Here is a 57,542-nt window from a genome sequence, read left to right on the forward strand (position 1 = left end):
GAGCCCGCCCCGAAGGGCAGGCTCCCGCCGCCGGTGCCACGCGTCAGCGCGTGAGCGCCTTCTTGGCCTACTTCGTCGTGACCGTCACCGAGGCGTCAGCCGTTCCGGCGAGCACCTTGGCGTCCCCGGAGTAGTCCACGGTCACGGTGTGCGTGCCCGCGTCGCGGAACGCCGGCAGCTTGACGTTCGCCACGCCGCCGCCGCTGAGCTCGGCGCTGTAGGTCCGGCCGTCGACGGTCACCGTGACGGTGCCGGTCGGCTTGGCGCCGGCGGCCGTGACCGTCACATGCGCCATGACCTCGGTCTTGCCCGCCACGACCTTGTTCGGCGTGACCTTGAGGTCGACCTTGGAAGCGACCTTCCCGGACTCCGACCCCGTGTTGAAGCCGACGAGGACCGGGTCGTGGTCGGAGGCCGCGAACGCCTCGTCACCGTTGAAGAACGGCGTGACGTTGTAGTTGTAGCGGCTGTAGTTGAAAGCGACCGACTCCTGGGCGTTGATCTGCCAGATCGTCGCGCCCGTTACCATCGCCGTCGCGGCCGGGCTGGCGACGATGTGGTCGAGGGTGCCCTGGAGGCCGTGGAAGGAGTAGGAGAAGTGCTCCGGGTCGTACGTCGAGCCGAGGTCGTTGTAGCCCTGGCTGTACAGGTACTCCATCGGGTCCTCGTGGGTGTAGGCGTTGAAGTCGCCGACGAGGAACAGCTTGTCGGTCTTCAGCACCTGCGCCTGCTCCTGGGCGAAGGCAAGCATGTCCTGCGCCTGGTGCGTACGGCTCTCGTTGAACGCGCCCTGGTCGTAGACCGGGCGGGTGTCCTCCTTGTCACCGGGGTAGAGAGCGGTCCCGGATCCCTTGGACTTCAGGTGGTTGGCCACGACCAGGAAGGCGTCTGAGTCGGCAGAACCGGCCGCCTTGAAGCCCTGGGCCAGCGGCTCACGCGCGATGGAGAAGTTCTGACCGGGACCCGAGAGGTCCTTCAGGATGTGCGAGGCACCCACCGGAGAGACATCGGCCGGCTTGTAGACGAACGCGGTCCGGATGACGTCCTCCTGGGACACCGCCGGACGGTCCTCGGCCGCCGGGGACGGGACGAAGGCCCAGGTGCCGGCGCCCGCCTTGGCGTTCAGGGCGTCGACCAGGCCCGAGAGCGCCGTGTCGCGGTCCTCGCCGAACTTGGCCGAGTTCTCGACCTCCTCGAGGGAGACGACGTCGGCCCCGAGGCCGATGATGCCGCTGACGATCTTCTGCTGCTGGCGCTGGAGGTTGGCGTCGTCGGCGGCGCCGCGCGGGCCGCCGGCACCGCAGTCGTTGACCGCGATGTGGTTGCCCTGGCGGTCGTTGTAGAAGGAGCACTTCCCGAGGCCCTTGGCGATGTAGCGGTCGCCCGTCATCGGGAAGTAGTTCTGCACATTGAAGGTCGCCAGGTGGACCTTGCCACCGACGGCCGCCGGCTGCGCCTTCTGGGTGCGCATGTCGGAGAACGAGACGATGTCCTTGCCGGCACCGTTGACCTGGCTCGTGGGCTGGAAGTTCCACAGCGAGTTGCGGTACTCCAGGACCACGGGCTTGTGGAAGGTCGCCTTGGCGCCCACGCTCACCGGGTTGTCGGGGGTGAGCCAGGGCAGCGGGTCGTTGGCAGCGGCACCGGTGGCGGTGTAGCTGACGCTCGCACCGTCATCGAGCATGATGGCGTGGGAGGCGTTGTAGTCGGCGGCCTTCTGCGCGGCGTCGCTGCCGGCGGTGCCGGCATCCGTCGGCTGGCGCAGCGTCTGGGTGCCGGCGGCCAGGCCGACCTGGCCGTAGAAGTTGGCGTTGTAGTTGTCCGCCACCGTGAAGTCGCCCTGGGGAGCCAGCAGCTCGCCCTCGTGCGCCTCCTTCTGGGCGTCGGTCTCCAGGTCGCTCCACGCGATCTTGAGGGGGTTGACGGCCGGCAGCGGGGCGGACAGCTTGGTGACGGTCGGGAAGGTGATCTCGGTCGTGCCGGAGAACTCCTGGACCGTGCCCTGCACCTGGACGCTGTCGCCGATGCTCACGGTGCCGGCGGACTGGGAGCCGTAGACGAACACGGCGTCCGAGGCACCCGGGGTCTTGTCGTCGGCCACGGTGCCGCCGGTGCCACCGGTCTGGATGTAGAAGCCGTTGAAGCCGCCGGTCGCGTAGACCGCCGTGACGACACCCTCGGTGGTGACCGTCTTGCCCGCCAGCGGCGAGGTGTCGGTGTCGGTGCCCTGGATCTCGGCGATGGTCACCTCGCCGGCGTCACCGCCCGAGTTGCCGTCACCGGGCTCACCGTCACCGTTACCGGCACCGCCGGAGTTCTTCGGGTCGGGCGTCGCGGTGATGAAGTCGGCGCTGTTGTTGTCCGTGTCCACGCCGGGGGTCTTGCGGGTGACGGCCATGGTGTTGCTCGGCGCAGGAGCAGCCGCGCCCTCGACGATCGAGCCGGTGCCGAAGCCGACCGTGTCGATGACGGCACTGGCCGCGTCGTTCAGCGTCACCGAGCCGTCGGTCGCCGACATCGCCAGCTGACCGCTCGCGTCGGGGGTGGGCAGCGGGGCGGTGCCGCCGGTGCCCTTTGCCTCCTGGACCAGGTAATAGCCGTGGGCCGGCACGCTGCCCGTGAGGGCCGTCGAACCGCCGAGGCCGCCCTTGGCGCTGTAGTACGACACCGACCAGCCGCTCACGCTGATGGCGGCGTTGGTCGGGTTGAAGATCTCTATGTAGTCATGGGTGTAGGTGGAGCCGGAGTTGCCGCCCCCGCCGTACACCTCGTTGATCACCAGTCCGGTACCGGCCGGGTTGGCGTTGGCGGACCCGGCGATGAAGCTGCTCAGACCGGTCACGGCAAGCACGATGCCGGTGGCACGGATCAGGGTCCGGCGGGACCGGGAGTTCCTCGGGAGAGGAAGAGGCATGGAGTCGCTCCTGAAATTGGAGAACGGCGGCACGGGGGAACTGGAACCGCACGACCGAACAAGGCGAAGCGAGTTAAACCGGGACGCCCGGCCGTTATGCCAACGGTGGGTGAACTGCTTGTCTCGATCTCTCCAAAACCCGGACGGCTGCATGAAGATACGTCAGGTCGACGCGGTCGTCCACGCCTTGACCCATGGTGAGGTCGGGCGCGTGCTGCCGCCGCTGTCACCGATGAGCGCACCCGGCATCTCCCCGGCGCCGTGGGTCGGCGGGCGGTGACGGTCACCTTTCCGCGAGGCCGGTCGCGGTTCCTTCCGTGTGGTCCCTCGCGGCCGAGGGCGGCGCCGCTGAGACGGCGGCCGACAGCGGCGGGCCGCTGCGACGGCGGCCGATCGCTCCGCGCCGCCGGACACCCCGTGGCCGGGCTCGGGCTCGCGGCGGTCGGCGAGGGGCGCGCCCTCTCCCCCTGCCGGAAGATCACTGGACCTGCGCGCCGATCCGCGGGGCGGAGTTTTCGGGGCGGCGACCGGTTGTCGGTCCGGCGCCCTAGACTCGTAAAGCGATGAGCAGCCTCTTTGACGACAGCTTCCTGGCGGATCTCCAGGGCCCCCGGGGCCATGAGGAAGAGCCCCCGCCGCCGCCCGAGGACGATCACGCTCCGGAGCCGGTTCCGGACGATCTGTTCGACGGGAAGTTCGACGTGCCCCCGGACCGGGACTCCTACGAGCGGGACGCCTACTACCGCGACGGCGCCCACCGTCCGGTCGTGGACCCGGCCGCGCTCCTGGAGGGGCTGAACGACAACCAGCGCGCCGCCGTCGTGCACTCCGGCTCCCCGCTGCTCATCGTGGCCGGCGCCGGCTCCGGCAAGACGCGCGTGCTCACGCACCGGATCGCGTACCTGCTGGCCGAGCGGGGCGTCCACCCCGGTCAGGTCCTGGCGATCACCTTCACCAACAAGGCCGCCGGCGAGATGAGGGAGCGCGTCGAGCAACTCGTCGGACCCCGCGCGCACGCCATGTGGGTGATGACCTTCCACAGCGCGTGCGTGCGCATCCTGCGCCGGGAGAGCAAGAAGCTCGGCTTCACGTCCTCCTTCTCGATCTACGACGCCGCCGACTCCAAGCGCCTGATGGCCCTGGTCTGCCGCGATCTGGACCTCGACCCCAAGCGCTACCCGCCCAAGTCCTTCAGCGCCAAGATCAGCAACCTCAAGAACGAGCTGATCGACGAGGAGGACTTCGCCGCCCAGGCGACCGACGGCTTCGAGAAGACCCTCGCCCAGGCCTACGCCCTGTACCAGTCGCGGCTGCGCGAGGCCAACGCCCTCGACTTCGACGACCTGATCATGACGACGGTCAACCTGCTGCGCGCCTTCCCGGACGTCGCGGAGCACTACCGCCGCCGCTTCCGGCACGTCCTGGTCGACGAGTACCAGGACACCAACCACGCCCAGTACGCCCTCGTGCGGGAACTCGTCGGCACCGGCGGGCACCCCGCGGACGTGGCCGACGCACCGCCCGCCGGGGACGACCTCCGGCCGGCCGAGCTGTGCGTGGTCGGTGACGCCGACCAGTCGATCTACGCCTTCCGTGGCGCGACCATCCGCAACATCCTCCAGTTCGAGGAGGACTACCCGGACGCGACGACCATCCTGCTGGAGCAGAACTACCGCTCCACGCAGACGATCCTGTCCGCCGCCAACGCGGTCATCGAGCGCAACGAGTCCCGCCGTCCCAAGAACCTGTGGACCAACGCCGGCGCGGGCGCCCGCATCACGGGCTACGTCGCCGACACCGAGCACGACGAGGCGCAGTTCGTCGCCGAGGAGATAGACCGGCTCACCGACGCGGGCGAGGCCAAGGCCGGCGACGTCGCCGTCTTCTACCGCACCAACGCCCAGTCCCGTGTCTTCGAAGAGATCTTCATCCGCGTCGGCCTGCCCTACAAGGTCGTCGGCGGCGTCCGCTTCTACGAGCGCAAGGAGGTCCGGGACGTCCTGGCCTACCTGCGGGTCCTGGCCAACCCCGAGGACTCCGTCCCGCTGCGCCGCATCCTCAACGTGCCCAAGCGGGGCATCGGCGAGCGCGCCGAGGCGATGATCGACGCCCTCGCCCAGCGGGAGAGGGTCAGCTTCCCGCAGGCGCTGCGCCGCGTCGACGAGGCGTACGGCATGGCCGCGCGCTCCACGAACGCGGTCAAGCGGTTCAACACGCTGATGGAGGACCTCCGCACGATCGTCGAGTCGGGCGCCGGGCCGGCCACGATCTTGGAGGCCGTCCTGGAACGCACGGGCTACCTGGCCGAGTTGCAGGCGTCGACCGATCCGCAGGACGAGACCCGTATCGAGAACCTCCAGGAACTCGCCGCGGTCGCCCTGGAGTTCGAACAGGAGCGCGGGGAGGGGGAGCCGGTCGCGCTGTCCGACTTCCTGGAGCAGGTCGCCCTGGTCGCCGACTCCGACCAGATCCCGGACGAGGAGGACGGCGACGGCGTCATCACCCTGATGACCCTGCACACCGCCAAGGGCCTGGAGTTCCCGGTGGTCTTCCTGACCGGCATGGAGGACGGCGTCTTCCCGCACATGCGCGCCCTCGGCCAGACCAAGGAGCTGGAGGAGGAGCGGCGCCTGGCCTATGTCGGCATCACCCGCGCGCGGGAGCGGCTGTACCTGACCCGCTCGGCGATGCGCAGCGCCTGGGGCCAGCCGTCGTACAACCCGCCCTCCCGGTTCCTGGAGGAGATCCCGCCGACGCACGTGGACTGGAAGCGGACGGGCGGCTCGGGCTTCGCGCCCTCCGGTCCGGCCTCCTCGGTGGCGGCCTCGCTGTCCTCGAGCCGCTCCCGCTCGTCGGCGTCCGGCGCCTCGGGCTTCGCCACCCGCCGCACCACGGAGAAGCCGGTGGCGGCGCTCGCCGTCGGGGACCGGGTCACGCACGACCAGTTCGGTCTGGGCACGGTGGTCGCCGTCGCAGGCACCGGCGACAAGGCCCAGGCGACGATCGACTTCGGCGACGGCAAGGCCAAGCGGCTGCTGCTGCGGTACGCGCCGGTGGAGAAGCTGTAGCGACGGCTGGGTTCGGTCCAGTCCAGGCGGGACCGCACCAGCGGGCGCCGCGTGGTGGTGGGGAGTGCGATGTCGTCGTCGACCAGCCAGGCCGTCCCTGCCGGTGTGAGCTGCGGCTCTTGGTCCCACGTGATCAGGCCGCTGTCGACCCTCGCGTCCGTGATGGAAAGGCCGAGGGTTCCCGCGAGGTGGTCGTAACACAGCCGGGCCCGGGCCAACGCCCGGGCCCGGCCACTCGCGCCGAGTGAACGGGGCTGGACAGGACGGCACGGGGCGACATCGGCCAGGCTCTGAGAACCGTCCACGACGGGCGAGATGATCCAGACGAAACGCCCGGGGGGCGGCGGGGCCGCTACGTCGGGTCGAGGCCGTGGCTGCGCAGCCACGCCAGCGGGTCGATGGGCGCCCCGCCCGCGGGCCTGACCTCGAAGTGCAGGTGCGGGCCGGTGGAGTTGCCGGAGTTCCCGGAGTAGGCGATCGGCTCTCCGGCCTTCACCGTCGTACCGGAGGGGACCCGGTAGCTGGAGAGATGGCAGTACCACGTCTCCGTGCCGTCCATCGCGGTCAGGATCAGCATGTTGCCGTAGGCGCTGTTCCACTGCGTGCGGACCGTGCCGTCGGTCGCGGCCAGCACCGTCGTCCCGTACGACACGGGGAAGTCGATGCCGGTGTGCACGGACATCCAGTTCACGCCGGCCTGGCCGAAGTAGGCGCTGAGACCGTGCTGGAGGACCGGAACGGCGAACTTCGGACGCAGCCGCTCCAGGCGGGCCGCCTCCTCCGCGGCCTTCTTCTTCTCGGCCTCCTGCTGCGCCTGGAGGTCGATGCGCTCCTGGTACCGGCTGGCCCGGTCGGCGAAGTCGTTCGCCCCCGCGGACAGGCCCTGCAGCTGGGTGTCCAGCTTGTTGTTGGCGGTGGACGCCTTGACGGGGTGGGCGTCGGGCCTGGCCGCCGCGTTGTCCTTGCCGTCCTCGGTCAGACCGCCCACGGAGGCGGCGGCGATCCCGGCGACCCCCATCACGCACACCGAGGGCACCGCGACCGTGAGCAGCGCGGAGCGCTTGGCCGGGGGGCGCCGCCTGGAGCGGCCCGCGGCGCGGGAGGCCGCTCGTGAGACGGGGGCGTGGGTGACTTCTTCCTCGTCGTCGAGCAGCGGCGGGGCCGCGTCCGGCTCGGCGGTGGCGGCCGGTCCCTCTTCCGCCACCTCGGCCAACCCGCCCTGCGGCTCGTGTGGTTCCGGCGCCTCGAAGTGCTCCGTGACCGCGGTGGTGCCGTCGCCGTTCCACTGCGTGGCGTCGTACGCGCCGGTGTCGAAGGCCTGTGTGCCCCACTCCCACTGCTGCGTGGCGTCGGCGGTGGCCGTCTGGTCCGGCTGGAGCCAGGTGCGCGCGTCCCACTGGCCGCTGGTGTCGACCGGAGCGGACTGCGGTGGGACGGAGGCCAGTTGCTGCTGGTAGCCCGTCGCCCAGGCGGTGGTGTCGTACGCGCCGGTGTCGTAGACCGTGTGGTGCTGGGTCGCGTACGGGTCGTAGCCGGGGTTCTGGTGGCCGTGCGTGGACCAGCCGGTGGTGTCGTACGAGCCCGTGGTGTGCGTCTCGCCGGGCGTGAGGCCGTTGTAGAGCGGGTCGGCGGTGTACTGCGCCGTGGCGTACGTGCCGGTGTGGAAACCGGTGGCGTCGTAGTCGCCGTAGGTGGTGAAGTCGCCGTACGCGGCTTCCTGTCCGTCGTACGACGCGTAGGGCGTCGAGGCGGGATCGGAGGCCGGGGCCGGGGCGGCCACGCTCCCCGACGGGTGGCGGTCGTTCACCAACTTCTCTTTCGCCTCGACAACAGGGGCTGCCAGAGCAGTGCGGCGACTGTACCCGGCGGTTCGAGGGCGCGACAATCTTCCGCAGGTTTCCCCGAAGCGGGAAACGGGCATTCAGCCGTGTTTCGCCGGTCTGTGGAGACGGCCTTAACTTTGTGTTCGAGTTTCGTTCGACGGCGAGGGGTCGGTCGTCAGGCGACGGTCACTCCGCCGGCGCGTTCGGCGGTCGGGTCTCCGGGTCGCGCCGTGTCGAGGATCTGCCGTATCCCGGTGGCCACGGCGGGGTGCAGCGGCAGGGCGAGATGTCCGATTCCGCTCACCTGGATGTTCTCCACCTTCAGATCGGGGTGCTCGATGCAGGCGGACTCCAGCGGGTCCATCAGGTGGTCGAGGTCGCTCCAGAAACTGACGAAGTGCGTACGGCAGCCCGGCGCGGGGCGCGACAGCTCCTCGATCAGCTCGGAACCGGGGCGCATCTGCCGCACGATCGGATGGGCGTTGGCCAGCGGCGCGACCCGGGTGCCGGAGTGCGGGGTGCCGAGGGTGACGAGGGTGCGGACGCGCAGGTCCCCGCCGAGCCGCTGCACGTAGTAGCGGGCGATCAGCCCGCCGAGGCTGTGCCCGACGACGTCGATCTGCCTGCTGCCGGTGCGCTGGCAGATCTCCTCGATGTGCCGGCCGAGCAGCTCGGCCGCGGTGCGGATGTCGCAGGTCAGCGGTGAGTAGTTCAGGGACTCCACCCGCTGCCTGCCGTGCTGGGCGAGGTTGCGGCGCAGCAGGACGAACACCGAGCGGTTGTCGATGAACCCGTGCAGCAGCACCACCGGTGGCTTGGCCTCGGTCGGCAGCTGGGCGGTGCCGTCGGGTGCCGGGAGCGCGCCCGAGGCGGCGCGGCGCTCCTGGACGATGCCCGAGGGATAGAGCAGGAGATGCCCCGCGAGGATCGCGAGCTCCAGAGCGGTCGCCTTCAGCAGAGCCAGTGAGAGCCCCGCGAGTCTGCACGGCAGCAGGCACCGGCAGAGCGGGAGAATGGGGTCCGCGACCCTGGTGACCTTCATGGCCGACCTCCTGTCGGCACACGGGAGGACGGCCCTGTCCCCCGTGTGTCCTCGTGGGCAGTCGCGGCGAGGGCGGTCGGCCGGGCAGCCTTCGCGCTGCCGTGCCCCACCGGCCCCGGGTGCCCTTCGTGCCCTCGCCGATACCGCGCTCCACCGAGGCGCGTGGCCTGCGGCGCGGTGGAGCGACGACCTCGTTGCGGCTCCCGTCGTGCTTGCTCCCGCCGTGGTCCGCGCGTCGCGGAGGAGGGGTGCGGCGCGGGGGCCGCGAGGACGGGGAACGGCGCGCGGCCTGCGGGTCCCCCCTGCCCAAAGAACCCGGGGGAGTGTCCCACCATGTGATTTCCCCCTCCCTCTGCACCGTGAAACTGCCGGTTGCGGGATGCTGGCGATAACGTTCGTTCACTTCCCCGGACGGTGTGGCGCGGGGTGTCCGTGCCACATGTGCGGTACTTGTCGGTACAGATGGATGGTGTAGTCGCTTCATGGAGGCAGTGATGGGTGTGGCAGCCGGTCCGATCCGCGTGGTGGTGGCCAAACCGGGGCTCGACGGCCACGACCGGGGCGCCAAGGTGATCGCGCGGGCCCTGCGCGACGCCGGTATGGAGGTCATCTACACCGGGCTCCACCAGACCCCGGAGCAGATCGTGGACACGGCGATCCAGGAGGACGCCGACGCGATCGGTCTGTCCATCCTCTCCGGCGCCCACAACACGCTGTTCGCCGCGGTGATCGAACTGCTCAGGGCGCGTGACGCGGAGGACATCGTCGTCTTCGGCGGCGGCATCATCCCGGAGGCGGACATCCCGCCGCTCAAGGAGAAGGGCGTCGCGGAGATCTTCACCCCCGGCGCGACCACCCAGTCGATCGTCGACTGGGTCAGGGCGAACGTCCGCCAGCCCGCCGAGGCGTAGGGGCGCCACCGGTTCCCGCAGGGGCTTTTGGCGCCGGCCGGGTGCGAGCGGCCCGTCCTGGGGGCAAGGCCCCCAGGGAGATCCGCCTCCACCCGGAGCGGGGCTCAGCCGGCCCGCGCCGCGTCCAGTTCCTCCGCCATGGCGGAGCGCAGCCGCAAGGTCGTCACCAGCCGCTGGAAAGCCTCCGCCCAGTACCCTCCGGCTCCTGGCGACGCGTCCTCCGCCTCGTCCGGAACAGCCAGCAGTCCGTCCAGTCGACTCGCCTCCGCGGGATCCAGGCACCGTTCGGCAAGCCCCATTACTCCACTGAAACTCCATGGGTAACTCCCTGCGTCCCGCGCGATGTTGAGCGCGTCGACCACCGCTCGCCCGAGCGGTGCCGCCCACGGCACCGCGCACACCCCGAGCAGTTGAAACGCCTCGGGCAGTCCGTGTGCCGCGATGAATCCGGCCACCCAGTCGGCCCGCTCGACGGCGTCCAGCGTGCCGAGCAGCTTGGCGCGCTCGGCCAGGGACACCGCGCCGGGACCACCGGAGTCGGGGGCCGCGGGGGGCCCGAGCAACGCCCGCGCCCACCGTGCGTCCCGCTGCCGCACCGCCGCCCGGCACCAGGCGGCGTGCAGTTCTCCCTGCCAGCCGTCCGCGACGGGCAGGGCCACGATCTCCCGAGGCGTGCGTCCGCCCAGCCGTCCGGGCCAGGCCCCGAGCGGCGCCGCCTCCACCAACTGGCCCAGCCACCACGATCGTTCCCCCCGCCCTGCCGGAGCCTTGGGGACGATCCCGTCGCGCTCCATCGCCGCGTCGCACTCGTGCGGTGCCTCGACGACGAGCGTGGGTGTCGCGCGCGTGTGGTCGACCGCCACGCACGAGCCGGACCGGGCCGCCATTCGCGCGGCGAGCGCCGATCCGGGCAGCGCCGAGAGCAGCTCCGCGGCCGTGGACCGCACGTTGCGGCTGCGGTCGGACAGGGCCTGCTCCAGGAAGGCCTCGTCGTCCGGGCCGAGACCCGTCCGCAGGGAGTCGAGGAACATCAGCCGGTCCTCGGCCCGCTCGGCGGCCCAGGAGCCGGCCAGCAGTTCGCGTGCTGCCGCGGGCCTGCGCGTGCGCAGTGACGCCAGCAGCGCGACCCGCTCCGCGAACAACCCCTCCTCCCACAGCTTCCGGACGCGGTCGGCGTCCTCGGGGTCGGTCGGTGCGGCGCCGGCGCCCGGGGTCGCCCGCAGGGCGAACCGCCAGTCCGGGTTCAGCCCCGCCAGCCACCGCGCGCGCGGGCCGCCGAAGGCCAGTGCGGCCGGACGCAGGTCCGTACGGCCCCGCGCGGCGTCCAGCAGAGCCGGCAGGGTCTGCGCGGGCGGGGCGTACCCGTGGGCGTTCGCCGCCGCGAGCCACTGGGGCAGGAGTTCCATCAGGTCCGGTGCCGTGCTCCTGCGGCCGCCCGCCGCACCGGGCCGGTCGCTCAGCAGCATGGCGAGCCTGCGGGCCGCGGCCGCCGGCAGCGGCGGACGCGGGTCCCGAGGTGCCGGCTCCGGGCGCCGGGCCGCCGATGCGGGACGCAGCCCCGCACGCCGTCGGACGGTCTGCACGGCCGCCGCGTCGAGCAGCGTCACCGGCGCGGTCCGTTCCGGCGTGCCGCCCGGGGGTGTGCGCCGGTCCGTGCCGAGCAGGGCGGTGGTGACCAACTCCTCCCAGGCGCCCGTGGCGGGCGCCTCCGGCGTGGTGGAGGTCCTGATCATGAGCTTCCTTTCCGTGGCCGGCTGCCCGGGAGTGGTTGAAGGGTCACACGGACCGGGTTTCCCCTGGGGCGGAACAAATGCGTGGTGCGGAAGAGAAAACGTATTCAGATGGGATACTCTCTGACATTTTGCGCCTTTTGGGCGAGAGGTTCCCGTTGTACCGACCAGGCCCCGCATATCGTGGCGACGTCACTCCTTTGCCGGATACTTCGAGCCTGCTGCCAGCACTTATGTCACGGACGGTCGCTGTCCTATCAGCACAGCGTCACCATTTCTCCCTCGCTTTCCGACCAGGCGGTCAACGGGGTGAAGCCCCGGTGGCCGCACTCGCCGAAGACCGTGACCGGCGTGCCGCCCGACAGGGCGACCAGCCGCCACAGGCCGGGCCGCGCACGGGCCGCGCGAGTGACGGGCAGCGCGGAGTCCGAGGCGGCGTCGGCCAGCTGCCAGGACTCACCGTCCGGGACCGGTACGACCTCCCGCAGCGTCACCGGAACCGACTCCAGCCACGGGTCGTCCCGCAGCGCCGCGCCGTAGCGGGCGGCCGCCTGTGCCGTGGTCACACCGGGCGGGCGGATCCGGGTGGGCACCGGGGGCGCGAACCGCTCGCCCAGGACCGCGCGCAGCTGTCCCGCGCCCGGACAGGAGGACACGTCCGCCTCCAGGGCCAGACCGACCGGCAGTGCGAGCTCCGGGGCACGGCCCGCCGCGCCGTAGGAGAGCAGCAGCGCCGTACGGCCGGAGCCGGCGCCGTGCAGCCAGATCCTGCGTGTGGTCAGCTTCGCGTCCGCCGTGTCGTACTGGGCGAGGACGAGCCAGTGGTCCCGCAGCGGAGGCCCGTCCGCAAGGACGGGCAGGCCCACACGGGCACGGACCGCCGCCGACACCCCTTCCGGCAGCCGCTCCCGGCCCAGCCAGCCCTGGCACAGCAGGTGCAGCAGCGCGCACTCCTCCAGCAGCCGCACCGGCCAGCCCGGCCCCGAGGACGGCACGGCCCCCAGCTCCCGCACCCGTCCCGCCAGGCCGGGGGCCTGCGCGTCGACCATGCGGGCCGCCATTTCCTCCCACAGCCCGTACCCCGCCTGTTCGGCCGAGGCCAGACCGCCGCGCAGCAGGTCGGCCAGACGCTGCTCCAGCTCCGTCACTCCCGCGGTGATCCGCTCGGCGCGGCGCTCCGCCCTGCGCAGGGCGGCCTGCGGATCAGCCGCACCGGATGCCGGACCCGCGGCTCCCTCCGACCGCTTCCGGGCCGTCCGCTCCCCGCGGGCCGCCACCCACTGCCCGGCCCAGTCGGGCGCCTGCCCGGACGGCACCGCGCCGTCGCCGCCCGCCCACAGCAGCAGCAGGCCGAGCGCGTGCTTGCACGGGAACTTGCGGCTCGGGCAACTGCACTTGTACGCCGGCCCGGCGCCGCCCGCGATGTCGACGACCGTCCGATACGGCCTGTCGCCGCTGCCCTTGCACAGCCCCCACACCGCCCCCTCGTCGGAACACCCCGCCTCGGACCACGGCCCGGCCGCGCCGAGTTTGCTTCCCGCTTTGCGCGACGCGGCGTCAGGTGCCAGTGCCAGCACCTGGTCCGCGCTCCAGCGCACCCCCTGCTGAGTCATGTCGTCGAAGGTAGGTCCTGCCACTGACAATTCGATCGGGCGAGCATGTTCGTGCAGGTCAGAACGCATTGTCAGTGCCGTGGTGCACGGTTGGTGGCAGATCCGAACCGGCCGAGCTGGAGGGGGCCCAGCCATGTCTGCGTCCGTCGAAGCGACACCCGTCGAACCGAGCCAGAACCACTCCGCGCCCGCGAACACGCCGCGGGCGCAGGAGACGCTGCGCCCGCACGCCGAGCACGCCTTCGCGGCCGAGCTGGCGGCACTGGCGGCACACGACGACCGTCCGCGCCCGGCCCGCTGGAAGCTGTCGCCGTGGGCCGTCGCGACCTACCTCCTCGGCGGCACGCTGCCGGACGGCACGGTGATCACACCGAAGTACGTGGGCCCCCGCCGCATCGTCGAGGTCGCGGTCACCACCCTCGCCACCGACCGCGCCCTGCTCCTGCTCGGTGTGCCGGGCACGGCGAAGACCTGGGTGTCCGAGCACCTGGCAGCCGCGGTCAGCGGCGACTCGACCCTGCTGGTGCAGGGCACGGCCGGCACCCCGGAGGAGGCGATCCGCTACGGCTGGAACTACGCGCGGTTGCTGGCGCACGGCCCGAGCCGCGACGCCCTCGTGCCCAGCCCGGTCATGCGGGCCATGGCGCAGGGCATGACCGCCCGGGTCGAGGAGCTGACCCGCATCCCGGCCGACGTGCAGGACACGCTGATCACGATCCTGTCCGAGAAGACCCTGCCGATACCGGAACTGGGCGAGGAGGTGCAGGCGGTCCGCGGCTTCAACCTGATCGCCACCGCCAACGACCGCGACCGCGGGGTCAACGACCTGTCCAGCGCCCTGCGCCGCCGGTTCAACACCGTGGTGCTGCCGCTGCCGGAGAGTCCCGAGGCCGAGGTCGACATCGTCGCGCGCCGCGTCGACCAGATCGGCCGCTCCCTCGACCTGCCGGGCGTCCCCGACGGGGCCGACGAGATCCGCCGGGTCGTGACCGTCTTCCGCGAACTGCGGGACGGCGTCACGGCCGACGGCCGTACGAAGCTGAAGTCGCCCAGCGGCACCCTGTCCACCGCCGAGGCGATCTCGGTGGTCACCGGCGGCCTGGCGCTGGCCGCCCACTTCGGCGACGGCGTGCTGCGGGCCGGTGACGTGGCCGCCGGCGTCCTCGGCGCCGTCGTCCGCGACCCTGCGGCCGACCGCGTCGTCTGGCAGGAGTACCTGGAGACCGTCGTCCGCGAGCGCGACGACTGGAAGGACTTCTACCGGGCCTGCCGGGAGGTGAGCGGGTGAGCGGCACGGGACGGCCGAGCGACGGTGGACGCCTGCCGGCCGGCCCGGCGAGGGCCCGCGCCGACGACGAGCCGAGCTGGACCGCGGGGCGCGGACGAGGAGGACGAGGAGGGGGACGGCGTGAGGGGAGATGAGCAAGCCGGAAGCCGGTGGCCCGGCGAGGGTCCGCTGCTGCTCGGGGTCCGGCACCACGGGCCCGGCTCCGCACGCGCGGTGCGGGCCGCGCTGGAGGCGGCGCGGCCGGGGGTGGTGCTGATCGAGGGGCCCCCGGAGGCGGACGCGCTGATCCCGCTCGCCGCCGACCGGGACATGCGGCCGCCCGTCGCGCTCCTCGCCCACGCCGTGGACGAGCCCGGCCGCTCGGCGTTCTGGCCACTGGCCGGTTTCTCACCCGAGTGGGTCGCCGTCCGCTGGGCCCTGGAACACGACGTCCCGGCCCGCTTCATCGACCTCCCGGCGACGCACACGCTCGTGTGGGGGAGGGACGACGCCGGACCGTCCGCGGACGGCGGCGCCGGCGGCGGGGGCTCCGCGGTGGAGGGGACCGCGGAGCCCCCGGCGGAGGCGTGCCCGCCCGAGGCCGAGGTGCGCGTCGACCCGCTCGCCGCACTCGCCGAGGCCGCCGGGTACGACGACCCCGAGCGCTGGTGGGAGGACGCGGTCGAGCACCGGGGAGCAGGTGAGGGCGACGCGTTCGCCCCGTTCCTGGTGCTGGAGGAGGCCATGGGCACGCTGCGGGAGGCGTACGGCAGCGGGGAGGACCACCGGGATCATGTGCGCGAGGCGTACATGCGTCTCCAAGTGCGCGCCGCGCGGCGCGAGTTCGGGGACGGCGTCGCCGTGGTGTGCGGGGCCTGGCACATGCCCGCGCTGCGGCGGAGGGCGACCGTGGCCGCCGATCGGGCCCTGCTGAAGGGACTGCCCAAGGTCAAGGCGGACATGACCTGGGTGCCGTGGACCCACCGCCGGCTGTCCCGGGCCTCCGGCTATGGCGCGGGCATCGACGCGCCGGGCTGGTACGCCCACCTGTTCGATGTGCCGGACCGGCCCGTAGAGCGGTGGCTGACCAAGGTGGCGGGAGCGCTGCGCGAGGAGGACCGGATCGTCTCCTCCGCACACGTCATCGAGGCGGTGCGGCTGGCCGGAACACTCGCCGCGATGCGCGGCCGCCCACTGCCGGGCCTGAGCGAGACGACGGACGCGGTGCGTGCGGTGATGTGCGAGGGCTCCGACGTACCGCTGGCACTGGTGCACGACCGGCTGGTGGTCGGGGACGTGCTGGGCACGGTGCCTCAGGCGGCGCCCGCGGTGCCGTTGCAGCGCGACCTGTCCCGGCTGCAACGGCGGTTGCGGCTCAAGCCGGAGGCACTGGAGCGGGAGCTGGAGCTCGACCTGCGCAGGGAGACCGATGCCGGGCGTAGCAGGCTGCTCCACCGGCTGCGGCTGCTGGGTGTGGGCTGGGGCGAGACAGCGGCCTCGCGGGGCAGCACCGGTACGTTCAGGGAGACCTGGCGGCTGTGCTGGGAGCCCGAGCTGTCGGTGCGCGTCGCCGAGGCCGGGGTGTGGGGGACGACCGTACGGGGCGCCGCGACCGCGAGGGCGGAGGCGGACGCCGTGGCCGCGCAGACCCTCGCCGAGGTCACCGCGCTCGCGGAGCACTGCCTGCTCGCCGAACTGTCCGACGCGCTGCCCGTGGTCATGCGCGTGCTCGCCGACCGGGCGGCGCTCGACACGGACGTCGGGCACCTCGCCCGGGCGCTGCCGGCCCTGGTCCGCTCCCTGCGCTACGGAGACGTGCGCGGCACGGACACCGAGGCGCTGGCCGGGGTGGCGGCCGGCCTGGCCGAGCGGATCTTCGTCGGCCTGCCCCCGGCGTGCGTCGCGCTGGACGCGGACGCGGCGCAGGAGATGCGGCGGCATGTGGACGCGGTGCACGGCGCGGTCGCCCTGCTCGGCGACACCCCCATGGCCGGGCACGACGATCTGCGCGCCCGCTGGCACACCGTGCTGCGGACCCTCTCCGGACGGGACACGGTTCCCGGGGTGCTGCGGGGACGCGCGGCGCGGCTGCTGCTGGACGACGGGGAGGTCGAGCAGGAGCAGGCGGCACGGCTCATGGGCCTCGCGCTGTCGCCGGGCACACCGCCGACCGACGCGGCCGCGTGGATCGAGGGCTTCGTCGGGGGTGGGGGCGGGATGCTGCTCGTGCACGACGAGCGGCTGCTCGGGCTGGTCGACGCCTGGCTGACCGGCGTGCCGGCGCAGGCGTTCACCGACGTGCTGCCGCTGCTGCGGCGCACCTTCTCGGCGTACGAGCCGGGGGTGCGCAGAACGCTCGGCGAGCTGGTCCGGCGCGGTCCGGGGCAGCACGGCGTCAGGGCCGGGGACCTGACGGGCGGTGTGTCCGGCTTCGCCGAGGAGCTCGACCAGGAACGCGCGGACGCCGTACTGCCCGTGCTGCGACTGCTGTTGGGACTGGACGGCACCGGACCCGGCGGGGAGAGCCGGAGTGACGAGCTTGCGGGGGCGACGGGATGACCGTGGGAGAGGGGCACGACGTGACGGACCCGGTCCAGGAGCGGCTGCGGCGCTGGCGGCTCGTGCTCGGCGGCGGCCCGGCCGACGGCACCGAACGCGCGCTGTCGGGACGGGACGCGGCGATGGACGCGGCGCTCGCCGCGCTCTACGGAAAGGGAGAGAAGCCACCGACGGGACGGACGGGACGCGACCGCTCGGCGGGACTGGGAGGCTCGGCGCCCTCGGTGGCGCGATGGCTCGGGGACATACGGACGTACTTCCCCTCCTCCGTGGTGCAGGTCATGCAGCGGGACGCCATCGACCGGCTCGGGCTGGCCACGCTGCTGCTGGAGCCGGAGATGCTGGAGGCGGTGGAGCCGGACGTCCACCTCGTCGGCACCTTGCTCTCGCTCAACAAGGCGATGCCGGAGACGACGAAGGAGACGGCCCGGGCCGTGGTGCGCAAGGTCGTCGAGGACCTGGAGAAGCGGCTGGCCACCCGCACCCGGGCCACGCTCACCGGCGCCCTCGACCGCAGCGCGCGCATCAGCCGGCCGCGCCACCACGACATCGACTGGAACCGCACGATCGCGGCCAACCTCAAGAACTACCTGCCGGAGTACCGGACGGTCGTGCCCGAGCGGCTGATCGGCTACGGCCGGGCGTCGCAGTCCGTGAAGAAGGAGGTCGTCCTCTGCGTCGACCAGTCGGGATCGATGGCGGCGTCCGTCGTGTACGCCTCCGTGTTCGGGGCGGTGCTGGCGTCCATGCGGTCCATCAGCACGCGGCTGGTCGTCTTCGACACGGCGGTCGTCGACCTCACCGACCAGCTCGACGACCCGGTGGACGTGCTCTTCGGCACCCAGCTCGGCGGCGGCACGGACATCAACCGTGCGCTGGCGTACTGCCAGTCGCGGATCACCCGGCCCGCCGAGACGGTGGTCGTGCTGATCAGCGACCTGTACGAGGGAGGCATACGCGACGAGATGCTGAAGCGGGTCGCCGCGATGAAGGCGTCCGGAGTGCAGTGCGTGACGCTGCTCGCGCTCTCCGACGAGGGCGCACCCGCCTACGACCGCGAGCACGCGGCGGCTCTCGCGGCGCTCGGGGCACCGGCGTTCGCCTGTACGCCCGACCTCTTCCCGGAGGTGATGGCGGCGGCGATCGAGAAGCGGCCGCTGCCCATACCGGACGCCGCGTGACATTAGCCTCCCACCGGGGGGAGAGGGCTTGCGCACCCTTGGGAACCCCGTGCGAGGATCAACACCCCGACACCCTTGTCGCCGTACGGGAGGAACCGTCCCCTCTTGACCTGGTCAGCAGCCCTGTCCGGTGCCGCCCTGCGCGTGACGCGTACGGCGGCCGGGCGGCGTGCGCTGCAACTGGGGCTGCTGGTGGGGGCGTTGTTCGCCCTCGGGTTCCTGTCCGGGCAACAGGCGCGGGCGGCGGAGGCCGGACCGACGGCACCCGCGGCCGGGACGGTGACCGCCGCGGTTCCCGAGCCCGCGTCCTCGCCGTCGCCCACGTCCACGTCCACGTCCTCGCCCTCGGTTGGCGACTTCGCGACGCATTCGCCGACCGACCGGGCCGCGGAGTTCGGTGTCCGACCGATGGCCGACCCTGCCGCGTTGCCGGGCGTCCGGCTGCTTACCGAGCCGGTCGTCGAACGTGTCGTGCGGCCGCTCGGCACATCCGTCATCGAGCCGGCCGCCGCGCCCGTCGTGAGGCTGGGCGTCCCGCCGGTCGCGGAGTCCGACGCCGAGCCGGTGGTGCGGCCGGTCGTCCAGTCCGTCGTCGACCGTGCCGTGAAGCCGGTGGTCGAGCCGGTTGCTGAGCGTGCCGTGAAGCCGGTGGTCGAGCCGGTTGCCGAACGCGTCGTGAAGCCGGTGGTCGAGCCGCTTGCTGAGCGCGTCGTGAAGCCGGTGGTCGAGCCGGTTGCCGAACGCGTCGTGAAGCCGGTCGTCGGGGCCGTGGTGCAGACCGTTGTGAAGCCGGTTGTCCAGCCCGTCGTGAGCGTGGTGGCCGAGTCCGTCGTGCGGCCGGTCGGGGATGTGGTCGGTGCCGCGGTGGGCGGGGTGGGCGAGGGGATGCCCGAGGGGGCGACGGTGCCCGCCGGGCCCGGTCTCCCGGCGCTGTTGCCCCTGCCGTCGCCCTCGCAGCCGGAGCCGGGGTCCGCCGCCTCGGCGTCGCAGGACCAGCTGCAGCAGCGCCCGGGCAGCGCGGGCCCACCCACGTCCGGTGGGCACACCACCGTGTCCGATTCCCGTACGGCGCGAGGCGGCACCGGCACCGTGTCCTCCGCCGCCTACGGCCCGCGGTACACCGGCGCGACCGGCGCGATCGGTGAGACCGTCGGCATCACCGTGCACGTCCGGGCCCACCACGCCCCCCGCGCCGACCTCGTCGCCCCCCTCACCCGGCTCCCCGCCCAGCGGGGCCCCACCGGTGGTCCGGACGACGTGCTCGGCGACCACGCGGCCGCCGACTCCGGCATTTCACGGCATGGAGACGCGCAGGCCGTCACGCTGCCCGAGCGCGCCCCGCTGCGCCTGGTGCCCGGCGCCGCCGCCCGGGCCGCCGCGGCCGTCACCCGGGACCGCTACCAGGCCGTCCCCGTCTTCCCCGGCTGACCGGACAGGTCCACCACTCCGTCGCCACGGAGAGCCCACCCGACTCCGCGGGCCCGGTGGACCCCGGACGGCCTGAAAGCCGTCGGTCCGTCCGGCCCTGCCGCCCGGGACCTCGCGGAAAGGGCAGAACGGTCCCCATTGGGGTGGGGATCATCCGCCCTCAGCCCCTTCAGGGCTGCACGAGGGGGCCTCACTCGGTCAACCCCAGCCCGGTGAGGCCCCCGCACCACACCTCGCATCACACCCCAGCACCGCCCGCTTCCACGGCACGCCGTGCCAGAGAGTGCGGCATCATGTGACAGGTATCACCGCTCAGGTGTGACCCTCGATTTAGGGCACCCCCGTAAGCGGGGATAACCTGCGAGACGGACATGCCGCGCGCTCGGACACCGTGTGCGCCTTCCCTGTGACCCAGAGCGGACGTCACGTTGCCCTTCGCGGCACGCCCACGCATCCAACGAACCGCGAGATCACTGATAGGGACGGAAGCGCGTGGACCTGTTCGAGTACCAGGCGAGGGACCTCTTCGCCAAGCACGGTGTACCGGTGCTGGCCGGTGAAGTCATCGACACGCCTGAGGCGGCGCGCGAGATCACCGAGCGGCTGGGCGGCAAGTCGGTCGTCAAGGCCCAGGTGAAGGTCGGTGGCCGCGGCAAGGCCGGTGGAGTCAAGCTGGCCGCCACCCCGGACGAGGCCGTTGCCCGCGCGACGGACATCCTCGGCATGGACATCAAGGGCCACACGGTCCACAAGGTGATGCTCGCCGAGACCGCTCCGGAGATCCTCGAGGAGTACTACGTCTCCTTCCTCCTCGACCGGGCCAACCGCACCTTCCTCTCCATCGCCTCGGTCGAGGGCGGCATGGAGATCGAGGAGGTCGCGGCCACCCGCCCCGACGCCGTCGCCCAGATCGCGATCGACGCCATCGACGGTGTGGACAAGGCGAAGGCCCAGGAGATCGTCGCCGCCGCCAAGTTCCCGGCCGAGGTCGCCGACAAGGTCGCCGACGTCCTGGTCAGCCTGTGGGGGGTCTTCGTCAAGGAGGACGCCCTCCTGGTCGAGGTCAACCCGCTTGCGAAGGTCGCCTCCGGTGACGTCATCGCCCTCGACGGGAAGGTGTCGCTGGACGACAACGCGGAGTTCCGTCACCCCGAGTTCGAGGAGCTCCACGACAGGGCCGCGGCCAACCCGCTGGAGGCCGCTGCCAAGGAGAAGAACCTCAACTACGTCAAGCTGGACGGCGAGGTCGGCATCATCGGCAACGGCGCGGGTCTGGTCATGTCGACCCTGGACGTCGTCGCCTACGCCGGTGAGGCTCACAAGGGTGTCAAGCCGGCGAACTTCCTCGACATCGGTGGCGGTGCGTCCGCCGAGGTGATGGCGAACGGCCTGGAGATCATCCTGGGCGACCCGGACGTGAAGTCCGTGTTCGTCAACGTGTTCGGCGGTATCACCGCGTGCGACGCGGTCGCCAACGGCATCGTGCAGGCCCTGGAGCTGCTCGAGTCCAAGGGCGAGGAGGTCACCAAGCCGCTGGTCGTACGCCTCGACGGCAACAACGCCGAGCTGGGTCGCCAGATCCTGGACGACCGCAACCACCCCCTCGTGCAGCGGGTGGACACCATGGACGGCGCGGCCGACAAGGCCGCCGAGCTGGCTGCTGCCGCGAAGTAAGGGACGAGGTCACAGAACACCATGGCTATCTTCCTCACCAAGGAATCCAAGGTCATCGTCCAGGGCATGACCGGCTCCGAGGGCCAGAAGCACACGCGTCGCATGCTCGCCTCGGGCACGAACATCGTCGGTGGCGTGAACCCGCGCAAGGCGGGCCAGAGCGTCGACTTCGACGGCACCGAGGTACCGGTCTTCGGTTCGGTCAAGGACGCCATCGACAAGACCGGCGCCGACGTCACGGTCATCTTCGTGCCGGAGAAGTTCACCAAGGACGCGGTGATCGAGGCGATCGACGCCGAGATCCCCCTCGCGGTGGTCATCACCGAGGGCATCGCCGTGCACGACACGGCGTCCTTCTGGGCGTACGCCGGCAAGAAGGGCAACAAGACCCGGATCATCGGCCCGAACTGCCCGGGTCTGATCACGCCGGGTCAGTCGAACGCGGGCATCATCCCGGCCGACATCACCAAGCCGGGCCGGATCGGTCTGGTGTCGAAGTCGGGCACGCTGACGTACCAGATGATGTACGAGCTGCGGGACATCGGCTTCTCGACCTGCGTGGGCATCGGCGGTGACCCGATCATCGGCACCACGCACATCGACGCGCTGAAGGCGTTCCAGGACGACCCGGACACCGACCTGATCGTGATGATCGGTGAGATCGGCGGCGACGCCGAGGAGCGGGCCGCGGCCTTCATCAAGGAGAACGTGACCAAGCCGGTCGTCGGCTACGTCGCGGGCTTCACCGCGCCGGAGGGCAAGACCATGGGCCACGCGGGTGCCATCGTCTCCGGTTCCTCCGGCACGGCCCAGGCGAAGAAGGAGGCCCTGGAGGCCGCGGGCGTCAAGGTCGGCAAGACCCCGACCGAGACGGCCAAGCTGGCTCGCGCCATCCTCGGCAGCTGAGCACGGCACCTTCGGACGGCGGCTGAGCACGGCCGCCCTCGTCGGCCGCGTTCCGCACGCCGAGCCGGTCCGGTGGGCCCGCCCCTTTCGGGGGCGGGCCCACCGGCGTTTTCCGGGCGGCGTCGTCCAGCCTGAGTGCCTCCGGTGGGAGCGGGCCGAGCTGGTCCTGCGCCGGTGCCTCCTGGATCACGTGTCCGGGGGACACCGGGCCCAGGTGGTGCGTGGGCGCGGTGCGCAGGGTGAGGGTCGTCGCGCCGATGACGGCGGCCGTCAACGCGACGGCGGACCGGGTCCAGAACCGGGTCAGGCGTTCCCCGGCCGTGCGCACGCCCTGCGGTTCGCCCGCCCCGAGACGTTCCGCCGAGGCCAGGCGGATCAGCCGCCGGCGCAGCTCCGCCGGGCCGGAAAGCTCCGGCAGGCACGCGGCGAGCGCCTGCCGCGCGTGCATCAACCGGTTCGCGGTGGCCGGGGTGCTCGCCTCCGTCTCCGCCGCCGTCTCCGGCAGGCCGAGGCCGACACCGTCGTAGAGCACCAGGGTGCGGCGGTACGACGGCGGGAGCAGCATCAGGGCGCGTTGCAGCGCGCGGTCCGCGGGGTCGGACGGAGCGTCGGGGGCGCGGCCCAGCCGGCGGAAGCGGTGCCAGGGGGACAGCGCGCAGTCGTACGCCATGGCCCGCATCCAGCCCGCCGGGTCCCGGTCGCGGGCCACCTCCGGCCAGCGCTGCCAGGCCAGTTGGAAGGCCTGTTCCACGGACTCGCGCGCCCCCTCGTGCCGGCCGGTGAGCAGATAGGCCTGCCGTACGAGGGCGGGGGCGCAGAACCGGTACAGCGCGTCGAAGGCCTGAGCGGGTGTCAGGGGTGTGTGAGCGGCGTCGACCGGTTGATCCACAGTCAGGGAGGCGGCCGTGCCGGAGCGTCGGTCCCCCGTGGGCGATGGCAGCGGGTTCGCATGACTGTTCGTCATGAGGCGTCCCTCCGTGGGGATAGGCACATGATCGTATATTGAGCGACACAGCGGAGGTTCGCCTGTTGCGCCCGGAATGCCGGTGTCGTTGGGAGCATGGAGGCCGTGATCCAGACGACCCGCCGACGTCCATCGCTGTCGCGCCTGCGCACCCTCCTGCGGGACCGCTCACCCGGCCTCGGGTCCGGCTTCCTGGGCGGTGCGGTCGCGGCGGGGCTCGGGCTCGGCTCGTTCACCGTGCTCGTCATCGCCCTGTGGATCAGCTCGCCGTATCCGGACAGCGGACCCGGCGGCGCGCTGCACGTCGCCGCCGCGCTGTGGCTGCTGGCGCACGGCTGCGAACTGGTCCGCACCGAAACCCTGACGGGGGTCCCCGCGCCCGTCGGGGTGACCCCGTTGCTGCTGCTCGCCCTGCCCGCGCTGCTGGTGCACCGGTCGGCTCGGGACGCGGCCTACGGGGGCGACGGCGGGCCGCTCGTCCCCGCGCGCACCGCCTGGGCGGGCGTCGTGCTCGGCTACCTGGCCGTCGGATCCGGTGCCGCCGCCTACGCGGCCGGCGGTGTGCTGCGGCCGTCGTGGGCGTGGGCGGCGGTGTGCGTACCGCTGGTCGCCGCGGCGGCGGGCAGCGGCGTGTGGAAGGCGTACGGCTGCCCGCGCGCCCCCCTGGAGCGGGCGCTGCGCCGGCTGCCGGGCGGTGCACGGCGGTTGCTTCTCGGGCCGGGCCCGCGGACGCGCCTCGGTGTCGCGGCGCGGGCGGCGGGGGCCGGGGTCACGGTGTTCGCCGGCGGCGGGGCGGTGGTGCTCGTGGTGTCGCTGGCGGCGCACGCCGGGACGGCCCAGGAGGCCTTCCTGGAGCTGACCGAGGGCTGGTCGGGACGGTTCGCCGTACTGCTGCTGTGCCTGGCGCTGCTGCCGAACGCGGTGCTGTGGGCGGCGGCGTACTCCCTCGGACCCGGCTTCGTGCTCGGCGCCGGTCATGTCGTCGGCCCGCTGTCCTCCGCGTCGGCCCCGCTGCTGCCGCCCTTCCCGCTGCTCGCCGCGGTTCCGGACCCGGGCCCCGGCACCGCGCTGAACTGGGCGGCGGCGTCCGTGCCGGTGACGGCCGGGCTGACGATGGGCTGGTTCGTGGCCAGGGCGGCGGTGCGGGAGGAGCGGGGCGGCACGGACCGGGACGGCGGGGAGGCGGGCGCGCGTCCGCGGGCCTGGTCGTGGCGGCGGACGGTGGCCGGTGCCGGGCTGGCCTGCCTGCTGTGCGCGGCGGTTCTCACGGTGCTCGCGGCACTGGCCGGCGGTCCGCTCGGGGACGCCGCACTCGCCCGCTTCGGGCCGGTGGGATGGCAGGTGGGTGCGGCGGCGCTGATGTGGACCGCGACGGCGGCCGTACCGACGGCGGTGGGGCTGCGGGCGTGGCGCTGCCGTTCGGGCCGGGTGCCGGTGAGCGGCGCGGCCCGGCCGAAGACCGGTGAATCCCGGCCGGGTACGACCGTCACGGTGCCGCGTCCGTCGGCCGCCGAAGCCCTGCGCGGGCGAGTGCGCCGGTGGGGCCTGCTCCTGCGGGCGAAGGCTCCCAAGCATCGGCCCCCGCGGCCCACGCCGGTGCCCGTCCACTACGACGACCTTCTGGAGCCGTACGACGTCCTGCTCCTCGACCCGCCGGTACCGGGACCCTCCGCCTGGCTCGACGACGACGAAGCCCTGCGGGCCCGCCGGCCCGCGCTGAGGGAAGCGGCGGCGGGGACGGAGGCACCGGGGAAGGCCGTGGAGGCGGAGAAAAGCACGAAGTCGGAAGGAGCCGGGGGGCAGGCCGTGCCCGCGCAGCCCGTGGATCCGCCCGCGGACCCCCCTCCGGCTCCCGGTCACACGGGTCTCGGTCACACGGGTCCCGCGGCCCCGCCCACCTGGCGGGAGCCTTCCGCGCCGCGATCCCCGCGCGGAACCCGCACGCCGCGGCCTTCCGCACAGGACCCCGGCGCCGAGGAACCCCCCGCGCCGGACGCCCCCGTCAGTCGCTGACCCCGAGCATTCCCCGCAGCTCCGCCGGCAGATGCTGGTCGCAGGACTGCTTGGCCTCGTTGGTGAGGGCGTCGTTCACGCACGAGTAGTAGTCGCGGTAGACCAGTTGCGCCGTGAAGTTCACGGCGACCAGGGCGAGCGCCAGCGACGCGGTGACCAGGCCGCTGACCGCCGCCGTCATCTGGGGGCGGCCCTCGGCCGCCGGGCCGTCGGGGCCCTGCCCGCGCGACTTGGCGCGCAGTGAGCTGATGCCCCAGTGCAGGGCGAGCGCGCCCAGCAGCAGGGCCACGTACGGCCAGCTGAACAGGGCGAAGAAGAAGGCCCACATGCCGCACAGCAGGGCGTACCGCGCGCGGCGCTGGGCGGGGTCGGTGGGGTCCCAGCGGGGACCGGGGCCGCCGCTCGGGTTCTGCGGGCCGCCGGGCCGCTGCGGGCGCTCACCGAAGCCGCTGGGGGAGCGGCCGGGCTGGCGGTCGCTCCACTGGCTGCCCCAGGGGGCGTGGCCGCCGCCCTCGCCGGACCCGTCGGACCCGCCCTCGGAGGAGGCGTCACGACCGGACGGGGGGCGGGGCTGCCACGGGCGCTCGGGGGCGCCCTCCGGGGGTGGCGCGAAGGGGTTGTCGTCCGGGGTGGCGCTGCCGCGTCCGGCACCGTCCCGGCCGTCCGAGGACGCGTCCGGGGGCGAGGACGGGCGCTCCCTCAGCAACACGGCACCGCGCCGCCCTCCCTGCACCGGCTGCGGAGGGAGCGTGAGGAGTCGCAGGCTGCGGTCCGGCATCAAGTGAGCGTCTTCCCCTTGGTGAGTCACGGCTGATCTGGCACGACCGTCCGGCACGGTTGGTCCGGTTCGGAGTGTCCCCCCGAAGGCGCTGCGTGCCCACGGTCCGGGATCCCTCACCCCATGAACGCACGGTGCGTGCGGTGCGTTCCCGTACCAGCTCCCCCCAGACGCTACCTTCCGGCCACGCCCCCGTCCCATGGGGGCCGTCCGAAGTGCCGGTATCGTTGCTGCCGGTCGGCCGCTTCGTAGGCTTCCCCGTATCCGGGGGCGCGAAGCATTCGTACGACCGTACAAAACAGCTTCCCCGAGAAAGGGCCCCACCGTGGCCGCCAAGCCCGTGGCCAAGCGCCTCGTCGTGCTGGTCTCCGGATCAGGCACCAACCTCCAGGCGCTCCTCGACGCGATCGCCGACGTGGGAGTCGAGGCCTACGGCGCCGCGGTCGTCGCCGTGGGCGCAGACCGCGACGGCATCGAGGGGCTGGCGCGCGCCGAGCGCGCCGGGTTGCCGACCTTCGTGCGGAAGGTCAAGGACTACGGCACGCGCGAGGAGTGGGACGCGGCGCTGGCCGAGGCCGTCGCCGCCCACGAGCCCGACCTCGTCGTCTCCGCCGGGTTCATGAAGATCGTCGGGAAGGAGTTCCTCGCGCGGTTCGGCGGGCGGTTCGTCAACACGCACCCCGCCCTGCTGCCCAGTTTTCCCGGGGCCCACGGTGTGCGGGACGCGCTCGCGTACGGCGCCAGGGTCACCGGCTGCACCGTCCACTTCGTCGACGACGGAGTCGACACCGGCCCGATCATCGCCCAGGGCGTGGTCGAGGTCCGGGACGAGGACGACGAGAGCGCGCTGCACGAGCGCATCAAGGAAGTCGAGCGAAGGCTGCTCGTCGAGGTCGTGGGGCGGCTCGCCCGCAACGGCTATCGCATCGAGGGACGAAAGGTAGTTATCCAGTGACCGCCGAGAGCAACAAGCGGCCCATCCGGCGCGCGCTCGTCAGCGTCTACGACAAGACCGGCCTGGAGGAGCTCGCGCGCGGGCTGCACGAGGCGGGCGTCGAACTCGTCTCCACCGGCTCCACCGCTGCCCGGATCGCCGCGGCCGGCGTGCCCGTCACCAAGGTCGAGGACCTCACCGGCTTCCCCGAGTGCCTGGACGGCCGGGTCAAGACCCTGCACCCCAAGGTGCACGCCGGCATCCTCGCCGACCTGCGTCTGGAGGACCACCGGCGGCAGCTGGGCGAGCTGGGTGTCGAGCCCTTCGACCTCGTCGTGGTCAACCTCTACCCGTTCCGCGAGACCGTCGCCTCCGGCGCCTCGCCCGACGAGTGCGTCGAGCAGATCGACATCGGCGGCCCCTCGATGGTCCGCGCCGCCGCCAAGAATCACCCGTCCGTGGCCGTGGTCACCAGCCCGGACCGCTACGCCGACGTCCTCGCCGCGGTGCGGGACGGCGGCTTCGACCTCGCCACCCGGGGGCGCCTGGCCGCCGAGGCCTTCCAGCACACGGCCGCCTACGACGTGGCCGTCGCCTCCTGGTTCGCCTCCTCCTACGCGCCCGTCGACGAGTCCTCCTTCCCCGACTTCCTCGGCGCCACCTACGCGCGCAAGAACACCCTCCGCTACGGCGAGAACCCGCACCAGCCCGCCGCTCTCTACACCGGCGGCCCGGTCGGCGGGCTCGCCGAGGCCGAGCAGCTGCACGGCAAGGAGATGTCGTACAACAACTACACGGACACGGATGCCGCCCGCCGTGCCGCGTACGACCACGACGAGCCGTGCGTGGCGATCATCAAGCACGCCAACCCGTGCGGCATCGCGGTCGGCGCGGACGTCGCCGAGGCGCACCGCAAGGCGCACGCCTGCGACCCGCTGTCCGCGTTCGGCGGCGTGATCGCGGTCAACCGCCCGGTCAGCAAGGAGATGGCCGAGCAGGTCGCGGAGATCTTCACCGAGGTCATCGTCGCGCCGGACTACGAGGACGGCGCGCTGGAGGCCCTCGCCAAGAAGAAGAACATCCGAGTGCTGAAGGCCCCGAACGGTCCGTGCGGCCGGGTGGAGGCCAAGCACATCGACGGCGGCGTGCTGCTCCAGGCCACCGACCGGCTCCAGGCCGACGGCGACGACCCCGCCCACTGGACCCTCGCCAGCGGCGAGGCGCTGCCGGCCGAGGAGCTGGCCGAGCTCGCCTTCGCCTGGCGGGCCTGCCGGGCGGTGAAGTCCAACGCGATCCTGCTCGCCAAGGACGGCGCCTCGGTCGGCGTCGGCATGGGCCAGGTCAACCGCGTCGACTCCTGCAAGCTGGCGGTCGAGCGGGCCGGTGCCGAGCGGGCCCGCGGCTCGTACGCGGCCTCGGACGCGTTCTTTCCGTTCCCCGACGGCCCCGAGATCCTCATCGCCGCCGGTGTCCGCGCGATCGTCCAGCCGGGCGGCTCGATCCGCGACGAGCAGGTCGTCGAGGCCGCGAACAAGGCGGGCGTGACGATGTACTTCACCGGGACCCGCCACTTCTTCCACTGATCGGCGTACGCCCTGACAGCCGCGGCCTGCGGCCCTCTCCGCGAGAGGGTCGCAGGCCGCGCTCACGCGGACCTCAGCACGAGGGCAGCGGGTTGGTCTCCGAGGCGATGCCGTTGTCGCTCGCCAGGTAGTCGATGTTCCACTGCACCGAGGTGCGCGACGCGGCCGGCCAGGCGGGCCGCGACCGCTCGACCACCTGGTCGACGGTCGGCGCCGCGGCGTGCGGATCACCGCGCAGCCGGGGCTCGCACAGGGCGGCGAGCACCGCGAAGGAACGCTTGCTGCGGTCCACGGAGAAGGCGGGCGCGGTGGGTTCGCCGTCGCTTCCGTCCGCGCCGCTCAGATAGTCGTGCCGGGGCGCCCACACCTCGACGGGCAGCAGGTCCCCGGCCGCGGGCAGCACGATCCGGGAGAACTCGGAGGGGACCGGCGCGTCCAGCCGCCCCGGTGCGACCTTGATGTGCTCGCCCGCGCCCTCCGGGTTCTCCACGACGTACGTGTGGCGGGCGGAGAGGTTGCTCAATATCCAGAACGCCCCGTGCGCGGTGATCTCACCGGCGCGGCGGGACACCCCGTCGTGCGCGATCACCAGGTCGTTGTCCGGGGCGGAACGCCCGAAGGCGAGGCGCTCGCAGGGCGCGAGCCGGTGACGGCTACGGGACCCAGACCAGGGCGACGCACCAGGGCCGTGTCCCACTTTGTGTGGTTCCCACACGGCCCTGGGAGCAAATGGCGCGAAGTGTTCAGTAGCTGGGGCGGTTGAACCAGGCGCCGCCGGCCTTGTTGGCGCAGAAGACGATGATCAGCACGCCCATGGCGATGCTGAGCAGCGCGAAGACGTTGCCGGTCAGCAGGCTGATCAGGCTGAACAGGAGCACGAACGAGCTGTACACGATCGCGGAGACGCGCACGCCGCCGCGCCCGGTGGGGACCTTCACTGCAGTGAAGATCGCCCAGAACGCGAAGGCCAGCACGAGGATGCCGAGGACGATCATGACGCCCGCGCCGACGCTCGCCGCCTTGTCCGCGTCCGCGGCGGAGATGCTGCTGTCGGACGAGACCGCTTCCTCGATCTTGTCGGCGAACCACTTGCTCGCCACCATCATCAGCACGCCGCCCAGCGCCTGGAGGCCGCCGAGCACGAACAGCATCACGCGGGCCGCCTTCACCGTGCCCGGCATCGTCTGCGGCACCGACGCGCCGTACGGCTGCTGTACGGGCGGGGCCTGCGGGTAGCCGTAGCCGGGGGCCTGGCCCTGCGGGTAGCCGAAGCCGGGCTGCTGGGGCTGCTGCTGTGGCGGCTGCTGCGGCGCGCCGTAGGGGTTGTTCGAGTCGCCGTAACTCATGGCGGTTGCTTCCTCCGTCGTTCAGGTGCGGGGACGCGCGGCACCGTACGGAGGAGAGTTCACAGAAGTGCGGTCCGTCCCCCCGAAGAGCTGCCCGCGGCACTGTGGTCATCATGGTTCTTTACCGGCGGCTTACTTGTCCAGCGGCATTCCGGATGTGTTGTGCAAGTGCAACATCACCGATCAAGACGGTCGCGGGGGCCGGGCGCCGGGGGGAGCGGGCGGGGCCTCCTGGATTGGAACCGTGAGCCGGTCATCCGCGAGGATGAGGGCATGACCGCCCAGATTCTCGATGGCAAGGCCACCGCAGCCGAGATCAAATCAGAGCTGACCGCCCGTGTGGCGGCGCTGAAGAAGAAGGGCGTCACGCCCGGCCTCGGCACCATCCTGGTCGGGGACGACCCTGGCAGCCACAAGTACGTCGCCGGCAAGCACCGCGACTGCGCCCAGGTCGGCATCGCCTCCATCCAGCGGGAACTGCCGGCCACGGCGACCCAGGACGAGATCGAGGCGGTCGTCCGGGAACTGAACGAGGACCCGGCCTGCACCGGCTACATCGTCCAGCTGCCGCTGCCCAAGGGCATCGATGAGAACCGCGTCCTGGAGCTGATGGACCCGGACAAGGACGCGGACGGCCTGCACCCGATGAACCTCGGCCGGCTCGTCCTCAACGAGCCCGCGCCGCTGCCCTGCACCCCCAACGGCGTGCTGACGCTGCTGCGCCGCCACGGCGTGGAGATCAAGGGCGCCGAGGTCGTGGTCGTCGGCCGCGGTGTGACCATCGGCCGGCCCATGCCGCTGCTGCTGACCCGGCGCAGCGAGAACGCCACGGTGACCCAGTGCCACACGGGCACCCGCGACCTGTCGGCGCACCTGCGCCGCGCGGACATCGTCGTCGCCGCGGCCGGCTCCCCGCACCTGATCCGCGCCGAGGACGTCAAGCCCGGCGCGGCCGTCCTCGACGTCGGGGTCTCCCGCAACGCCGAGGGCAAGATCGTCGGCGACGTCCACCCGGACGTGGCCCAGGTGGCCGGCTGGCTGTCCCCGAACCCGGGCGGGGTCGGCCCGATGACCCGCGCCCTGCTCCTGGTGAACGTGGTCGAGGCGGCGGAGCGCAGTGTCGACTGAGGCGGAGGGCACCGGGCGGGAGTCCTCTCCCGCAGAGCCGGAGACACCGGAGGCACCGGAGCCTCTGGAGACAGAGGTACGGGACCCGGTCGCCGCGCAGGGCGCCGGGGGCAGGCCGCGCCGCGGCACACGCCGCTTCCCGATGTTCACGAGGGACACCGCGCGACCGGAGGGGGGCGGCCGGGCCGCTCCCGGCGACGCCCCGGCGCCCGCCCGGCAGTGGCCGCTGCTGGCCGTGCTGGGCACGGTGGGCCTCGGGCTGCTGGTGACCGCCTTCGACGCCTTCCGGGTCGGTCTGCTGCTGATCGGCCTCGCGCTGCTCGGCGGGGCCGGGCTGCGCTGGTTCCTGCCCCGGGTGGGCATGCTCGCGGTCCGCTCCCGCTTCACGGACATCGTCACCTTCGGCCTGCTGGGCTGCGTCATCGTCCTGCTGGCGCTGATGGTCCAGCCGAAGCCGTGGCTGGAGATCCCGTTCCTGGACGACGCGCTGCACTTCACGGTCCGAGGCGGTTAGGCGCCCGCCCGCGGCGGCGGCCCGTCCTCTCCCCCGAGTCAGGACGGACCGCCGCCGGGACCAACCCTCCTGCACCGTGAAGGGGCTGTTCAACGCCTGTCCGCGCGCTGTGGCACGGAAGTGACCGTTCCGCTACGGTGTCCGCGCTCTGCCACAGGATCCCGGACCCGACCGCCCCGGCGACGGTGCCGCGGCCTCCGGGTGAGCCGGGGGAGCAGGGTGAGCCGGGGGACCCCTGCGGCGTACGAGGTCACGCCGGGATCCGGGATGTGCCGATGCGTCGACAGAGCCCGCCACACGGGTGAGGCCTCCCACCCCCGGCCGGGCTAGCGTGGGGAGCGGGCACCGGCGCGCGCTTCGGCCCGAGTGCTCCCGTGCGCCCCCGAAACGGGACCTGAGATCCTGGCGGGGCGCACTCCTGTGGGTAGCGAGAACCGAGAACCGGGTCTCGACACAGGACGTCATGCGCGGGGAACAACCAGCACGTACCGGGGGGAAGGGGAAGCGATGCCTCGTTGGAAGGCCCTGCCCGATGAACTCGATCCGCAGATCAAGGAGTTCGCGAGCCAGTTGCGGCGGCTCGTGGACCGCGGCGGCCTGAGCATCGCCGCGCTCGCCGATCGCACGGGCTACAGCAAGACGTCCTGGGAGCGCTACCTCAACGGACGGCTCCTGGCGCCCAAGGGCGCGGTCGTGGCACTCGCGGAGGTCACCGGCACCAATCCGGTCCACCTCACCACCATGTGGGAGCTGGCCGAACGGGCCTGGAGCCGTGCGGAGATGCGCCACGACCGGACCATGGAGGCCATCCGGGTGTCCCAGGCGCGCGCCGCGCTCGGGGAGTTCGGCGCGGTGGCGTCCGGCGCCGAGGCGGGCGGAGCCAGGACGGCCCGCAGGAACGGCACCGCCACGGCGGCCCCGAAGAGCGTGGGCCCGGCGGGCGCGTCCCCCGCGGTGCCCGTGCAGCCGACGGCGTCCGACGCCGACGCCCGTGAGGGCACGGCGCGGAAGGCGCCGCGGGCCTCGGCGGGCGCCTCGGCGACGACTCCCCTCCCGGCCGTCGCGCCCGGTGCCGGGCCGGACTCCGATTCCGACGCCGACGCCGACTCCGCCACCGGAGCCACCGATTCCGGGACGTCGACGGGCGCCAACTCCTGGGGGCTGGCCGGATACCGGGGACCGTCGCGGGCGGGCGGACGCGCCCCCGGCGCCAAGGCGCCCACGGACGGCGGCTCCGAGTCGGCTCCCGGGTTCCCGAGCCCGCACCCCGTGGCTTCTCCCGGGCCGTACGCCCAGGGCGACCCCGGCCGTCCGCACACCCCGTACACCCCGGGCTCCGCGGGCGCGCACGGTGAGCCTCCGCGGTCCCCCGCGCCCGCCTCCTCCGGGGGCGGGGGGCGCAAGCGGCAGGTGATGATGTTCCTCGCGGGTGCGGCCAGCGCGCTGGCCGTGATCGGCGCCGTCTTCTTCCTCACCGGCGACGGGGACGGCAAGAAGGCCGCGACCGAGGCCAAGCCGCCGTCGCCCTCCGCCGACGTCAGTCTGCCGCCCGGCGTCGAGTGCGTCGCGGACGGCTGCACCGGCAAGGACGCCGAGACCATGGGGTGCAGCGGCAACCTGGTGAGCACGGCCGAGAGCGTCACCGTCGGCACGACCCTGGTCGAGGTCCGCTACAGCAAGACGTGCGGTGCCGCCTGGGCCCGTATCACCCAGGCCGTAGCGGGCGACGAGGTCCGGGTCACGGTCGGCACGCGCACGGAGCGCGGCACCCTCACGGCGCCCGGCGAGACGATCGCGTACACGCCGATGATCGCGGTGCGGGACGCGGCGCAGGCGAAGGCGTGCACGACGCTGGCCTCCGGACAGACGGGGTGCACCGGTCCGTGAGCAGGGGGCCGCGCCTCGGGGAGACGGGGGCGCGGCCACCGGTACGGGGCCGTCCGGACGACAAGTGGCGCGGGACAGGTGTGGGAGCCGCGGAACCGGGCACGCGGACAGTACCCCCCACGGGAGTCCGGTTTCCGGCAACCCCCATATGGCGGCCGCCTTCGTCCCTCCTCTCCCGGACGGGCGGCCGCCTCTCCCACGTCACCGGGCCGTCCTGTGGGCCGGGCCACAGGGCCCCGGCCCATAGGGATCCCGGAGAGGCGATAGCCTGACGGCTGGATCTCTCTTGACGCCAAGAGATCGATCATCCGTTGGTGATCGGTCGTCGCGGCGCCGCCGGCCGGCGCCGGCGGCAGGATCCCGCACCCCGGGGCAGGGACGCCCCACCGCCAGCTGTCATACGGAGAACGCCATGACCCGCACTCCCGTGAACGTCACCGTCACCGGCGCGGCCGGCCAGATCGGTTACGCCCTGCTCTTCCGCATCGCCTCCGGCCAGCTGCTCGGCGCGGACGTGCCGGTCAAACTGCGCCTCCTGGAGATCACGCCGGCGCTGAAGGCCGCCGAGGGCACGGCCATGGAGCTCGACGACTGCGCGTTCCCGCTCCTTCAGGGCATCGACATCAGCGACGACCCGAACGTCGCCTTCGACGGCACCAACGTCGCCCTCCTCGTCGGCGCCCGCCCGCGCACCAAGGGCATGGAGCGCGGTGACCTCCTCGAGGCCAACGGCGGCATCTTCAAGCCGCAGGGCAAGGCCATCAACGACCACGCCGCGGACGACGTGAAGGTCCTGGTCGTCGGCAACCCCGCGAACACCAACGCGCTGATCGCCCAGGCCGCCGCGCCGGACGTGCCCGCCGAGCGCTTCACCGCGATGACCCGCCTCGACCACAACCGGGCGCTGACCCAGCTCGCCAAGAAGACGGGCTCGACGGTCGCCGACATCAAGCGCCTGACCATCTGGGGCAACCACTCCGCGACCCAGTACCCGGACATCTTCCACGCCACGGTCGCCGGCAAGAACGCCGCCGAGGTCGTGAACGACGAGAAGTGGCTGGCCGAGGACTTCATCCCGACCGTCGCCAAGCGCGGCGCGGCCATCATCGAGGCCCGCGGCGCCTCGTCGGCCGCCTCCGCCGCCAACGCCGCCATCGACCACGTGCACACCTGGGTCAACGGCACCGCCGAGGGCGACTGGGTCTCCATGGGCATCCCGTCGGACGGCTCCTACGGCGTCCCCGAGGGCCTGATCTCCTCCTTCCCGGTCACCTGCAAGGACGGCGCGTACGAGATCGTCCAGGGCCTGGAGATCAACGACTTCTCCCGCGCCCGCATCGACGCCTCCGTCCAGGAGCTCTCGGAGGAGCGCGAGGCGGTCCGCTCCCTCGGCCTGATCTGAGAGCGGTACGGCCCGCTCCGTCACGCCCCGCACGGGCCCCGCTGCCGGTTCTTCCGGCCGCGGGGCCCGTGGCCGTTCTCGCCGCCGCCGTCGCGAGCACATACCGCTTTCACGGTGCGCCGCCACCCCCTATGCTGATCCACCGTCACCTCACTGGCCGTCAGATGACGCATCACGCATCGGGGGAGTCGCGTGAGCACCGCCCACGTACCACCGCAGCCGCAGCCGCAGCCGCAGCCGCAGCCGCAGCCGCAGCCACAGTCGCCGAGCCATGCCGGCGTGCCGCCTTCGCTCCCGTCGGTGCCTCCGCACGCCAGTGAGGCCACCCGGCTGCTCTGCGCGGGCACCTACCTGGATGCCGGCTACCGGGACCGGGTCATCGAGGAACTCCACCTCAACGAGCAGCGGTTCGTGGCGCCTTCACTGGGGCTGGACACGGCACGCGTCCTCGCGCACGCGTTGCGCGCCCGTCGTCTGGAACTGCAGTGGGCCGGGGCGACCCTCGGCGTGTGGGTGGCCGGAGCGATCCTGACCGGCGGTCTGCTCGCCGAATTCGCCTGGGCCGGTGTGTACCTCGCGATCGCGGCCTGGGCCCGGGGTCGGGAGAAGCAGCCGCCTCTGTACCGGCGGGTGCTCGCGTTCTTTCTGCGCTGGGCGGGCCGGTTCCTGTTCGTCTTCGGGCTGTTGGGCATGGCCGGCGCGGCCTTCGGCGGCGCCGACGACGGCCTGTCGCCGTACAACTCCTCCGGCGGTCTGTACGACGCCGGCTCCTCCGGCCTGCTGTCGGACCTGCTGACCGCGGCGAGCATCGGCGTCGAGCCCTGGCAGGGCTGGGCCACGCTCGTGCTGCTCGTGCTCATCGCGCTGTGCGAGGCCGCACGGCGGGGCTGGTTCGCCAAGGCCCTGGTGGAGGAGCTGTCCCGGCACCGCTTCCCGGACGCGGGCGGCGACCCCGCCGAGCGGGACCAGGGGCAGCGGTTTCGCCGGCTGAGCGATCGGATCCGGGTGGAACAGCACGGGCAGCTGATCATGTACCACGAGGCTCGTCCGTTCTGCGGGGCCGGTGAGGCGTACGAGACCTGGGCCCTCGCGGTCGAGCTCAAGCCGGACGCCCTGCGGAAGCAGCAGCCGCTCAGCAACCGCGCCGTCCTGGAGAAGATCCGGCCGCGGCTCGAACAGCTGCGGCTGCCCGCCGAGCACGCGGGGACCTCGGCGCGCGACCGGCTGCGCGCCCTGGAGATCGACGAGTGCGTGTTCCTGCCGGCCGAGGGCCTGCTGGAGCGCGCGGAGGCGCCGTATCACCCGCAGGCCGTCGAGGAGCACCTCACGCGCGCGGTGGAGGAGGGCGGCGAGAAGCGGCGGCACTTCCTGCGCATCCGGGTCGGGGGCTGGGACGAGGAGCTGGTCGTCACGGTCTTCGTCCGGGTCCACACCCAGGGCCGCATGCTGGTCCTGGAGATCGCCCCGCACGTACTGCTTCCGGTGCGGGAGGACTTCAAGGAGGCCGACCGCACGGCGCACCGCTTCCACCACAACAGCCGGCTCGGCAAGGCGGCCGCCGCCGTCCCCCAGGTGCCGCGCTCGGCGGCCTCCTCGCTGGCCACTCTCGGCAAGGGGGTGGCCTACGCGTGGCGGCTGCTCACCGGCGGCTACGCGCACGCGCTGCCCGACGGCCCCGCCCTGTCGGTGCGGGAACTGGGCTCGGCGCCGGCCGGTTCGCAGTTCCAGGACATGGACGTCTCCCGTTATCTGAAGAGCATCCAGGACCGCGTCGCGCACGGAGTGCGGGCGGCGCTCGCCGAGTCCGGCTACCAGACCGGCGAGTTCGTGCAGCAGGTCAACAACATCAGCAACGGCGGCGTGCACATCGGCCGGGTGGAGGGCAGCACCTTCGCCGTCGGCGAGCACGCCTCCGCCTCGGCCACCACCGGCGGCCCCGCGCCGCAGAAGGGATCCGGCAGCGATGTCCACGGATGAGCCGGCCGTCACCATCGCCGACGTCTCGCAGAGCACCTTCGCCATCGGCAGTCACGCGCACGCGGAGAGCCACCACCACGCGGCCGGACGCGATCCGGCTGCCGAGGAACTGCTCGCGGCCGTGCGTGAACTGCGCGCCGACCTCGCCCGGATCCGGGCCGACGACCGGACCCGGGCACTGGACGGAGAACTGGCGGACACCGAGGACGAGATCAACCGGACCGGTACCACCGGCGAGGGCAGACGGCAGCGGCTGCGCGAACTGCTGAACGACGCGCAGGCGGTGTTGTCCGTGTTCACGTCGGCCGGGGCCGTTGCCGGACTGCTGGGAATGTGACCGGACCGCTGGTGTGACCGGACTGCTGGGAAGGTGAGGGGAGCGGCGTGAGCCACGGGGGCGGACGGTTCTGGAACGAGGAGACCCAGCGCTGGGAGGACGCCACCGCGCGTCCGGCCCGGGCAGCCACGCCCCCGCCGCCGGCCCGGCCGGACCATGCGCCGCCGGCGCCTTCGGCGGTGCCACCGCCACCCGCGGAGTTCGCCGGCCCGCCCGCGGCGCCCGGGCCCGACGCCGGATGGCAGCCGCCGACGGTCCTCGGGCCGTCCGTCCCCCAGCGCCGGAACCCGGAGCGCGCGCTGTGGTGGAAGGTGGCGGCGGGGGCCGCCGTGGTCGGGATCGCCGTCGCGTTCGGCGTCCTGAGGCTGACCGGCGGGGACGGATCCGACGCCGCCCGTACGGAGACGAGCCCGCCACCCACCGCCGGCGTGCCGGGTGCCGACCGGTCCCCGGCGACCGGAAGCGCCGCCCCGGACGAGTCCTCACCCGACGACACGGCGACCGCCACCTCCGCGCCCACCGTCCCGCCCGACGGGTACCACGTCGTCGACGACCCCGCCGGGTTCACGATCGCCGTACCCGACGGATGGCAGCGCAGCGAACGCTCGAACGGCATCTTCTACGCCACGGACGACGACCACCGGCTGCTGCAGATCTTCGTCATCACGGAAGCCGGGATGACGCCGTACGAGGCCGTTCTGGCGTCGTCCGAGAACCTTGCCGGGCAGCCCGCCTACGAGGAGATCAGCGTGGACCAGGTCGGTGCTCCGGCCGGTGCCTCCAGCGCGGTCGGCGACGACGCGGCCCGGCTGGTGTACGCGTACGACAGCGACAAGCTGGGGGAGCGCCGGCAGGCGGTGGAGTACGCGTTCACCGCCGACGACGGCAAGAAGTACGCCGTACTGGCGGCCTGCCCGGCCACGGACTGGCCCGCGGCGCAGCGGGACGCCGACACGGTCCTGAGCACCTTCGCGACGCGCTGAGGTTCGCCCCCGTGCGGGACGTCACTTGTACTGCCCCGGCGTGTAGTGGCCCGGGACCGCGCGGGTCGTCACACCGAACCGGTTCCAGGCGTTGATCACCGTGATCGCGGCGATCAGACAGGTCAGCTCGGCCTCGTCGAAGTGCGCGGCGGCCCTCTCGTACACCTCGTCCGGCACGAAGCCGTCGGTGAGGACGGTGACGGCCTCGGTCAGCTCGATCGCCGCGAGCTCCTTCTCCGTGTAGAAGTGGCGCGACTCCTCCCAGGCGCCGAGCTGCACGATCCGCTCCACGCTCTCGCCGGCCGCGAGCGCGTCCTTGGTGTGCATGTCCAGGCAGAACGCGCAGTGGTTGAGCTGCGAGGCGCGGATCTTGACCAGCTCGCGCAGCCGCGGGTCGAGGCCCTGGCCCGCGGCCGCGTCCAGCCGGACCATCGCCTTGTAGACCTCGGGGGCGTGCTTGGCCCACTGCATACGGGGCTCGTGCTCGGGCGCGTACGCGGGGGCGCCTTCGGGGGTGTCCGTGTGTCCGCCGGTGTTCGTCGTCGTAGCCATACACCTGACCCTATGAGCGAAGCAGCCCAGGAGTATGGTCCATTTCCATGGCGGAATCATGGGCCACTCTGGGCCTGGACCTGCATCTGGAACCGGCCGGTCCCGGCCTGCGCCGAGGCCTCACCGACGCGCTGCGCGAGGCGGTCCGCACCGGCCGCCTGGCCCCCGGAACCCGGCTGCCCTCCTCCCGCACCTTCGCCGCCGACCTGGGCGTCGCCCGCAACACGGTCGCCGACGCCTACGCCGACCTGGTCGCCGAGGGCTGGCTGACCGCCCGCCAGGGCTCGGGCACGCGCGTGGCCACGGGGGCACCCGCCTCGCCGTTCGGGCCGCCGCCGGGCGCGGACGTCCGGCGGACCGGCGCGGCCCCGCACCCCCGGGAGCGCCCCCGCCCCGTTCACGACCTCGTCCCCGGTACCCCGGACCTCGCCTCCTTCCCCCGCACGCAGTGGCTCAAGGCCGCCCGCCGCGCCCTGGCCACCGCGCCCCACCACGCCCTCGGCTACGGCGACCCGCGCGGCCGGCCCGAACTACGCACCGCCCTGGCCGGCCATCTCGCCCGGGTCCGCGGCGTCCGCACCGACCCCGACCACATCCTGGTGTGCGCGGGCTTCGCGCACGGACTGCGGATCCTCGGCACGGTGCTGCGGGCCCGCGGCGTCACCACGGTCGCCGTCGAGTCGTACGGCCTCGACGTGCACTGGGACCTCCTGGCCCGGACGGGCCTGCGCACCAGCCCCCTGCCCTTCGACGAACTCGGCACGGTCACCGGCGAACCGACCGGCTCCGGGGCGGTCCTGCTCACCCCCGCCCACCAGTTCCCGATGGGCATGCCCCTGCACCCCGACCGGCGCGCGGCCGTGACCGAGTGGGCCCGGCGCACCGGCGGCCTGATCCTGGAGGACGACTACGACGGTGAGTTCCGCTACGACCGCCAGCCCGTCGGCGCGCTCCAGGGACTGGACCCGGACCGCGTGGTCTACCTGGGCACGGCGAGCAAGTCCCTGGCCCCCGGCCTGCGCCTGGCCTGGATGGCCCTGCCCCCGTCCCTGATGGCCGAGGCCACGGCCGCCAAGGGGAACTCCGACACCTGCGGGGTGCTGGACCAGCTGACGCTCGCGGAGTTCATCACCTCCGGCGCCTACGACCGTCATGTGCGCTCCGCCCGGCTGCGCTACCGCCGCCGCCGCGACGCCCTGGTCGAAGCCCTCGCCGTCCGCGCGCCCGACGTCCGCGCCACCGGCATCGCCGCGGGCCTGCACGCCGTGCTGCGACTGCCGCCCGGAACGGAATCCGCGGTGGTCCAGGCGGCCGCCTGGCAGGGCCTCGCCCTCCAGGGCCTGTCCCGCTTCCGCCACGAGCAGGCGGAAGTGGCGCCGCTGGACGCCCTCGTCGTCGGCTACGGCACCCCAGCGGACCACGCGTGGGCCGCGGCCCTGGACGCCCTGTGCCGGGTACTGCCCTGACGGCCCGCCGGGCCGGAGGTCACCCCTGTGCGGCCGACGCCTCCTGGGCCGGCCCTTCCAGCCCTTCCGCCTCCGGTGCCTCCCCGAACCGCGCCAGCGCCAGGGCGCCCGCCACCGCCACCGCGAAGCCGAGCACCGCGAGCCAGGCCAGACCCTCGCGGGTGCGGTCGCCCAGCCACACCACCCCGACCGCCGCGGGGCCGATCGTCTCGCCGATGACCATGCCCGCGGTGGCCGTGGTCACCGAACCGCGCTGGAGGGCCGAGGTCAGCAGCAGGAAGGCGGCTCCGCCGCCGAGCAGCAGGGCGTAGGTTGCCGGGTTGGGGAACAGCGCCGACGGGGCGAGCGAGTCGATCAGCCGTACCGCCACCTCGACCACGCCGAAGCCGAAGCCCGCGCCCAGGCCGAGGAGCAGGGCACGGACACGCTCGGGCAGGCGGCCGGCGACCGCTCCGAGCAGCAGCACCGCCAGCGCCGCCCCGAGCATCGCCCACCTCAGCGCCGTCGAGCCCTGCTCATGGCCCTCCGCGCCCGAGGCCAGCCCCAACAGGGCCAGACCGGCGCAGACGACGCCCACCGCCGACCACTCCACCGTGCTCAGCCGCACCCGCAGCAGCCGGGACGCGGTCACCGCCGTCACCGCGAGACTGGCGGCGAGGGCCGCGCCGACCACGTAGATCGGCAGCGAGCGCAGGGCCGCGATCTGGAACAGGAACCCGAGGCCGTCCAGGCCCAGGCCCGCCAGATACCGCCACTGCCGCACCGCCCGCAGCAGAAGTGCCGCCTCCCCGCCCCCGCCGCTGTCGGCCGCGGCGCGTGCGGCGACGGCCTGAAGCACCGTCGCCGCGCCGAAACACACCGCCGCGCCGAGCGCGCACACCATTCCGAAGACCACGAGGCGACTTTAGGGGACTCCGGGCAGAGGACGGTCACCCGCTACACGCCGAGCACCGCCCGCAGCCGGGCCAGCCCCCAGTCCAGGTCCTCCCTGCCGATCACCAGCGGCGGGGCGATCCGGATCGTCGAGGTGTGGCTGTCCTTCACCAGGACGCCCCGGTCCATCAGCTTCCGGGCGATCTCCCGCCCGGTCCCCAGCGACCGGTCCACGTCCACGCCCGCCCACAGCCCGCGGCCGCGCACCGCCCGCACCCGGCCCGTCCCGGTCAGCTGCCCCAGCTCGCGGTGCAGATGCTCGCCCAGCTCCGCGGCCCGCGCCTGGAACTCGCCCGAGCGCAGCATCGCGATCACCTCCAGCGCCACCGCGCACGCCAGCGGGTTCCCGCCGAACGTCGACCCGTGCTCGCCCGGCCGGAACACGCCCAGCACCTCGCGCGAGGACACCACCGCCGACACCGGCAGGATCCCGCCGCCCAGCGCCTTCCCGAGCACGTACACATCCGGTACCACCCCCTCGTGCTCGCACGCGAAGGTACGGCCGGTGCGCCCGAGCCCCGACTGGATCTCGTCGGCGACGAACAGCACGTTCCGCTGCCGGGTCAGCTCCCGCACGGCCGGCAGATAACCGGCCGGCGGCACCAGCACCCCCGCCTCGCCCTGGATCGGCTCCAGCAGCACGGCGACCGTGTTCTCCGTCATCGCCGACCGCATCGCCGTCAGGTCCCCGTACGGCACGATCTCGAAGCCCGGCGTGTACGGCCCGAAGTCCGCCCTGGTCACCGGGTCGGTGGAGAAGCTGATGATCGTCGTCGTGCGGCCGTGGAAGTTGTTGCCCGCGACCACGATCTTCGCCATCTCCGCGGGCACGCCCTTGACCCGGTACCCCCACTTCCGGGCCGTCTTCACGGCCGTCTCCACCGCCTCCGCGCCCGTGTTCATCGGCAGTACGGACTCCATGCCGCACAGCTGGGCCAGCCGTTCGCAGAACTCCGCGAACCGGTCGTGGTGGAAGGCCCGCGAGGTCAGTGTCACCCGCTCCATCTGCGCCTCGGCCGCCTCGATCAGCCGCCGGTTGCGGTGCCCGAAGTTCAGCGCCGAGTAACCGGCCAGCAGATCGAGGTACCGGCGGCCCTCCACGTCCGTCATCCACGCGCCCTCCGCCGTGGCGATCACCACGGGCAGCGGGTGGTAGGTGTGTGCGCTGTGGGCGTCGGCGGCGGCGATGAGGTCTTCCGTGGCGGTCACGGCGGCTCCCGAGGACGAGGGGCGCCTCCCGGGGAGGGGAGGTTGTCCTCCTTCCTATCCTCGCTCGCATGGCGGACGGGGGAACTGCGCCGTGGGGTGCGCCCGGTAGGCTGACGGCGGGCCGTGACTGGCGCGCTGGGATGGGACCGACCATCGGGGAGCGGCCCGAGCCGAAAGTGTGCCGTGCGCCTGGGCCGTAACGTGAACGCCGATGCCACGTCCGGAGGTCCCGATGCCTGAGAACACCGCGCCCCTGTCCAACGAGTCCACCGCCTTCCGTGCCGCCCTCGACGTGATCCGCGCCGTCGAGCCGCGCGTGGCCGACGCCATCGGCCAGGAGGTCGCCGACCAGCGCGAGATGCTCAAGCTGATCGCCTCGGAGAACTACGCCTCCCCGGCCACCCTGCTGGCCATGGGCAACTGGTTCAGCGACAAGTACGCCGAGGGCACCATCGGCCGCCGCTTCTACGCCGGCTGCCGCAACGTCGACACCGTCGAGTCGCTGGCCGCCGAGCACGCCAAGGAACTCTTCGGCGCCCGCCACGCCTACGTCCAGCCGCACTCCGGCATCGACGCCAACCTCGTCGCCTTCTGGGCCGTGCTCGCCCAGCGCGTGGAGGCCCCCGCCCTGGAGAAGGCCGGGGTCCGCCAGGTCAACGACCTCTCCGAGGCGGACTGGGCCGAACTGCGCCAGGCCTTCGGCAACCAGCGCATGCTCGGCATGTCCCTGGACGCCGGCGGGCACCTCACCCACGGCTTCCGCCCGAACATCTCCGGAAAGATGTTCGACCAGCGCTCCTACGGCACCGACCCGGCCACCGGCCTCCTCGACTACGACGCCCTGCGCGCCTCCGCCCGTGAGTTCAAGCCGCTGATCATCGTCGCCGGCTACTCCGCCTACCCGCGCCTGGTGAACTTCCGGATCATGCGCGAGATCGCCGACGAGGTCGGCGCCACGCTCATGGTCGACATGGCCCACTTCGCGGGCCTGGTCGCCGGCAAGGTCCTCACCGGCGACTTCGACCCGGTCCCGCACGCCCAGATCGTCACCACCACCACCCACAAGTCCCTGCGCGGCCCGCGCGGCGGCATGGTCCTGTGCGACGACTCCCTCAAGGACCAGGTCGACCGGGGCTGCCCGATGGTCCTCGGCGGCCCTCTCCCGCACGTCATGGCCGCCAAGGCCGTCGCCCTCGCCGAGGCCCGGCAGCCCTCCTTCCAGGACTACGCCCAGCGCATCGTCGACAACTCCCGAGCCCTCGCCGAGGGCCTGACGCGCCGCGGCGCCACCCTCGTCACCGGCGGCACCGACAACCACCTCAACCTGATCGACGTCGCCTCCTCCTACGGCCTCACCGGCCGTCAGGCCGAGTCCGCCCTGCTCGCCTCCGGCATCGTCACCAACCGCAACGCGATCCCGGCCGACCCCAACGGCGCCTGGTACACCTCCGGCATCCGCATCGGCACCCCCGCGCTGACCACCCGTGGTCTGGGCACCGCCGAGATGGACGAGGTCGCCGGCCTGATCGACCGTGTCCTGACGGCCACCGAGCCCGGCACCACCGGCAAGGGCACCCCCTCCAAGGCCCAGCACGTTCTCGACCCGAAGATCGCGGACGAGATCTCGCACCGGGCCACGGACCTGGTGGCGGGCTTCCCCCTCTACCCGGAGATCGACCTCGGCTGACCCGTCCCCGCCCGGGACTCACGGTCACAGGACGGACAGGGTCACTGGACTCACAAGTCGATCAGCTCCTGCCGTGGTTCCTCCCTCGGCGGTCCGGCGCCACGCCGGGCCGCCGTGCCCTCCGCCCAAGCGTCCGGTACCGGCTCCGTCCCCGTGTACGCCGGCCTCAGCAGCTTCTGGAGCTGGGCGAAGCCGGGCTCCCCGGAGTGCAGGACCGTCGTCCGCCCCGAACCGCCCGCGATGAGAAGCGCCACATCGGGGGTGCGCGGCTGTCCGTCCGCCCCGGCGGCTGCGGCGACCACCGGCACCCCTGACAGAAGCGCTGCCGCCACCGCTGTCAGCAGCAGGGCGGTGAGCCGCGACGCCGTACGCCTGCCGCGCGGTTCCACCCGGCCATCCCCTCTCGTCCCGCGCACGCGTCCTACACGTCCCGCAGTTCCTGCCGGGGGCCCGGGTCCCGCTCCCGCCGCAGGCGGTCGAGCGGAAGCCTCGGTACGAAGCGCCGCAGTACCAGCGCGAGCACCGCCCCGGCTGCCGCTCCCGGTATCGCCCACCACCAGTCGGTGCCGCCGTCCTCAGCGGACGGCACGCTCACCCGCACCGTCTGCGTCCCCTCGGCGTCGGGTCCGGTCTCCGGTGCCGCGGTGTCCGGTGCGGCCGTCTCGCCTTGCCAGGGCGCCGGGAAGATGCCGGTGTACCCCTGGTCCGAGGGGGAGGCCTTGCCCATCACGCCCAGCTTCGCGAGCAGGGCGCGCAGCCGGGCGGGCCGCTCGGCACGGTGCCAGTAGCCGTTCATGGACTCGGGCACGTTCGCCGCCGTGTGGATCCAGACGGCGTTCCCACGGGTCATCGGGAAGACCCGGTCGAACCGCCACGGTGATATGTCGTGCACCAGCCAGGTCACGTTGAGCTGCCGTGCGTGGACCAGATCGGCCTCGGGCGGCAGGTCGCGGCCGCCCGAGCCGGCCGGGCCCAGTAGCTTCTCCAACTGCCCGTACTCCTTCTCGGAGTAGTAGAGCGCGTGGGCCTGTCCGCTCTGCGGCGAGGTCACCAGCACACTGGTCGGGCCGCCGGCCGTCGCGGAGGACGCGCCCCACACCATCACGGCGAGCATCATCGTCAACGCGCCCAGGAGCGCGGTCAGTTCACGAACCCTCCATGTGCCCATCCGAACCCCCACCGGTCGAATCCGACGCGGCCCGCCCCGGGCCGCGCATCACTTCTGGTACACCGCCCGGCCCGCCGGGGTTCCCACCCTCTGGGAGCGAAGGCCGCCCGGAAGTCCCGGCCTCCAGCACGTCCGACCGGGCGATCCGCATCGCGTGCGCCTTGGACGTCACTCCCTCCAGCCGGAGCGTCACGGTGTCGTCGCCGGTCCCGTGCATCCACAGCAGCGTCGGGCCGGCGGTCCGCTCGTCCCGGGTGAAGCGGTGGCCGTCGGCGTCCAGCAGCCAGAAGCTGAGCAGATGCGGCCTCGGGAACCACAGGGCGGAGTCGAAGACGCCGTCGGTCGAGGCCGTGCCCAGCGGAATCCACTCCGGTGGTTCCCGCAGGCTCTTGGCGAAGCCGATGTCCAGCCGCTGCGGGTACTCGTCGAGTCGTATCGTCCGCCCCTGTTCGTGCCAGCACAGGGTCACCAGGAACCGCCCCCGCGGCTCGCCGGTCACCGTCACCGCGTCCGGCACGCCGAGCGCGTCGGGCACCAGGGGCTCGAAGCCGGCCTGCCGCCGCGCCTGCGCCAGGGACAGCGACCGGCCGCAGCCGGGGACCTCGGCGCCGGGTGAGGGCATCGCCGACGGGTCGTACCGCACCTCGACGCCGGCGAAGCCGAACCAGTCGAGGACCGCCGCCCGCACCGGGGGCGTGAGCGCGAGGACCGTCAGCAGACCGCACAGGGCCGCCGTCAGCGAACGCCACCGCGTCCGCGTCCAGTGCCGCACCGCCCGCAGCCGCTCACCCGCACGCGCCGGCTCGGCCACCGGGACCGGCACCTGTTCGGCCAGTATCTGCTGAAGCACCCGCTCCGCCATCGACTCGGACCCCGCCGCCGGAACCGCCGGGCGCGACGGATCTGCCGGACCCGACGGTCCCGGCGCGTCCAGCGAGCGTCCGAGCGCCCGCAGTTCCTCCGGCAGCCCGGGGGGCCCCGCCCGTCCCGCCCCCTTCTGTTCACGCACGTTCCTCACCCCCTTCCCGGGACCGGGCGTTCGGCAGCAGTCGGCCCAGCTTGCGCAGGGCGCGGTGGAGACGGGACTTCACGGTGCCCCGGGGCCAGCCCAGGGCCTGGGCGGTCTCCGACTCGTCCATCTCCAGCAGATAGCGGTAGGTGACGACCAGACGGTGCTCCTCGCTCAGCTGTTCCAGCGCGGCCAGCAGGGCGGCGCGGCGCTCCGTCCGCAGCGTCGCCACGGCGGGGTCCGCCGACTCGGGTATCAGCGGCTCGGCCTCCACGAAGGCCGCCTCCCGGCCGGCGAGCGTGCGTCGCCGGGCCGCGGCGCGCACTGTGTTCCTCGCCTCATGGGCGACGATCGACAGCAGCCACGGCCTGAAGGCCGAGCCGTCCCTGAACCGGCCCAGGGCGCAGTACGCCTTGACGAAGGCCTGCTGCACCACGTCCTCCGCGTCCGCCCCCGCCCCGAGCGCGGCGGCCGCCCTGAGCGCGATGCCCGTGTGGGCCCGCACCAGCTCCGCGTACGCCTCCGGCTCCCCGGCGCGTACGCGTGCGATCACCGCGGCCTCATCGACGATGCGGCCCCCCTCCCGCGTTCTCACACCCTTGTTACACCGCGCGGGACGATCCGGTTCCCATCTGTTTCCGACCGGTTCCGGATCGGGCTCTCTTACCTGAGAGAATGGTGAGCATGGCGACTGACCGACCCCGCGTGCTCTCCGGAATCCAGCCCACCGCCGGATCGTTCCACCTCGGCAACTACCTCGGCGCCGTCCGCCAGTGGGTGGCCCTCCAGGAGAGCCACGACGCGTTCTACATGCTCGCCGACCTGCACGCGATCACGGTCACGCAGGATCCGGCCGAGCTGCGCGCCAACACGCGGGTTGCGGCCGCCCAGCTGCTGGCCGCCGGGCTGGACCCGGATCGCTGCACGCTGTTCGTGCAGAGCCACGTCTCCGAGCACGCCCAGCTGGCCTGGGTCATGAACTGCCTCACCGGCTTCGGCGAGGCCGGCCGCATGACCCAGTTCAAGGACAAGTCCGCCAAGCAGGGCACCGACCGGACCTCCGTCGGCCTGTTCACGTACCCGATCCTCCAGGTCGCCGACATCCTGCTCTACCAGGCCAACGAGGTGCCGGTCGGCGAGGACCAGCGTCAGCACATCGAGCTCACCCGCGACCTCGCCGAGCGCTTCAACGGCCGCTTCGGCCAGACCTTCACCGTCCCGGACGCGTACATCCTCAAGGAGACGGCGAAGATCTACGACCTCCAGGACCCGACGACCAAGATGAGCAAGTCGGCGTCCACGCCGAAGGGCCTGGTCAACCTGCTGGACGACCCGAAGGCCACGGCCAAGAAGGTCAAGAGCGCGGTCACGGACACCGACACGGTCATCCGCTACGACCCGGAGACCAAGGCGGGCGTCAGCAACCTCCTGACGATCTACTCGACGCTGACCGGGGCGGGTATCGGCGAACTGGAGGAGAAGTACGCGGGCAAGGGCTACGGTGCGCTCAAGACGGATCTCGCCGAGGTCATGGTCGCGTTCGTGACGCCGTTCCGGGAGCGGACCCAGCAGTACCTGGACGACCCGGAGACCCTGGACTCGATCCTGGCCAAGGGCGCGGAGAAGGCGCGCACGGTCGCCGCGGAGACCCTCTCCCAGGCGTACGACCGGGTGGGTTTCCTTCCCGCCAAGCACTGAGGCGCACCACCGCACACGCGCGCCGCGGGGCAGAGCGCCGCACATCACTGTGGCTGTGCCTGCCCACAGCGGCGCCGTGGTCGTACAGTCATAGCCGGACGGCGGTGACGAAACGGCTGAGAACGAAACAAGAAGCCCCAGAAGACCCAGAAGACAGATCCGGCACGACGAAGGAGACGACGTGGGGACCGTAACGATCGGCGTGTCGATCGCGGTCCCGGAGCCCCACGGCAGCCTGCTCCAGCAGCGGCGCGCGGGCTTCGGCGACGCCGCGGCTCACGGCATCCCCACGCACGTCACCCTGCTGCCGCCGACGGAGGTCGACGCCGTGGAGCTGCCGGCCGTCGAGGCCCATCTGACGGAGGTGGCCGCGGTCGGGCGCCCCTTCACCATGCGGCTGTCCGGCACGGACACCTTCCGGCCGCTGTCCCCGGTGGTCTACGTGCGGGTCGTCGAGGGCGTCGAGGCGTGCACACGGCTCCAGCGGCAGGTCCGTGACGCCTCCGGGCCCGTGGCGCGCGAACTCCAGTTCCCCTACCACCCGCATGTGACGGTGGCGCACGGCATCGACGACGCGGCGATGGACCGCGCCTTCGAGGAGCTCGCCGGGTACGAGGCCGCGTGGCCGTGCGCCGGGTTCGCCCTGCACGAACAGGGCCCCGACGGGGTGTGGCGCAAACTGCGCGAGTTCGGCTTCGGCGGCAGCGCCGTGGTGCCCCCACAGGCGGAGCCCGTGGACCGCGGCACACTGCCCGCCCGATAGTCGCACACGCCTGCTCGGCGGGGCCGGGTCCGCGGCGGCGGACGGGCGGTACCCGGGCGGCTGCGGGGCGATCTCGGATGTGCCGCCCAGGACGGGCAGGGACCGGGGGAGACGCGAGAGGCCGGAGGCATCCTTCACGGCAGGCGGCCGTATCGTCCGGGTATGCGTGTTTTGACGCGGAAACGCTGTGTTCATGCGGCCGTCGAGCGGGCACAGTCCGATCATGGACTGGCTGAAGAAGCTTCCCGTCGTCGGGCCGTGGGTGGCCCGCCTGATGACCACGCACGCGTGGCGGTCGTACGAGCGCCTGGACCGGGTCAAATGGTCGCGACTGGCCGCCGCCATGACGTTCATCAGCTTCATCGCGCTGTTCCCGCTGCTGACGGTGGCCGCCGCGGTCGGCGCCGCCACGCTCAGTCCGCAGCAGCAGCACACGCTCCAGGGCAAGATCGTCCAGCAGTTCCCGGGCCTGGGACAGCAGTTGGACATCAGCGCCCTGGTGCAGAACGCCGGGACGGTCGGGCTCATCGCCGGTGCCGTCCTGCTGCTGACCGGCGTCAACTGGGTCGGCCAGATGCGGGACTGCCTGCGCGCGGTGTGGCGACTGCCCGACCCGGAGGAGAACCCGCTGATGGCCAGGGTGAAGGACACGGGCGTCCTGATCGGGCTCGGTGGCGCGCTGCTGGTCACGCTCGCCGTGTCCACCGTCGCCTCGGCCGCCGTCGGCTACCTCGCCCGGCAGATCGGGCTGGCCGAACACGGCTGGGGCAGCGTCCTGTTGCGGATCATCGCGTTCGCGGTCGCGGTCCTCGCCGACTTCCTGGTGCTGCTGTACGTCCTCACCCTGCTGCCCGGCGTGGAGCCGCCACGCCACCGGCTGCTGGTCGCCGCGCTGATCGGCGCGGTCGGCTTCGAGCTGCTGAAGCTGCTGCTGAGCGGCTACATCCAGGGGGTGGCGGCGAAGAGCATGTACGGCGCCTTCGGGGTCCCCGTCGCCCTGCTGCTGTGGATGAACTTCACGGCCAAGCTGGTCCTGTACTGCGCCGCCTGGACGGCGACGCAGGGCGGTGCGGGCGACGGGAACGGCGAGCCCGGTAAGGGCGGGGGCGGCGACGGCGGCCGGGCCGTCGATCTCAGGGGCGGGTCCGGCGGCGCATCAGGTCCGGCAGCGGCCACCGGCGGTTGACCAGGAACGCGGCGGCCGCGAGCAGCACCAGCGCGCCACCGGCGACCCCCAGGGCGGTCCCCACCCCGCTGGTGCCGTGCTTCGCCGACGCGCTCGCCTCGGCGGCGGGGGACGAGGCGCCGTCGGTCCGGCCGGCCGAGGGCTCGGCGCCCGGCTGCCCCTTCGCCTCGACGGCGCTCCTGGGCGGCACCAGCTCGCCCACCGGCCGCGCCTTGTCCAGAGCGGCGAAGCCCCAGTCGAAGAGCTTGACGGTCTCCTTGTAGACCTCGTTGTGCTGCTTGTCCTCCGGGTTCATCACCGTCACGAGCAGCACCCGGCCGTCGCGCTCGGCGACGCCGGTGAAGGTGGCGCCCGCATGGGTGGTGTTGCCGTTCTTCACCCCGGCGATGCCCTGGTAGACCGGGACGTCGTAGTCGCCGCTCAGCAGCCGGTTGGTGTTCTGGATCTCGAAGGAGCCGCGGGTGGTCTTGCCCTTCTTGTTCTTCTTGGTCTCGCCCGGGAACGACGCCCGCACGGTCGAGCAGTACTCGCGGAAGTCCTTCTTCTGCATCCCCGAGCGGGCGAACAGCGTGAGGTCGTACGCCGAGGAGACCTGGCCCTTGGCGTCGTAGCCGTCCGGGCTCACCACGTTCGTGTCGAGCGCCTGGAGCTCCTGCGCGTGCGCGTTCATGTCCTGCACGGTCGGCCCGGTGCCGCCGTTCATCGCGGACAGCACGTGCACGGCGTCGTTGCCGGAGCGCAGGAAGACGCCCAGCCACAGGTCGTGGACCGTGTAGGTCTCGTTCTCCTTGATGCCGACCAGGCTGGAGCCGGCGCCCACCTCGGCGAGGTCGGCCGGGTCGACCTTGTGCGTCTGGGTCCGGGGGAACTTCGGCAGCACGGTGTCGGCGAACAGCATCTTCAGGGTGCTGGCCGGAGGCAGCCGCCAGTGCGCGTTGTGCGCGGCGAGCACGTCGCCGGACTCGGCGTCGGCCACGATCCAGGAGCGCGCGGTGAGGTCCTTCGGCAGCACGGGCGCGCCGCCGGCCAGGTCGACCTGTGTGCCGGGCAGGCCCAGGCGGGCGCCGCCCACGCTGGACATCCCGGCTGGGGGAGTGGCTGACGGGACCGGCGCGGCGAGGGCCGTCGGCGCGGTCAGCGACACGGAGGACAGGGACAACAGGGCGGCGGAAGCGACCATCAGCGATCGTCTGACGATCTTATTGGGTGCGGGCACGGTCGGAAACGTACCCGGCGCGGGCAGTGACGTTCCGCCCGCCCTCCCACCCCGCCCGCGGAGCCAGGTTCCGGACGGCGATACTGAAGGCATGAAGCTCAGCCGCCCCGTCTCCTGGTTCCTGCTCGCCTTCGGGGTGTGGAGCTGGGTCATCTGGGTCACTTTCGTCAAGAATCTCGTCAAGGACGGCAGCGGTCTCGCGTTCGACCACGGGCACCCGACGGCCTACTTCTGGGTGCATCTGACGCTCGCCGTCGTCTCCTTCGTACTGGGGACGGTCATCGGGGGCATCGGGTTGCGCGGACTGCGCGCACTGCGCCGGACGCCGTAGCGTTCCGGACAGTTCCACGGGGCCTTCGGCGGGGCCGGAGGCCGGTACAGGCGACAGGCGGAAGGAACCGGCGGCATGGTGGTCGTCTTCGTGCTCGTGGCGCTGCTCCTGCTCAGCGGGGTGGTGGCGGCCAACTGGTACCTGTGGCGCCGCCTGTTCCGCGACACCACCAGCGGCCCCGGCCCGGTACGCCGGGCGGGCGCGGCCCTGATCGTCGGCGGCTGGCTCCTGGCCGTCGCGGCCCTCGTCACCGAGCGCGCCGGAGCCCCCTTCCGGCTCCAGCGCACCCTGGCCTGGCCCGGCTTCCTCTGGCTCGCCCTGGCGCTGTACCTGCTGCTGGCCACCCTGGCGACCGAGCCCCTCCGCCCGGTCCTGCGCCGCCTCCTGCCCACCCGCCCGCAGGCACCCGCCGTCCCCGAACCGTCCGACCCCCTCCCCACCGCGCAGACGCCCGCCCGCGAGCCGCGGTCCGCTGACGAGCCGGCGCGTTCTGCGGTGGGCGGGGCCGGGGCGGCGGTCGCCGGTTCTGCCGGGCCCGTGGCGGCCCCACCCGGCACCGACCCTCCGGGCACGCCCGCGGAGGGCGTGTCGCCGCCGCGTGAGCTTCCCGGCCGGAGACTGTTCGTGTCGCGGGTGGTCGGCGGCGGCGCCGCCGCGGTCGCCCTGGGGACCGTGGGGTACGGGACCTACGGGGTGCTGCGCGGGCCGCGGGTGAAGCGGGTCACCGTGCCGCTGGCGAAGCTGCCGCGGGCGGCGGACGGGTTCCGGATCGCCGTCGTCAGCGATGTCCACCTCGGACCCGTCCTCGGGCGCGGCTTCGCGCAGAAGGTCGTCGACACGGTCAACGCCACCCAGCCCGACCTCGTCGCCGTCGTCGGAGACCTGGTGGACGGCAGCGTGAAGGACCTCGGACCGGCGGCGGCCCCGCTGGCCGGGCTCCGGGCGCGGCACGGGGCGTACTTCGTCACCGGCAACCACGAGTACTTCTCCGGTGCCGAGCAGTGGGTCGAGGAGGTGCGGCGTCTGGGCCTGCGCCCCCTGGAGAACGCGCGCACCGAACTGCCCGCCTTCGACCTGGCCGGCGTCAACGACGTACAGGGCGAGAGCGAGGGGCAGGGCCCCGACTACGAGCGGGCGCTCGGCGACCGGGACACGGCACGCGCGTGCGTACTGCTCGCCCACCAGCCGGTGCAGATCCACGAGGCCGTCCGGCACGGTGTGGACCTCCAGCTCTCCGGCCACACCCACGGCGGCCAGCTCTGGCCCGGCAACCTCCTCGCGGCCGCCGCCAACCCGACCGTCGCGGGACTGGAGCGCTACGGCGACACCCAGCTGTACGTCAGCCGCGGCGCGGGCGCGTGGGGCCCGCCCACCCGGGTCGGAGCCCCGTCCGACATCACCGTCGTCCAACTCGCCTCGACCCAGGCCTGACCAGCTCCCCGCAGGCTCCTCCCAAACGCTCGAACAACAAGTCTTCGTAACTTCTTCGCATTCTCCCCAGACCCGGCTTTCCCTTCGTGAAAAGCGTGTGATTAGGTATCCGCGCCACTCAGGTGTGTGGCATATGCAGAAGGGTCCAAAAGGGACCTGGGGAGGATACGGATGCGATCGGTTCGCATGCGGATCCTCACGACGCTGCTCGTGCTGGCGGTCGTGGGGGTGGGCGGCTGGCAATTGCTGCCGTCGCAGGAGAGCAAGAACAAGACGATCGTCGTCGGCACGACGGACGCCGTCACGTCGCTGGACCCGGCCGGAGCCTACGACGCAGGCTCCTGGGCACTGTTCAGCAACGTGTTCCAGTCCCTGCTGACGTTCGAGCCGGGTGGCGTCACACCCGTGCCGGACGCGGCCAAGAGCTGCGGCTTCGTCGGCGGCGGACTGCGCACCTATCGGTGCGAGCTGCGCGACGGAATCAAGTTCCCCAGCGGACGCGAGATGACCGCCGAGGACGTGAAGTTCTCCTTCGACCGCGTGAAGAAGGTCAACTCCGACTCCGGCCCGTCTCCGCTGCTGTCCACCCTCGGCTCGGTGGAGGCCGGCGGCATGACCGTCACCTTCCACCTGTCGACGCCGGACGCCACCTTCCCCCAGAAGGTGGCCACGGGCGCAGGGGCCATCGTCGACCACACCCGCTACCCGAAGAACGGGCTGCGTACGGGCACCGCCGTCGACGGCACCGGACCGTACACGCTCAAGGCGTACGCCAAGGACAAGAGCGCGGTGCTGGAGCCGAACGGCTCCTACAAGGGCGCCATCAGCAGCACCGGAGAGCCGGTCGAGCTGCGCTACTACGACGACGCGACCGGCCTCGAGAAGGCCTGGAGCGCCCGGCAGATCGACGTCGCCTCCCGCACGCTGCCCCCGAAGGTCCTCGCCGGACTCAACCCGAGCGACCCCCAGATGCGCGTGTCGGTGTCCGACAGCTCCGACGTCCGCAACCTCTACCTCAACGCCCGTGCCTCCTCACCGCTGCACGACGTCCGCGTCCGGCAGGCCCTGGCCTGGCTGATCAACCGCGAGGAGCTGGCCAACAGCGTGTACGACGGGACCGTCGACGCGCTGTACTCGGTGATCCCGGCGGGTATCACGGGCCACAACACGGCGTTCTTCGACACCTACCCGGCGCAGGACGACCAGAAGGCACGCGCGCTGCTGACCGAGGCCGGCGTGTCGCTCCCGGTGCGGATCAGCTACGGCTACGGCAAGGGAGGCGGCGCCGTCGCCGACGAGGCCGCCGAGATCAAGCGGCAGCTGGAGTCGAGCGGCCTGTTCAAGGTCGACGTCAAGGGCTACGAGTGGGGCGCGTTCCAGAAGCTCTGGGCGGAGGGCAGCCTCGACACGTACGCGGTCGGCTGGGTCGCCGACTACCCGGACCCGGACACCTTCGCCAGCGTCGTCGCAGCCGACGGTCCCATGAGCACCGGCTACAACAGCAAGACCGTCGACAACCTCATCCGGGACACGCAGCAGTTCGCCGACCGGGGCCGCAGCGCCACGGACTTCCGCACCCTGCAGGCGCAGGTCGCGCAGGACGTACCGCTGATCCCGCTGTGGCAGCGCAAGGAGTACGTCGTCAGCAGCGAGGACGTCGGCGGCGCCCAGTACCTGACGGACGGTACGGGCAGCTACCGGCTCTGGAAGCTGGGCTGGATCTGACCGTCGCGGCCTGCGCCCGCTGAGCGTCACGGCCGTGCTCCCGCCGGCAGAGTGACCGTCACCGCGAGCCCCTCCCCGGGGTCCGTGCGGACGGTCACTTCGCCGTTGTGGGCCTCGACCACCCCCTGGACGATGGCCATGCCGAGGCCGCTGCCCGCGCCGCCGCCCGCGCGGAAGAAGCGGTCGAAGACGCGCGCCGCGTCCTCCTCAGCCAGCCCCGGACCCCTGTCCCGCACACACAGCCGTACGGCCCCGTCCGTGCGCTCCGCCGTGAGTCGCACCGGAACGTCGGCGGGCGTGTGGACGCGCACGTTGGCCATCAGGTTGCCGAGCACCTGCCGCAGCCCCGACTCGTCGGCGTGCACGAGGAGGACGCCCTCGGCGCCCACGGTCACGGGCCGCTCCGGCTGCTGTGCGCGCAGGTCCTCGGCGGCGTCCCGCACCAGCCGGACGACGTCGACGTTCCGCAGCCGCAGCTGCGGCCGCTGGTCCAGGCGGGCCAGGGTGAGCAGTTCGTCGACGAGCCGCCCCATACGGTCCACCTCGGCGTTCATCCGGTCCCAGGCGCGTCTGCGCTCGTCCGGCTCGGTCAGCATCCCCTTGTCGTACAGCTGGAGGTAGCCGCGTATCGCCGACAGCGGGGTGCGCAGCTCGTGCGAGGCGTCGGCGACGAAGCGGCGCAGCTGGGCCGCGCTGCGTTCGCGCGTGCGGTACGCCGTCTCCACCTGGTGCAGCATGGAGTTCAGGGCGACCCGCAGCTGTTCCACCTCCTGGGTGGGATGGTGGCTGGAGGGCACCCGCCGGGTCAGGTCGCCCTCGGCGATGGCCGAGGAGGTCTCCACCATGTCCTCCAGCGGCCGCATCCGGCGCCGCACGTTGAACATCGTCAGGCAGGCGAGCAGCGCCAGCAGCAGCGTGCCGACGCCGAGGTCCAGCTTGAGGGCCTTGGCGACGCCCTGGTGCAGCGGGTCGGTGGAGGTGGCGAACACGAGGTAGTTGCCGTCGGCCAGCCGGGCGGAGGTCGTCCGGTAGACGGCGCCGTGCAGCGTCACCTCGTGCGGTGTCGGGTCGGCGGCGAGCGCGCCCGGATCGCCGACCGCGGCGGCCAGGGCCCGCTGGGCCTTCGTCGGCGCGAAACCGGCGATGGGCACGGCCTCGCCGCGGCTGCCGAGGGCGGTGAAGACGGAGTCGGGCCGCGGACTGCCGACGGTGGCCTGCACGAAGTGGTCCCGGATGAGGGCCAGCGCGGCCAGCGAGTCGATCTGCCGCATGGTCAGCCGGGAGTCGACCACGGACTCACGGGTCTTGATCAGCTGGGTGTCGATCTGGCCGAGCAGGTAGTGCCGCATCCCCATCAGGCTCGCGGCCGTCGCCACCACGACACCCACGGCGAGCAGCCCGACGTTCGCCAGGGTCAGCTTGCCGCGCAGGGAGTGGATCCCGTGCCGGCGGCGCCGCGGACGCGGTCCGACCGGCCTCATGCCAGCCCGTATCCCACGCCCCGCCGCGTGGTGATCAACGGCGGTCCGAGCGCGTCCAGTTTGCGGCGCAGATAGCTGATGTAGGTCTCGACGACGGTCGACTCGGGCGGTGTGTGCTCGTACTGCCAGACGTGCCTGAGGAGTTGCTCCTTGGGCACGATCCGGCCGCCGTTGCGCACCAGGAAGCGCAGCAGCGCGTACTCGGTGGGGGTGAGTTCGACCGCACGGCCCGCGCGGTGCGCCGAGTACGTCGTCTCGTCCAGCTCCAGATCGCCGTAGCTCAGCGGTGGGCGCTCTGGAAGGACGTCGGTGATGGGGGTGCCCCCGCGCGAGCTCGTTCGAGCGTGGGGGAGGGTGCGGCGCAGCACGGCCCGTACCCGGGCGACGACCTCGTCGATGTTGAAGGGCTTGGTGATGTAGTCGTCGCCGAAGCCGAGCCCGCCGACGATCTCCGCGGGCGCGTCCCGCGCGGTGACGAAGACCAGCGCCAGGTCCGGGCAGCGGCTGCGCAGCTCGCGGCCGAGCGCCCGGCCGTCCCCGTCCGGCAGCATCACGTCCAGCAGGGCCACGTCGGGCCGGGTGCGCTCGGCGAGCGCGCACGCCTCGCGGACCGTGGCCGCGGTCATCACCTGGAAGCGGTGGTAGCGCAGCGCGATGGCCAGGACGTCCGCGATGGACTCCTCGTCCTCGACGACGAGGACCGTCGCCCCTTCGTGCCCTGCCTCGTTGACGGTCATGTCCCCAGTATCCGCGGCGGGACCGGCGGCGGGGCCTCGGCTGCTTTGGAGTTCCTTGAGAGTCGGGGCGGCACGTGCCCGTCCGCGCCCGCCGCTGCGGATGCTGGTGTCCCAGGACCCGGGGGACCCGGATGAAGGAGCGTAGAGCGTGACGACATTGGCGCGGTGGTGCTACCGGCACCGGCTGCTGGTTCTGTTGCTGTGGGTGGTGGCGCTGCTCGGGGCGGGCGTGGGGGCGTCTGCAGGGGGCACGGCCTACGCGAACGTCTTCTCCCTGCCGGACACGGACTCCAAGTCCGCGTACGACCTGATGGAGAAGGCGTTCCCGAAGGCCGCCGGCGACACCGACACGGTGGTGTGGAAGGTCGACGAGGGGTCGGTCCGGGACGCGTCGGTGCGCGCCCGGATCGAGCCCGCCCTGGCGGAGATCGGCCGGATGCCGGGGGTGGGCGCGGTCAGCAGCCCGTACGTGGGTGCCCGGGGCGCGGCGCAGATCAGCCGAGACGGCACGATCGCGTACGCGCAGCTCACCTTCGCCGAGCGGGCGAACGAGGTGCCCAAGCAGCTCGTGCAGGATGTGGTCGACACCGCGCGGGCGGCCGAACGCGACGGGCTCCGGGTGGAGTTGGGCGGTCAGGCGATCACGCGGATCCAGCAGCCGCCCACGGGTCTGTCCGAGCTGGTCGGCCTCGGGGCGGCGGCGGTCGTGCTGTTCCTCGCCTTCGGCTCGCTCTTCGCGATGCTCCTGCCGATCGCCGTGGCGGTCTTCGGGGTCGGCATCGGCCTGTTCTCGACCCAGATGATCAGCCATGTCACGGACGTGCCCGACATCGCCCCGCTGCTCGCCACCCTGATCGGCCTCGGCGTGGGCATCGACTACGCGCTGTTCATCGTCACCCGGCACCGGCGTGGCCTGCTGCGCGGTCTGGAACCGGAGGATTCGGCGGCGGTCGCCCTCAACACCTCGGGCCGGGCCGTGCTGTTCGCG

Annotated in this window: 46 protein-coding genes, 1 pseudogene and 1 riboswitch (1 of these 48 running past the window's edge); of the genes and pseudogenes, 28 read left to right on the forward strand and 19 right to left on the reverse strand. The window is 72.7% G+C overall.

What is annotated here, in order from left to right; all coding sequences use genetic code 11:
• Positions 1–67 precede the first annotated feature (67 nt).
• Entirely contained in the window at positions 68–2,914 is a 2,847-nt protein-coding gene (locus ACTYVM_RS33140) for an ExeM/NucH family extracellular endonuclease (RefSeq protein ID WP_445529518.1), read from the reverse strand.
• Positions 2,915–3,065: 151 nt separating this feature from the next.
• Here ACTYVM_RS33140 and ACTYVM_RS33145 point away from each other — a divergent pair, with 151 nt between their 5' ends.
• Entirely contained in the window at positions 3,066–3,194 is a 129-nt protein-coding gene (locus ACTYVM_RS33145; protein ID WP_445529519.1) for a hypothetical protein, read from the forward strand.
• 283 nt (positions 3,195–3,477) lie between these two features.
• On the forward strand, positions 3,478–5,982 hold the full coding sequence (pcrA, locus tag ACTYVM_RS33150) for a DNA helicase PcrA (RefSeq protein ID WP_445529520.1): 2,505 nt from the start codon (positions 3,478–3,480) through the stop codon (positions 5,980–5,982).
• Positions 5,983–6,334: 352 nt separating this feature from the next.
• Here the strand turns inward: pcrA and ACTYVM_RS33155 are convergent, their stop codons facing one another.
• Both ACTYVM_RS33155 and ACTYVM_RS33160 read right to left on the reverse strand, forming a co-directional pair.
• Positions 6,335–7,903, reverse strand: coding sequence for a M23 family metallopeptidase (locus ACTYVM_RS33155; protein ID WP_445529521.1), 1,569 nt, complete (start codon positions 7,901–7,903; stop codon positions 6,335–6,337).
• Positions 7,904–7,980: 77 nt separating this feature from the next.
• Positions 7,981–8,847 (reverse strand): esterase/lipase family protein, encoded by an 867-nt coding sequence (locus ACTYVM_RS33160; RefSeq protein ID WP_445529522.1) that lies wholly within the window; start codon positions 8,845–8,847, stop codon positions 7,981–7,983.
• Positions 8,848–9,341: 494 nt separating this feature from the next.
• Here ACTYVM_RS33160 and icmB point away from each other — a divergent pair, with 494 nt between their 5' ends.
• Entirely contained in the window at positions 9,342–9,758 is a 417-nt protein-coding gene (gene icmB / locus ACTYVM_RS33165) for a coenzyme B12-dependent isobutyryl CoA mutase small subunit (RefSeq protein WP_400032771.1), read from the forward strand.
• 104 nt (positions 9,759–9,862) lie between these two features.
• Here the strand turns inward: icmB and ACTYVM_RS33170 are convergent, their stop codons facing one another.
• Together ACTYVM_RS33170 and ACTYVM_RS33175 are read right to left on the reverse strand one after the other, a co-directional pair.
• Positions 9,863–11,491 (reverse strand): DUF5691 domain-containing protein, encoded by a 1,629-nt coding sequence (locus tag ACTYVM_RS33170; protein WP_445529523.1) that lies wholly within the window; start codon positions 11,489–11,491, stop codon positions 9,863–9,865.
• A 254-nt stretch (positions 11,492–11,745) separates the two neighbouring features.
• Positions 11,746–13,101, reverse strand: a complete 1,356-nt coding sequence (locus ACTYVM_RS33175; protein ID WP_445529524.1) for an SWIM zinc finger family protein — start codon at positions 13,099–13,101, stop codon at positions 11,746–11,748.
• A 133-nt stretch (positions 13,102–13,234) separates the two neighbouring features.
• On the opposite strand from ACTYVM_RS33175, the gene ACTYVM_RS33180 reads away from it, so the two are divergent.
• From ACTYVM_RS33180 to sucD, 6 genes are all read left to right on the forward strand, one after another.
• Positions 13,235–14,389: an ATP-binding protein gene (locus ACTYVM_RS33180; RefSeq protein ID WP_445529525.1), complete on the forward strand. Its 1,155-nt coding sequence runs from the start codon at positions 13,235–13,237 to the stop codon at positions 14,387–14,389.
• A gap of 120 nt (positions 14,390–14,509) precedes the next feature.
• Positions 14,510–16,927 (forward strand): DUF5682 family protein, encoded by a 2,418-nt coding sequence (locus ACTYVM_RS33185; RefSeq protein ID WP_445529526.1) that lies wholly within the window; start codon positions 14,510–14,512, stop codon positions 16,925–16,927.
• Positions 16,924–18,108, forward strand: coding sequence for a VWA domain-containing protein (locus ACTYVM_RS33190; protein ID WP_400032761.1), 1,185 nt, complete (start codon positions 16,924–16,926; stop codon positions 18,106–18,108). The genes ACTYVM_RS33185 and ACTYVM_RS33190 overlap by 4 nt, the downstream gene beginning before the upstream one ends.
• 105 nt (positions 18,109–18,213) lie before the next feature.
• The gene (locus ACTYVM_RS33195) at positions 18,214–19,536 is read left to right on the forward strand and encodes a hypothetical protein (protein WP_445529527.1); all 1,323 of its coding nucleotides are present in this window, start codon (positions 18,214–18,216) and stop codon (positions 19,534–19,536) included.
• Positions 19,537–20,028: 492 nt separating this feature from the next.
• Positions 20,029–21,210: an ADP-forming succinate--CoA ligase subunit beta gene (gene sucC / locus ACTYVM_RS33200; protein WP_445529528.1), complete on the forward strand. Its 1,182-nt coding sequence runs from the start codon at positions 20,029–20,031 to the stop codon at positions 21,208–21,210.
• A 21-nt stretch (positions 21,211–21,231) separates the two neighbouring features.
• Entirely contained in the window at positions 21,232–22,116 is an 885-nt protein-coding gene (sucD, locus tag ACTYVM_RS33205) for a succinate--CoA ligase subunit alpha (protein WP_445529529.1), read from the forward strand.
• Here the strand turns inward: sucD and ACTYVM_RS33210 are convergent.
• Positions 22,055–23,080, reverse strand: coding sequence for an RNA polymerase sigma factor (locus ACTYVM_RS33210; RefSeq protein ID WP_445529530.1), 1,026 nt, complete (start codon positions 23,078–23,080; stop codon positions 22,055–22,057). The genes sucD and ACTYVM_RS33210 overlap by 62 nt on opposite strands.
• 96 nt (positions 23,081–23,176) lie before the next feature.
• Here ACTYVM_RS33210 and ACTYVM_RS33215 point away from each other — a divergent pair, with 96 nt between their 5' ends.
• A complete protein-coding gene (locus tag ACTYVM_RS33215; RefSeq protein WP_445529531.1) occupies positions 23,177–25,093 on the forward strand; it encodes a cell division protein PerM in 1,917 nt (638 codons plus the stop codon).
• Here the strand turns inward: ACTYVM_RS33215 and ACTYVM_RS33220 are convergent.
• A complete protein-coding gene (locus tag ACTYVM_RS33220) occupies positions 25,083–25,871 on the reverse strand; it encodes a hypothetical protein (RefSeq protein ID WP_445529532.1) in 789 nt (262 codons plus the stop codon). The two genes, ACTYVM_RS33215 and ACTYVM_RS33220, sit on opposite strands and share 11 nt — an antisense overlap.
• 325 nt (positions 25,872–26,196) lie before the next feature.
• Here ACTYVM_RS33220 and purN point away from each other — a divergent pair, with 325 nt between their 5' ends.
• Positions 26,197–26,826: a phosphoribosylglycinamide formyltransferase gene (gene purN, locus ACTYVM_RS33225; RefSeq protein ID WP_445529533.1), complete on the forward strand. Its 630-nt coding sequence runs from the start codon at positions 26,197–26,199 to the stop codon at positions 26,824–26,826.
• On the forward strand, positions 26,823–28,388 hold the full coding sequence (gene purH / locus ACTYVM_RS33230) for a bifunctional phosphoribosylaminoimidazolecarboxamide formyltransferase/IMP cyclohydrolase (RefSeq protein WP_445529534.1): 1,566 nt from the start codon (positions 26,823–26,825) through the stop codon (positions 28,386–28,388). The genes purN and purH overlap by 4 nt, the downstream gene beginning before the upstream one ends.
• 121 nt (positions 28,389–28,509) lie before the next feature.
• Here the strand turns inward: purH and ACTYVM_RS33235 are convergent.
• Both ACTYVM_RS33235 and ACTYVM_RS33240 read right to left on the reverse strand, forming a co-directional pair.
• Positions 28,510–29,085, reverse strand: a pseudogene (locus tag ACTYVM_RS33235) (FHA domain-containing protein); the annotation flags it as partial.
• 46 nt (positions 29,086–29,131) lie between these two features.
• The gene (locus ACTYVM_RS33240) at positions 29,132–29,734 is read right to left on the reverse strand and encodes a hypothetical protein (protein ID WP_445529535.1); all 603 of its coding nucleotides are present in this window, start codon (positions 29,732–29,734) and stop codon (positions 29,132–29,134) included.
• A gap of 273 nt (positions 29,735–30,007) precedes the next feature.
• Between ACTYVM_RS33240 and ACTYVM_RS33245 the strand changes: the two genes are divergently transcribed.
• From ACTYVM_RS33245 to ACTYVM_RS33275, 7 genes are all read left to right on the forward strand, one after another.
• Positions 30,008–30,862 carry a bifunctional methylenetetrahydrofolate dehydrogenase/methenyltetrahydrofolate cyclohydrolase gene (locus ACTYVM_RS33245; protein ID WP_445529536.1) on the forward strand — a complete coding sequence of 285 codons (855 nt, stop codon included), beginning with the start codon at positions 30,008–30,010 and terminating at the stop codon, positions 30,860–30,862.
• A 64-nt stretch (positions 30,863–30,926) separates the two neighbouring features.
• Positions 30,927–31,376, forward strand: coding sequence for a DUF3017 domain-containing protein (locus ACTYVM_RS33250; RefSeq protein WP_445529574.1), 450 nt, complete (start codon positions 30,927–30,929; stop codon positions 31,374–31,376).
• A gap of 507 nt (positions 31,377–31,883) precedes the next feature.
• Complete coding sequence (locus ACTYVM_RS33255; RefSeq protein WP_445529537.1) at positions 31,884–33,263, forward strand: helix-turn-helix domain-containing protein; 1,380 nt, start codon at positions 31,884–31,886, stop codon at positions 33,261–33,263.
• A gap of 412 nt (positions 33,264–33,675) precedes the next feature.
• The gene (locus ACTYVM_RS33260) at positions 33,676–34,665 is read left to right on the forward strand and encodes a malate dehydrogenase (RefSeq protein ID WP_445529538.1); all 990 of its coding nucleotides are present in this window, start codon (positions 33,676–33,678) and stop codon (positions 34,663–34,665) included.
• A 192-nt stretch (positions 34,666–34,857) separates the two neighbouring features.
• Positions 34,858–36,642 (forward strand): AbeC-like domain-containing protein, encoded by a 1,785-nt coding sequence (locus ACTYVM_RS33265; protein WP_445529539.1) that lies wholly within the window; start codon positions 34,858–34,860, stop codon positions 36,640–36,642.
• Positions 36,629–36,979, forward strand: coding sequence for a magnesium transporter CorA family protein (locus ACTYVM_RS33270; RefSeq protein WP_445529540.1), 351 nt, complete (start codon positions 36,629–36,631; stop codon positions 36,977–36,979). The genes ACTYVM_RS33265 and ACTYVM_RS33270 overlap by 14 nt, the downstream gene beginning before the upstream one ends.
• A 47-nt stretch (positions 36,980–37,026) precedes the next feature.
• On the forward strand, positions 37,027–37,962 hold the full coding sequence (locus tag ACTYVM_RS33275) for a serine/threonine kinase C-terminal domain-containing protein (RefSeq protein ID WP_445529541.1): 936 nt from the start codon (positions 37,027–37,029) through the stop codon (positions 37,960–37,962).
• A 21-nt stretch (positions 37,963–37,983) separates the two neighbouring features.
• Here the strand turns inward: ACTYVM_RS33275 and ACTYVM_RS33280 are convergent, their stop codons facing one another.
• Positions 37,984–38,514 (reverse strand): carboxymuconolactone decarboxylase family protein, encoded by a 531-nt coding sequence (locus ACTYVM_RS33280; RefSeq protein ID WP_445529542.1) that lies wholly within the window; start codon positions 38,512–38,514, stop codon positions 37,984–37,986.
• Positions 38,515–38,561: 47 nt separating this feature from the next.
• Here ACTYVM_RS33280 and pdxR point away from each other — a divergent pair, with 47 nt between their 5' ends.
• Positions 38,562–39,980 (forward strand): MocR-like pyridoxine biosynthesis transcription factor PdxR, encoded by a 1,419-nt coding sequence (gene pdxR, locus ACTYVM_RS33285; RefSeq protein ID WP_445529543.1) that lies wholly within the window; start codon positions 38,562–38,564, stop codon positions 39,978–39,980.
• Between the two features lie 19 nt (positions 39,981–39,999).
• Here pdxR and ACTYVM_RS33290 read toward each other — a convergent pair whose 3' ends face one another.
• Both ACTYVM_RS33290 and rocD read right to left on the reverse strand, forming a co-directional pair.
• Positions 40,000–40,863 carry a hypothetical protein gene (locus ACTYVM_RS33290; RefSeq protein ID WP_445529575.1) on the reverse strand — a complete coding sequence of 288 codons (864 nt, stop codon included), beginning with the start codon at positions 40,861–40,863 and terminating at the stop codon, positions 40,000–40,002.
• 53 nt (positions 40,864–40,916) lie between these two features.
• The gene (gene rocD / locus ACTYVM_RS33295) at positions 40,917–42,122 is read right to left on the reverse strand and encodes an ornithine--oxo-acid transaminase (RefSeq protein ID WP_445529544.1); all 1,206 of its coding nucleotides are present in this window, start codon (positions 42,120–42,122) and stop codon (positions 40,917–40,919) included.
• 113 nt (positions 42,123–42,235) lie between these two features.
• Positions 42,236–42,324: riboswitch (ZMP/ZTP riboswitch) on the forward strand.
• 30 nt (positions 42,325–42,354) lie between these two features.
• On the opposite strand from rocD, the gene ACTYVM_RS33300 reads away from it, so the two are divergent.
• Entirely contained in the window at positions 42,355–43,809 is a 1,455-nt protein-coding gene (locus tag ACTYVM_RS33300) for a glycine hydroxymethyltransferase (RefSeq protein WP_445529545.1), read from the forward strand.
• A 50-nt stretch (positions 43,810–43,859) separates the two neighbouring features.
• On the opposite strand, the gene ACTYVM_RS33305 is transcribed toward ACTYVM_RS33300, so the two are convergent.
• The 4 genes from ACTYVM_RS33305 to ACTYVM_RS33320 are packed head-to-tail and all read right to left on the reverse strand — an operon-like array spanning position 43,860 to position 46,539.
• Complete coding sequence (locus ACTYVM_RS33305) at positions 43,860–44,198, reverse strand: hypothetical protein (RefSeq protein ID WP_445529546.1); 339 nt, start codon at positions 44,196–44,198, stop codon at positions 43,860–43,862.
• A gap of 32 nt (positions 44,199–44,230) precedes the next feature.
• Positions 44,231–44,977, reverse strand: a complete 747-nt coding sequence (locus ACTYVM_RS33310) for a hypothetical protein (RefSeq protein WP_445529547.1) — start codon at positions 44,975–44,977, stop codon at positions 44,231–44,233.
• Complete coding sequence (locus tag ACTYVM_RS33315; RefSeq protein WP_445529548.1) at positions 44,955–45,986, reverse strand: hypothetical protein; 1,032 nt, start codon at positions 45,984–45,986, stop codon at positions 44,955–44,957. Before ACTYVM_RS33315 ends, ACTYVM_RS33310 begins: the two co-directional genes overlap by 23 nt.
• A complete protein-coding gene (locus tag ACTYVM_RS33320) occupies positions 45,979–46,539 on the reverse strand; it encodes an RNA polymerase sigma factor (RefSeq protein WP_445529549.1) in 561 nt (186 codons plus the stop codon). Before ACTYVM_RS33320 ends, ACTYVM_RS33315 begins: the two co-directional genes overlap by 8 nt.
• 131 nt (positions 46,540–46,670) lie before the next feature.
• On the opposite strand from ACTYVM_RS33320, the gene trpS reads away from it, so the two are divergent.
• The 3 genes from trpS to ACTYVM_RS33335 all read left to right on the forward strand — a co-directional run bounded on the left by trpS (position 46,671) and on the right by ACTYVM_RS33335 (position 49,633).
• The gene (gene trpS, locus ACTYVM_RS33325; protein ID WP_445529550.1) at positions 46,671–47,684 is read left to right on the forward strand and encodes a tryptophan--tRNA ligase; all 1,014 of its coding nucleotides are present in this window, start codon (positions 46,671–46,673) and stop codon (positions 47,682–47,684) included.
• A 181-nt stretch (positions 47,685–47,865) separates the two neighbouring features.
• Entirely contained in the window at positions 47,866–48,447 is a 582-nt protein-coding gene (locus ACTYVM_RS33330) for a 2'-5' RNA ligase family protein (protein WP_445529551.1), read from the forward strand.
• Positions 48,448–48,670: 223 nt separating this feature from the next.
• Positions 48,671–49,633, forward strand: a complete 963-nt coding sequence (locus ACTYVM_RS33335) for a YihY/virulence factor BrkB family protein (RefSeq protein ID WP_445529552.1) — start codon at positions 48,671–48,673, stop codon at positions 49,631–49,633.
• Here ACTYVM_RS33335 and ACTYVM_RS33340 read toward each other — a convergent pair.
• On the reverse strand, positions 49,581–50,849 hold the full coding sequence (locus tag ACTYVM_RS33340) for a D-alanyl-D-alanine carboxypeptidase family protein (protein WP_445529553.1): 1,269 nt from the start codon (positions 50,847–50,849) through the stop codon (positions 49,581–49,583). The two genes, ACTYVM_RS33335 and ACTYVM_RS33340, sit on opposite strands and share 53 nt — an antisense overlap.
• A gap of 91 nt (positions 50,850–50,940) precedes the next feature.
• Here ACTYVM_RS33340 and ACTYVM_RS33345 point away from each other — a divergent pair, with 91 nt between their 5' ends.
• From ACTYVM_RS33345 to ACTYVM_RS33355, 3 genes are all read left to right on the forward strand, one after another.
• Complete coding sequence (locus tag ACTYVM_RS33345; RefSeq protein WP_400028711.1) at positions 50,941–51,180, forward strand: SCO4848 family membrane protein; 240 nt, start codon at positions 50,941–50,943, stop codon at positions 51,178–51,180.
• 75 nt (positions 51,181–51,255) lie between these two features.
• The gene (locus tag ACTYVM_RS33350; protein WP_445529554.1) at positions 51,256–52,611 is read left to right on the forward strand and encodes a metallophosphoesterase; all 1,356 of its coding nucleotides are present in this window, start codon (positions 51,256–51,258) and stop codon (positions 52,609–52,611) included.
• 186 nt (positions 52,612–52,797) lie between these two features.
• The gene (locus ACTYVM_RS33355) at positions 52,798–54,336 is read left to right on the forward strand and encodes an ABC transporter substrate-binding protein (protein ID WP_445529555.1); all 1,539 of its coding nucleotides are present in this window, start codon (positions 52,798–52,800) and stop codon (positions 54,334–54,336) included.
• Between the two features lie 26 nt (positions 54,337–54,362).
• On the opposite strand, the gene ACTYVM_RS33360 is transcribed toward ACTYVM_RS33355, so the two are convergent.
• Both ACTYVM_RS33360 and ACTYVM_RS33365 read right to left on the reverse strand, forming a co-directional pair.
• Positions 54,363–55,817 carry a sensor histidine kinase gene (locus tag ACTYVM_RS33360; protein ID WP_445529556.1) on the reverse strand — a complete coding sequence of 485 codons (1,455 nt, stop codon included), beginning with the start codon at positions 55,815–55,817 and terminating at the stop codon, positions 54,363–54,365.
• The gene (locus ACTYVM_RS33365; RefSeq protein ID WP_445529557.1) at positions 55,814–56,554 is read right to left on the reverse strand and encodes a response regulator transcription factor; all 741 of its coding nucleotides are present in this window, start codon (positions 56,552–56,554) and stop codon (positions 55,814–55,816) included. Before ACTYVM_RS33365 ends, ACTYVM_RS33360 begins: the two co-directional genes overlap by 4 nt.
• A gap of 157 nt (positions 56,555–56,711) precedes the next feature.
• On the opposite strand from ACTYVM_RS33365, the gene ACTYVM_RS33370 reads away from it, so the two are divergent.
• On the forward strand, positions 56,712–57,542 hold the 5' portion of the coding sequence (locus ACTYVM_RS33370; protein ID WP_445529576.1) for an MMPL family transporter. Its footprint extends 1,584 nt past the window's final position; 831 of the gene's 2,415 nt are visible here — the first part of the coding sequence; its start codon is at positions 56,712–56,714; its stop codon lies beyond the right edge, outside the window.

This window comes from Streptomyces cyslabdanicus (assembly GCF_052663305.1).

Coding starts and splice junctions, on each gene's coding strand:
- ACTYVM_RS33145 (WP_445529519.1), top strand. CDS start 3,066: ATGAAGATACGTCAGGTCGACGCGGTCGTCCACGCCTTGACCCATGGT.
- ACTYVM_RS33300 (WP_445529545.1), top strand. CDS start 42,355: ATGCCTGAGAACACCGCGCCCCTGTCCAACGAGTCCACCGCCTTCCGT.
- ACTYVM_RS33335 (WP_445529552.1), top strand. CDS start 48,671: ATGGACTGGCTGAAGAAGCTTCCCGTCGTCGGGCCGTGGGTGGCCCGC.
- ACTYVM_RS33345 (WP_400028711.1), top strand. CDS start 50,941: ATGAAGCTCAGCCGCCCCGTCTCCTGGTTCCTGCTCGCCTTCGGGGTG.
- ACTYVM_RS33220 (WP_445529532.1), bottom strand. CDS start 25,871: ATGCCGGACCGCAGCCTGCGACTCCTCACGCTCCCTCCGCAGCCGGTG.
- ACTYVM_RS33210 (WP_445529530.1), bottom strand. CDS start 23,080: ATGACGAACAGTCATGCGAACCCGCTGCCATCGCCCACGGGGGACCGA.
- pcrA (WP_445529520.1), top strand. CDS start 3,478: ATGAGCAGCCTCTTTGACGACAGCTTCCTGGCGGATCTCCAGGGCCCC.
- ACTYVM_RS33260 (WP_445529538.1), top strand. CDS start 33,676: ATGACCCGCACTCCCGTGAACGTCACCGTCACCGGCGCGGCCGGCCAG.
- ACTYVM_RS33140 (WP_445529518.1), bottom strand. CDS start 2,914: ATGCCTCTTCCTCTCCCGAGGAACTCCCGGTCCCGCCGGACCCTGATC.
- ACTYVM_RS33290 (WP_445529575.1), bottom strand. CDS start 40,863: ATGGTGTGCGCGCTCGGCGCGGCGGTGTGTTTCGGCGCGGCGACGGTG.
- ACTYVM_RS33215 (WP_445529531.1), top strand. CDS start 23,177: ATGGAGGCCGTGATCCAGACGACCCGCCGACGTCCATCGCTGTCGCGC.
- ACTYVM_RS33350 (WP_445529554.1), top strand. CDS start 51,256: ATGGTGGTCGTCTTCGTGCTCGTGGCGCTGCTCCTGCTCAGCGGGGTG.
- ACTYVM_RS33245 (WP_445529536.1), top strand. CDS start 30,008: ATGACCGCCCAGATTCTCGATGGCAAGGCCACCGCAGCCGAGATCAAA.
- ACTYVM_RS33255 (WP_445529537.1), top strand. CDS start 31,884: ATGCCTCGTTGGAAGGCCCTGCCCGATGAACTCGATCCGCAGATCAAG.
- ACTYVM_RS33170 (WP_445529523.1), bottom strand. CDS start 11,491: ATGATCAGGACCTCCACCACGCCGGAGGCGCCCGCCACGGGCGCCTGG.
- ACTYVM_RS33175 (WP_445529524.1), bottom strand. CDS start 13,101: ATGACTCAGCAGGGGGTGCGCTGGAGCGCGGACCAGGTGCTGGCACTG.
- ACTYVM_RS33365 (WP_445529557.1), bottom strand. CDS start 56,554: ATGACCGTCAACGAGGCAGGGCACGAAGGGGCGACGGTCCTCGTCGTC.
- ACTYVM_RS33270 (WP_445529540.1), top strand. CDS start 36,629: ATGTCCACGGATGAGCCGGCCGTCACCATCGCCGACGTCTCGCAGAGC.
- pdxR (WP_445529543.1), top strand. CDS start 38,562: ATGGCGGAATCATGGGCCACTCTGGGCCTGGACCTGCATCTGGAACCG.
- ACTYVM_RS33190 (WP_400032761.1), top strand. CDS start 16,924: ATGACCGTGGGAGAGGGGCACGACGTGACGGACCCGGTCCAGGAGCGG.
- ACTYVM_RS33160 (WP_445529522.1), bottom strand. CDS start 8,847: ATGAAGGTCACCAGGGTCGCGGACCCCATTCTCCCGCTCTGCCGGTGC.
- ACTYVM_RS33155 (WP_445529521.1), bottom strand. CDS start 7,903: ATGCCCGTTTCCCGCTTCGGGGAAACCTGCGGAAGATTGTCGCGCCCT.
- ACTYVM_RS33310 (WP_445529547.1), bottom strand. CDS start 44,977: ATGGGCACATGGAGGGTTCGTGAACTGACCGCGCTCCTGGGCGCGTTG.
- trpS (WP_445529550.1), top strand. CDS start 46,671: ATGGCGACTGACCGACCCCGCGTGCTCTCCGGAATCCAGCCCACCGCC.
- sucD (WP_445529529.1), top strand. CDS start 21,232: ATGGCTATCTTCCTCACCAAGGAATCCAAGGTCATCGTCCAGGGCATG.
- ACTYVM_RS33355 (WP_445529555.1), top strand. CDS start 52,798: ATGCGGATCCTCACGACGCTGCTCGTGCTGGCGGTCGTGGGGGTGGGC.
- ACTYVM_RS33360 (WP_445529556.1), bottom strand. CDS start 55,817: ATGAGGCCGGTCGGACCGCGTCCGCGGCGCCGCCGGCACGGGATCCAC.
- ACTYVM_RS33180 (WP_445529525.1), top strand. CDS start 13,235: ATGTCTGCGTCCGTCGAAGCGACACCCGTCGAACCGAGCCAGAACCAC.
- icmB (WP_400032771.1), top strand. CDS start 9,342: ATGGGTGTGGCAGCCGGTCCGATCCGCGTGGTGGTGGCCAAACCGGGG.
- ACTYVM_RS33240 (WP_445529535.1), bottom strand. CDS start 29,734: ATGAGTTACGGCGACTCGAACAACCCCTACGGCGCGCCGCAGCAGCCG.
- ACTYVM_RS33280 (WP_445529542.1), bottom strand. CDS start 38,514: ATGGCTACGACGACGAACACCGGCGGACACACGGACACCCCCGAAGGC.